This window comes from Mesorhizobium sp. M1334 (assembly GCF_040317995.1).
In the GTDB taxonomy this organism is placed as follows: domain Bacteria; phylum Pseudomonadota; class Alphaproteobacteria; order Rhizobiales; family Rhizobiaceae; genus Mesorhizobium.
Genome location: NZ_JAMYLM010000011.1, coordinates 1 through 54,308, shown reverse-complemented (window position 1 = coordinate 54,308; position 54,308 = coordinate 1). Strand labels below are relative to the sequence as shown.

Sequence of the window (54,308 nt, the reverse complement as noted above, 5' to 3'; positions counted from 1 at the left end):
GGTGATGGTCTTGGCGTTGGAGGGGCCAACGCCGATATTGACCATGGTGATGCCGCCATGATTCGGCTTCTTCAGATGATAGGCCGGCATCTGCGGCAGGCGAGGGGGGGCAGCACCCTCACCAGGCGCGCTGTCGCCCACTTTGGTCACGATATTGCCCGGCTCGACGAACTCTACATATCCGTCACCGCCATTGGCCATCAATTCGCGTGCACGGGCGACGAATTCGTCGATGTAGAACTGGTAGTTGGTGAACAGCACGAAGTTCTGGAAATGCTGGGGACTGGTCGCCGTATAGTGCGACATCCGATGCAGCGAATAGTCGATCCGTTGTGCCGTGAACGGCGCCAGCGGCCGTGCCTCGCCCAATCCCACTTCGAATGTACCGTTGGCGATCTGGTCGTCGGTGCCGTCGAGATCCGGCACGTCGAACAGGTCACGGATCGGCCGTTTGATGCGTTCCGCAGCGGCACCGTCGACATGCGTGCCTTCGAGAAAGGCGAAATGCAGGGGGATAGGAGTGGTCGATTCTGAAACCGTGACCGGAACGCCGTGGTTGCGCATGATCAGCCGAAGCTGTTCGGTGAGATAGCTCTCGAAAAGAGCAGGCTGGGTGATTGTGGTTGAGAAATGCCCCGGCGTCGGCATGTGACCATAGGCCTGCCTCGAGTCGATCTGGGTGAACGAACTCGTGGTGACGCCGATCTCCGGATAGAAGGCCCGGTAGCGTTTGTTGTTGTCGCCGCCCGCGGCGAGCGCGGCAAATGAATCGCGCAGGAACTTGGTGTTGCGGTCGTAAAGCACCTGCAGGGCCGCGACCGCCTTCTTGGCATCGTTGAAGCTCTGTCGGCCGAACGGCTCCGGCGTGACGACCGATTCAATGGCTTGAGGATAGATTCGCTTTTCCATGACCCAATATAGAGAGTTGGGCGCGCAGTTGGGAGGGGGTAAGGCGGTCTCAAAACGCCCTGTCGGCGGTTTTCTTTCCGGCGGCCTAGCCTCGCCGCAAGCTGACCAGCAGCACAAAGCCGACGCCGGACTTTCTCAGCGCAGGCGCCTCGATGGTCGAACCGGCATCGGCGCGCATCGTCGGCACGGCCAGGACCGGGGCCGCCAGAACCGTCAGGATGAGTGCCGTCCGCGGCAGAAGCCGAAGGATCTTGACGACATTGGCGGTGAGGTGGGTCATGGCGTGGGTTTCAATATCTCGCTGTCGAGTTCAGTGGCGAAGCTGGTTCGGGCAACCGAGCCGGCAGGAAATGGCCACATCCCAGGCGCGATCCGGCCGGCCGGCTTCGGCGACAAGGACGGCGAACAACATGCCGAACAGGCTCATCAGCAGGCAGACGATGGTGAAGCGGCGGGCAAGCATCGGGCGGTGTCTCCTTCAACACGCATCATAATGCCTTGCCTAGGGTGAACCGGCTCTGATCCCGGCGTTCATCTGGGGTTCAAAATGGTTGATGATCTCTGGGCGGGCCGCCTTGAAAGCAGTGACCTATGGCGAGCCGCGGCTGCGAGACCGATATATGAAAACAGGGCCGACTGGCCCCGCGCACCCCGGCAGGAATGGCACGATCAGAGCTTGTGCCAGGTCTGGCTCTTGCAGATCAGCCCGCCGAACACGCAGCCGCTCATCTTGAGCGAATTGCCGGAAAGCGAAGCCTTGCCCGAATAGGTCTTGTCGGTTTCGGGGTCGGTTATGGTGCCGGCATATTTGTTGTCGCCGGCCACCTTCAGTGAACCGATGTTCTTGCCGGCAAATTTGCCGGATTTGAGCGTAATCGAAAATGCCCCGCCGCCACCCGAAATGGCGGCAGTCGCTCCGGCTTGCGTTTTCCAATTGCCTTCGATCGGATCGGCCCATGCCGCGCCGGTCATCATTATTGCGGCCGCGAGGGCCAGACTCACGTATCGAAACATGTCTTTCCTCCCTCAGGCAAGTCCAATCGGGATCCGTCCCGGCTGTCTGCCCCTTACGCAAACGTAAGCTAGTCCAGCTCCCGGAAAAACAAAAGCGGTGCCGCGACGGAAGGGTTGCGGGTTTTTGCCCGCTCCCGAACGGCCGCGCCGGCGAAAAATGAAACGGGCCGCACACGTCTTTGTCTTCTGTGGTTAGCGGAGTCTTGATCCGCGCCTCGCAAGTTTTCTTCAAATTTTGTGCAAACTGGCGCAGTTGCTGGCTTTGTATCCTTAACGAATTTTCGCGTTTACCTCTTGTTTTAGCTTTGTTTTCCTCAAATTAAGCACGCCATTTAACGACGGATTCAAGCCTCCGCGGCATCCTCGAAAGCATCGAAAGAGCGGCCGCCCCCGAAGGTAATCAAGGACACCGAGGGACAGACGGAAACAGCTCTCGGGAGCCAGAACAGGGGATTTGAAATGGCACGTTTTGAAATGCTTGAAGCCGGCTTCGGCGCCATGGGGGCAACTGCCCAGGCCGATATTCTTTTCGAGTTGGGCATGATGTATGCGACCGGCCGTGATTGCGAGACCGATGTCGTCGCCGCCCACAAATGGTTCAACATCGCCGCGATCAAGGGTTCGGCCCGCGCCGCGGAACTGCGTTCTGAATTGTCGGCCGCCATGTCGAAAGTCGAGATCGCCAGGGCGCTGCGCGAAGCCCGCGAATGGATGACGATGCACTGAATTCGCCGACACTGAGTTCACTGACAGGGACGCTTCGGGTCAAGGCCGCGCAGACGGCTGGCCCCGAAAAAAAAGAGGCCGCGCAAGATGGCCGACCAATTCAAAACCAAGAACACGGCAGGCTGATCGGGCCGAGCCGTGCAACTGACAGGGAAAGCCAGCGGGTTCCGGCGCTGATGCGCCGGCAAGCTCAACGGCAAAAGCCGCGACCCGGCCGGAACAGGGCTGGCGCGGCTTTGTCTTTGGGACCGCATGTTACAGGCCCAATCGAGTGCCGACGATGCGTCTAGACAGCTCCGGCGAAGGATGAAATTCTCCCGCCACTCTGGAAGAGGCGCGGCCGGGCGGCTGCGCGAGAGTGGAGGAGTTATGTCACCATGAAGAAATTCAGTATTTTGAGCGCAGCCATATTTGGCCTGATGATGACCGCGCCGGTCGCCTTCGCCGACGACGTCACCTTTTCGGTGGTCGGACCGATGACCGGGCAGCTTGCCACCATCGGCGATCAGTTCAAGCAAGGCGCGCAAGCCGCCGCCGACGCGATCAACGCGGCTGGCGGCGTCGACGGTCGCCAGATCAAGCTCGACATCGAGGATGATCAGTGCGATCCGAAGCAGGCGGTTTCGGTCGCCAACCGCATCATCGCCAATGGTGTCAAGTTCATCGATGGCCACGCCTGCTCGGGCTCCAGCATCCCGGCCTCCGCTGTCTACGCAGAAGCCGGTGCGCTGATGATGAGTCCGGCTTCCTCAAACCCGGTGTTGACCGACGCAGCGGCGAAGGCCGGCTGGCCGACGATCATGCGCCTCTATACGCGCGACGATGCGCAGGGCGCTTTTATTGGTCCCTGGATCGCCAAGAAATATGCCGGCAAGAAAGTCGTCATCCTGCACGACAAGAGCGCCTATGGGCAGGGCGTGGCCGATGCCGTGAAGGCAACGATGAACCAGAACGGTCTCAATGAAATCCTCTACGAGGGCATCAACGCCGGCGAGAAGGACTATTCCGCGCTTGTTACCAAGCTCAAGGAGCTGAAGGCTGACGTCGTCTATTTCGGCGGCTATCACCCCGAAGCCGGCCTCATCCTGCGCCAGTCGGCGGAGCAGAACCTCAAGTTCCAGTTGATCATGCCGGACTCGATCGCTTCGCCGGAATTCTGGCAGGTTGCCGGTCCGGCCGGCGAAGGCACCATGTTCGTCTTCCCATCGGATCCGCAGTCGAAGCCCGAAGCCAAGGAAGCCATCGCCAAGATCAAGGCCGGCGGCTTTGTGCCGGAGGGCTTCACGCTGTTTTCCTATGCCGTGATCCAGGCATTCGCCGAGGGCATCAAGCGCGCCGGCAGCGACGACCCGGCCAAGGTCGCCGAGGCGTTGAAGAACGGCCAGCCGATCAGCACGGTTGTCGGGCCGGTCACCTTCGACGAGAAGGGCGACCTCAAGAACGCCAGCTACGACATCAACCAGTGGCATGACGGCAAATACGCGCCGATCCAGCCCTGATAGAACTATGTTGTAATTGAAAATGGCCGGCTCAAACCCGGCCATTCTCATCTCTGCGGTGCCTTTTGTGACGCGCTCGGGGTCACTTCGTGGATAAGGAAACTGCGGTCAGTTGTGGTTCCTCGGCAAAGCGAACCAGCACGGTTCCGTCGGTGACCTGCGCGCCTTCGGCGGCGATCTCGGCGATAAGCCCGTCATGGGGCGCGGCAATGGTGTGCTCCATCTTCATCGCCTCCAGGATCAGCAGCGGCTGGCCCTTGATCACGGCCTCGCCTTTTGCCGCACGCACCAATTTGACCAGGCCCGGCATCGGCGCGCGCAGGCTGCCGGAAGCGGCGGCTTCGTCGGCTCGCGCCAGCGGGTCCGGCACGGCAAAATCGTAGCCGATAGCGCCCTCGAAGACGGTGACGTGGCCCGGCCAGCGGGCGAGGCGAGGGGTGGTACGGAGATCATGCGAATTGACGCTGTCATAGGGCGCTTCCAGCGCCACCTCGAACCGTCTGTCCGGCTGCACCGACACGCGCGCGACGATCTCCTGCTCGCCAAACTTCAGCAGCATGCGCCGCACTACAGCGTGGAAATGCGCATAGCCGGCCAGCGACAACCAGGGATCGTCCGAGGACGGCATGTCGCGCGCACCGGACGCGGCAAGTGCCGCGGCGGCAATCGTCTCACCGCTCGGCGGCGCAACCGCCGTCAACGCCTGCTGATGCCTGGAGATCAGGCCGGTATCGAGATCGCCCGCCGCAAAAGCTGCATCAGCGGCCAGCGCGGCAAGAAAGCCAGTGTTGACGGTCGAGCCGGCGATTTCGGTCTGCGACAGCGCCTCGCCAAGTGCCGTGAGCGCCGCCCGTCTGTCCTTGCCATGGACGATCAGCTTGGCGATCATCGGGTCGTAAAACGGGGAAATCGCATCGCCGGCGCACACACCGGTTTCGACGCGCATGGTCGCACCCTCCGGTGCCGGCTGCGGAAATTTCAGATGGTGCAACGTGCCGGTCGCCGGCAAAAACCCTCTTGCCGCGTCCTCGGCATAGATGCGCGCCTCGAAGGCGTGGCCGGAGAGCGCGATCTCGCTCTGCGTCTTCGGCAGTTTTTCGCCGGAGGCTACCCGCAACTGCCACTCGACCAGGTCGATGCCGGTGACCATTTCGGTGACGGGGTGCTCGACCTGCAGGCGGGTGTTCATTTCCATGAACCAGAAACGGTCGGCCTTCAGACCTTGCGAGGCATCGACGATGAACTCGATGGTACCGGCGCCGGAATAGTGGATTGCCTTGGCGGCTTTCACCGCCGCTTCGGTCATTGCCTTGCGCAGTGCCGGCGTTATGCCCGGGGCAGGCGCCTCCTCGATCACCTTCTGGTGGCGGCGCTGTGCCGAGCAGTCACGTTCGTAGAGGTGCACGACATTGCCGAAACTGTCGCCGAATACCTGCACTTCGATGTGGCGCGGCTTGTCGACATATTTTTCCACCAAGACGCGGTCGTCACCGAACGCGGCTTTCGCCTCGCGCCGCGCGCCCGACAGTGCTTCCGAAAAATCATCGGGATGCTCGACGCGCCGCATGCCCTTGCCGCCGCCGCCGGCGCGCGCCTTGATCAATACGGGGTAGCCTATCTCGCGCGCCTTGGAGGCGAGCAACACGATCTCCTGCGCTTCGCCATGGTAGCCCGGAACGACAGGCACGCCGGCCTTTTCCATCAGCCGCTTGGCCGCGTCCTTCAGTCCCATGGCACGGATCGAGGCCGCCGACGGCCCAATGAAGATCAGCCCGGCCGCGACCACCTGGTCGACGAAATCGGGGTTTTCCGAAAGAAAGCCGTAGCCCGGATGGATGGCCTCGGCACCTGTGGCCAAGGCCGCCGCAATGATCTTGTCGCCGCGCAGATAGCTTTCGTTGGCGGGAGAGGCGCCGATATGCACCGCTTCGTCGGCCATTTCGACATGCAAGGCGTGAGCGTCGGCATCGGAATAGACGGCGACGCTGCGCACACCCATCCTGCGTGCCGTGCGGACCACCCGGCAGGCGATCTCGCCACGGTTGGCGATCAGGATCTTGGCGAACATCGGGCCTCCCGGATTTGGCGCGGGCAAGCCCGGATCGGCGTTTGCCCGTCTACTTCGAAGCCGCGATCTGACAGTTGCCGCTGGCCGCCACCTTGTAGTACGCCCGTGCGCTCTGGCAGGATTTCATCGCCATGGCCTCTGCCGCCTTTTGCGACGAGGCGTTGTAGTGGGCGCCACACAGGACGTAACCGTCCCTGACCCGCACGAAAGACGTCGTGGCGTATGCCGAATGGCCGCTTGCAGCGACATAGGCCTTGTAGGCCTTGGTGCACTCGTCCTTGGCGCTGCCAGGCAGAAGTGGTGAAAAGCGCTTGTCGCCTTCGCTTCCGGCCAGCGATCCCGCCGCGCCAGTGCCTGGCGAAGCTAATATAAGTAACCCCGAAAGTATTGCGGCAGTAGTTTTCTGGAAAAGTTGCTGTTTCACCTTCGCCCAAGCCCCATTGACGTTGAAAAACAGCTATAGCCGCAATTTTTCTGTATGGCCAGTTGGATGACTGAAAATGGGTCTGCAGATTTCTCATGGCTGTGGATCACGCTTTGCCGAGTGCGGCAACGACCCGCTGATACAATTCGGCCGTCGGCTCGTCGAAGCAGCAGAAAATGACGGTTTCCGGAACGATGTTCTGGCCGATGAAGGCGCTCACGGTCCCGACAGCAATTTGCGTCGCCTGATCCTTTGGGTAGCGGTAGGCCCCGGTCGAGATCGCTGGAAACGCCACCGTCCGGCAGTCCTTTGCGGCGGCGATTTCGAGCGACCGGCGATAGCAGGAGGCGAGCAGTTCGGCTTCTCCTTTGCTGCCACCTTGCCAGACCGGCCCGACCGTATGAATGACGTAGCGCGCGGGCAGCCTGTAGCCCTTGGTGATTTTTGCGTCTCCGACCTTGCAGCCATGCAAGGTCCGGCATTCTGCCACAAGCTCGGGGCCGGCCGCGCGGTGGATAGCGCCGTCGACGCCGCCGCCTCCGAGAAGAGAGGTGTTGGCGGCGTTGACGATGGCATCGACCGCCAGCTTCGTGATGTCGCCGGTTTGAATGCGAATCCTCTGGCCGATTTCGCTCATCTCACATCCTGAACACGCCGAACCTTGTCTCTTCGATCTCGGCGTTGAGCGCGGCCGAAAGGCTGAGCGCCAGCACCTCGCGGGTCTTGGCCGGGTCGATGATGCCGTCGTCCCAGAGCCTTGCCGACGAATAGAGCGGGTGGCCTTCATGCTCGTATTTCATCAGGATCGGCTTCTTGAATTTCGCCTCCTCCTCGGCGCTCCATTCCCCGCCCTTGCGCTCGATGCCTTCGCGCTTGACCACGGCCAGCACCGTTGCAGCCTGCTCGCCGCCCATCACCGAAATGCGGGCATTCGGCCACATCCACAGGAAGCGTGGCGAATAGGCGCGTCCGCACATACCGTAATTGCCGGCGCCGAACGAGCCGCCGATGATCACGGTCATCTTCGGCACCTTGGCCGTTGCGACCGCCATGACCAGCTTGGCGCCGTCCTTGGCGATGCCGCCGGCCTCGTATTTCCGCCCGACCATGAAGCCGGTGATGTTCTGCAGGAAAATCAGCGGGATCCTGCGCTGGCAGCACAGCTCGATGAAATGCGCGCCCTTTAGCGCGCTTTCCGAAAACAGCACGCCATTGTTGGCGATGATGCCGACCGGCATGCCGCTGAGATGGGCAAAACCGGTGACCAGCGTGGTGCCATAATTCTGCTTGAACTCATCGAATTCGGAGCCGTCGACTGTGCGGGCGATTACCTCGCGTACGTCGTAGGGCTGGCGCAGATCCGTCGGCACGATGCCGTAGAGTTCATGTGGATCGTGAAGCGGCGGAACCGATTTCTGTAAGGCAAGGCTTACAGTCTTGTTCCGATTCAGGTTTTTGACGATACGCCGGCATATGGCCAGCGCATGCTCGTCGTCGAGCGCATAGTAGTCGGCAACGCCGGAAAGCCTTGTGTGCACGTCGGCGCCACCGAGGTCCTCGGCGATGACGTCCTCGCCGGTGGCCGCCTTCACCAGCGGCGGGCCGCCGAGAAAGATGGTTGCCTGGTTGCGCACCATGATTGTCTCGTCCGACATCGCAGGCACATAGGCGCCGCCGGCAGTGCATGACCCCATGACGCAGGCGATCTGCGGAATGCCGGCGGCCGACATGTTGGCCTGGTTATAGAAGATGCGGCCGAAATGATCGCGGTCGGGAAACACCTCGTCCTGATTGGGCAGATTGGCGCCGCCGCTGTCGACCAGATAGACGCAAGGCAGATTGTTCTGCAGCGCGATTTCCTGTGCACGCAGATGCTTCTTCACTGTCAGCGGATAATAGGTGCCGCCCTTCACCGTGGCGTCGTTGACGACGACCATCACTTCGGTGCCTTCGACGCGCCCGATGCCGGCGATGAGACCGGCCGACGGGATGTCCTCGCCATACATCGACCATGCCGCGAACTGGCCGATTTCAAGGAAGGGCGAGCCGGTATCAAGCAATTGGGCGAGGCGTTGCCGCGGCAGGAGCTTGCCGCGGGAGACGTGCCGCTCGCGCGCATCTTCCGAGCCGCCGCGTTCGACCGTGGCCGCTTTCTCAGCAATATCGGCGACCAGCGCCCGCATGCGCTCGGCATTGGCGCGGAAAATATCGGAGGCGGGCGAGATCTGCGAGTTGAGGGGGGCCATGGCGCTACCGGATCAGCTCGATCTTGCAGCCGACATCGAGGTCGCTCCAATCGCGATCAGCGGTGACGGCAATGGCGTTCTCGCGAATAGCCAGCGCGAGGCAGGCCCGATCGCCCAACGACAGGCCGCGATGCCGCGTCAGTTCGCGAAGCTGCCCGGCGGCGATGCCCATCGCTTCGTCGAAAACGGCGATCGGCATGCCGAGACTGGCGAGGTCGTCCGCGGCCTGTTCCATGCTGCGTCCCTTGTCGATCAGTTTGGCGATGATTTCGGCCGCATTGACCGAACTGCATTGTGCATCCGGCGCGAACCCCAAAGCATTATCGGTGCCTTGCTCGTTGAGCAGGATTGCGAGTGCCGCCGAACTGTCCATGACGTAGGGCTTCATTTCGCCCGCTTTCCTGTCGTCCCTTCGGCGTGAAGCCGGTCGAGACGGTTGTCGCTTCGACGTTGCTCTTCCCGCCGCTCCTTCAGAAATTCGTCGACGACGCTTTCACCGGGCTGTTTCAGCGCCGACAATTCGGCCTGGACGCGTCGCAGATTCTGCAGCCACGATCTTACCCGCAGCTCGCCGTTTTCGACATGCAGGATCATCTCCTCGCCAGGCTTCACGCCCATCTCCTCGCGCATCGCAGCAGGGATGACGAAGCGCCCGCCCTCGCCAAGCTTGACACGCTCGCGTTTCGCCGGAACCCTAAGCGGCGTTTTGCGAGCGCTGGCATCGAACTGTGCTTGCTGATCTTCGTCAAATCCGGACTTTCCCGTTCTGCCCGCCATGGTTCGTCTCGCTAGGATTGTGGCACATAGTCCGAAATATGCCACATCGCATGGCTTCTGGCAAAAGTTCAAAAGGATGCCATTAGGCGCTCTCCGCCATGATTTCCCGCCCGATCAGCCAACGACGGATTTCGCTGGTGCCGGCGCCGATCTCGTAGAGCTTGGCGTCGCGCAGCAGCCGTCCGGTCGGGTAGTCGTTGATGTAGCCATTGCCGCCCAAAAGCTGGATGGCCTCGAGCGCCATCAGCGTCGCCTTTTCGGCGGCGAAGAGAATACAGGCGGCAGCATCCTTGCGGGCCGTCTCACCGCGATCGCAAGCGGCGGCCACGGCATAGACGTAGGCGCGCGCCGCGTTCACCGTCGCATACATGTCGGCGAGCTTGCCTTGCACCAGCTGGAATTCGCCGATCGGCTGGCCGAACTGCTTGCGCTCGTGCACGTAAGGTATCGCCACGTCGAGGCACGCCGCCATCAGCCCGATCGGCCCGCCGGCCAGCACGGCACGTTCGTAGTCGAGGCCCGACATCAACACCTCGACGCCGCGCCCTTCCTCATGCAGCACATTGTCGAACGGGACTTCGACATTCTCGAACACCAGCTCGCCGGTGTTCGAGCCGCGCATGCCAAGCTTGTCGAGCTTTTGCGCCACCGAAAAACCGGCAAAGGCCTTTTCGACGATGAAAGCGGTGATGCCGCGCGAATTGAGTTCCGGATCGGTCTTGGCGTAGACGACCAGCGTCTCGGCATCCGGTCCGTTGGTGATCCACATCTTGGTGCCGTTGAGCACATAGCGGTCATTGCGCCTTTCCGCGCGCAGGCGCAGCGACACGACATCGGAGCCGGCACCGGATTCCGACATTGCCAGTGCGCCCACCTTTTCGCCACTGCAGAGCGAAGGCAGATATTTTTCCTTCTGCGCCTGCGTCGCCCAGCGATTGATCTGGTTGACGCAGAGGTTGGAATGGGCGCCGTAGGAGAGGCCGACCGAGGCGGAGGCGCGCGAAATCTCCTCCATCGCCACGACGTGGGCGAGGTAGCCCATGCCGCTGCCGCCGAAATCAGGATCGGCGGTGATGCCGAGCAGGCCGAGCCCGCCGAGCTCCACCCACAGATGCGCCGGGAATTCGTTCGTGCGGTCGATCTCGGCGGCGATCGGCGCGATTTTCTCCTGGGCGAAGCGCCGCACCAGGTCGCGCAGCGCCTCGATGTCTTCGTCAAGCCCGAAGTTGAGCGTATGCGTGTACATGCCGTTCCTCCCGGCGCACGACCCCGAAAATCGGGATCATGCGCGAAATCAAAGTGCTAGAGCGTCCTTTGCGCGCTCGAATGGACGCACAGTGCCGTGGCTTGTCCTCGCGCCATCGCTCTTTGCTCCGACAAGCCGCATTGTCATTGCTAGATATGTAGCGGTGACTTCGGCGATCGACAGCCGTTCGCCCGGCCGGAACCAGACGATGACGCCGGTCATCATCTGGATCAACGCCATGGCGGTGAGCCCTGTGTCTTCGATGCTGAACAGGCCCGCTTCGACGCCGTCGCGCAGGATGGTGCGCAGTTCCTTCTCGTAGGCCGTGCGCATGCGCAGGATCTGCGTGAGTTTTTCGTGTGACAGGCTGCGCAGCTCCATGTTCGAAACATGGGTGGAATGGCGGCGTTCGATATGGAAAGCGATGTGGTTTTCGACATAGGCGGCGAGCCGCGCTGCCGGATCGGCGCCGACAGGGCGTGTTGCGCGCCACGCCTCGATCAAGCCTTCCATATGCTCATGCATCAGCGTGAACAGAAGATCCTGCTTGGTCGGGAAGTAGCGGTAAAGCGCCGCTGCCTGGACGCCAACCTCGGCCGCCAGCTGGCGCATCGACATCGCCTCGTAGCCGAGACGCGCAATCAGGCTGACCGCCGCCTCGCGGACCGCAGCTTCGGTCTTTTCTCCGTGGGAGCCGGTCGTACGCGCCATGACGCAAAGCAATAAAACAAACGTTCAATTAATTCAAGGGCGGAGGCATGTGCGGCAGTAGCTTCAGGTTTGCTCTATCTGCACCCGGGAATTTTGTGCGATGGAAGCGAATGAGCAGGATCGTGCTTTGCTAGGCAACAATCCTGAATCCCGCGGACGTGTTGCGTGCCTCGAGGTCCTCGACATCGACCTTCGAAACTGCTGCCCCTGGTGGCCCTTGCCAAAGTCGCTCAATCATCGTCGAGACCGCCGCCCCGGTCCCGGCAATCAAGGCTGTCACCGAGCCGTCAACTTCGTTGCGCACCCAACCGGCAAGGCCAAGCGCCGACGCCTCGCGCCGCGCCCAAACCCGGTAGCTGACGCCTTGCACCTTGCCATATATGCGTACCTGTACAGTGCGGTCGGTCATCGCGCTCTCCATCCTCAGAGTCGAGTCTGGCGCATCGCCGTGCAAATTCAACCGCGCTGCCGCCCGGTCAGCCACATAGGGCGAAGGCTCTTCAGTTCCCCCGTGCTGCCGCCAGTGCGCCGGGCAGTTCCTCGGCAAAAATGTCGAGCTCGTGGTCGAGGCCGACGCTGACCCGGATGCAGCGATCGAGCACCGGCACCATCGGCTTGCGGATGAAGACGTCGCGCGACAACAACGCCTGCAGCACCTTCAGCGCGAAGGCGCCGTCGCGGCCGCAATCGATAGTGATGAAATTGGTCGCCGAAGCCAGCGGCTTCAGCCCGTTCGCTTCGGCTATTGCGGCAATGCGCCGGCGGCCGGCGGCGACCCGCGCCACCACGCTTTCCAGCCAGGCCTGATCGGCAAGCGCCTCGACGCCGGCAATCTGCGCCATGCGGCTGACGCCGTAATGATTGCGGATCTTCTCGAAATCGCGAATCACTTGGGCCTCAGTCACCGCATAGCCGCAGCGTATGCCGGCCAGCCCATAGGCCTTGGAGAAGGTGCGCATGCGGATGACGTTCGGCCGCGCGACATCGATCGGCGGCAGCGCCGAGGCCGGTCCTAGTTCGCCATAGGCCTCATCGAGCACCAGCATTGTGGTTTCCGGCAAGGCCTCGATGAAGCGGCCGAGCTCGGTCGCTTCCCACCAGCTACCCATTGGATTGTCCGGGTTGGACAGGTAGACCAGCGGTGCTTTTTCCCTGGCGACCGCCTCCAGTAGGCCATCCAGGTTTTCCCGGTCGTTCTCGTAAGGCACCGCGACCAGCCGGCCGCCGACGCCGGCAACGTGAAAGTTGAAGGTCGGATAGGCGCCGCGCGAGGTCACCACCGCGTCGCCGGGCGCCACATACATGCGCGCAACCAGGCTGAGCAGCCCGTCTATGCCTTCGCCGATGACGACGTTTTCGGCGCCGACGCCGAGATGCCGGGCTACGGCTGCCTTCAAATCGTGATTATCGGGGTCGCAATACATCCACATGTCGCCGGCAATCTCGGCCATGCGGGCAACGACGCGCGGCGAAGGGCCAAAGCTGCTCTCATTGGCGCCGATGCGGGCGCGAAAGGCGCGGCCGCGATCACGCTCCTGCGCCTCCGGGCCGACAAACGGCACCGTGGAGGGAAGCGCGGCGATGAGCGGTGTAAGGGGAGGGCGCATGGCAAAGGCTCGTCAAAAAAGGGGCCTTCTTGCTAGCCTGCCGGCTTGGCCTGCGCAAGTTCCGCGGCAGCCTTGAAATGTGGCAGCCGGCGAATGGCTCAAAGAAAAACCCGGCGGTTGCCCGCCGGGTTCAATATTGGTCAGGTCGAACTTATTAGAACGAGCGCTGGAAGCGGAGGAGGCCGCCAATGCTGTCCTTCTTGTCCGCACTGGTCCAGTTGACGTTGGTGAAGCTGGCCGGATCGTTAAACCGCCCGTAGTGGTCCCAATCGACTTCGGCGGTGATCGTCAGGCCAGGAACGATGTCGTAGGCGATGTTCGCCGCGACGGCATAGTTCTTGTCGTCGTCAGCCGAAGCCTGCACGTTGAACGAGGTCTTCTCGTTGAACTTGTAGGTGCCGCCACCCCAAACTGCCCAGTTGCCGCCCCACTGCTTGTAGAAACCACGGCCATTGGCTGGGACAAAGTTGCCCGGGTCATTGAGGTTATCGTCAGTGCCGTAGCCCGCCATGATGAACAGCGACAGCGCGTCGGTTGCATTCACGTCCAAACGAACCTTGCCGGCCACTTCTTCGTAGTTGCTGTCGTAGGCGATGACGCCGGTGATCGCGCCCCAGCCCTGCGTCCACTTCAGGCCGCCGACGACATGCGGAACGTAGCTGTCGATGGTCCCAACGCGGCCCGCGCCCTGCTCGAGCGAAGCCACGGCCGAGAAGCCGTTGCCGAAATCGAAGTAGTACTGGACGACGTTGGTGTCGAAATCACCGTAAGGAACCAGCGTATCCTGGATGACGTTGCCGGCGTAGCCGATGAACGTGTTGAAGGCCGATTCGTCCTTACCGACGCGCAGGCCACCGAGCTGGATCCAGGCGAAGTTCAGCGAAACGCCCTTGTTTTCGGCGTCATTTCTGACGATGGTCGTGACCGGCAGCAGCGGACCGGGGCCGTCCGGATCGACGGTTGTGCTGCTGACGTGACGGTTCCGGTTGCCGAAATTGAACCGGGTCTCGGTGTAGGTCTTCAAGGTGCCGAGTTCGGTTTCCTGAGCGGTCCAGGTCTTCAGGTTGAAGCGGGCGTTCTTGGAGTAGGTGTCCTGGATATCGCCATCTTCGTGATCGAAATTCTCAGCACCGTCGAACGAGCCGACGTCGCCGATGCCGATGTCGTAGCGGACATAGCCGCCGATGCGCAGGCAGGTTTCGGTGCCGGGGATGTAGAAGTAGCCAGCGCCGTAGACGTCGCAGATCTTGACGTATTCAGCGGGTTCCGGCTCGGCGACGACGACGGCGTCGGCGGCGCGCGCACCGGATACTGCGATCAGCGCCGCAGCGGAGCCGAGAAGCAGGCTCTTGATGTTCATTTTCTGACCTCCAGTCAAAAGTTAAAAAACGGGTCTGGGTATTCTTTGCTGAAGGACAGCGTTCCCTGCCCCATCCCCACTACCGAAAAAGATGCGCACCGCGCCGCTCCTTCAAACCCGACATTACCCATGAGGCGGCGTCGTTCAACCACGATCGTACCGGCAAAAGGTTTGTGGTGGCGCTATCGCCGAGCGTTGTTGCACAAATGACACGATTTGGCCTCACTCCGAAAGCTCCCATTAACTATCAGGCCCCGGCAACCCCGCATTCCAGCCAATTCCGGCAATGGCCCGCTCAAACTGTGACCATGCGCCGACTCAACAGCCAGGGAATTGCCGCAGAATCGCCGCAAGCCACAGGTGGCATTTTGGCGGAAGCCCGATTTTTCGACGATAGTGACACCAGCTTGTTGATTGTGGCGGCGCTTTTCTTTATCCACCGGCGCAACGGAGAGGTGGCCGAGTGGTCGAAGGCGCTCCCCTGCTAAGGGAGTAGAGGTCAAAAGCTTCTCGTGGGTTCGAATCCCATCCTCTCCGCCACCGCTCAAAGTCGGTGCAGCACTGCCCAATAAATTCCTCAGTTCTCGAGCCTTACTTCCAACCGCCCGCCCGCTCCGCCCGATCGAAAAAACCAGCGATCCTGCCCGGCAGGATCCCGGACTCCAGAAACGGTGCATGCCCCTGGCCGTCGGCGGTGATCGTCTCGATATCGGTATGGCGCGTCCGCATTTGCTCGAGCGTTTCGGCGGACAGCAGCTTCGAATTGGCGCCGCGTATGACGAGCATCGGGATGGCCGCCAGCGCCTCGAACTGCGGCCACAGATCGGGCAGCGGCCGGGTGGGATCGAGGCCCGTTAGCGTCTCGACAAGTTTAGGATCGAAATCGGGCAAGAACCCTTCCTCGGTCTCGCGGTAGAGGGCTGACGCCATCCGCTCCCAATCCGCATCGGTCAGCGCCGGAAAATCCGCGCCATGGGTGCTGCGCAGGTCGCGGACCACCTCGGCGTATGTCTTCGGCCTTGGGGCGGGGTCGAGGTAGGAGCGGATATGGGCGAGACCTTGCGACTCGATCACCGGGCCGATGTCGTTGAGGACGATGGCCTTCAGCACGGCCGGCCGCATCGCCCCGAGCACATGGATGATCAATCCACCGCGCGACGTGCCGATGAAATCAGCCTCCTCGATGCCAAGTGCTGCCAACCCAGCGAGAATATCGCCGGCTTCGATGCCGATATTGTAGTGGCCGATATCGGGATCGTAGGCGGACTGCCCACGCCCGCGATAGTCGAAGGTGACGACCTTGCGCTTCGCCTGTGCCGACAGAAAAAACGCCAATTCGTGAAAATCACGGCAATTGCGGGTCAGGCCGGGCAGGCAAACGACTGGCCAATGGCCGGAATTCGCTTCGCCGTAGATACGGGCGTGCAGGGACAGCCCGTCCGGCGCGGCGTAGAAGAAGTCGGAGAAGCCTTGGCTTGCCATGGTATTCCCTTGCCTCGTCCGGGTCGTTTCCGACAGCTACAGGTGGGACGAGACTAGCTTCCCCTTCTCCCCTTGTTTGTGGGAGAAGGTGGCCGAGCGAAGCTCGGTCGGATGAGGGGTGTTCCAGCTTGGCACCGCCGGCACTCCGGCCAACACCCCTCAACCGTCTCGGCGCTGCGCGCCGATCCACCTTCTCCCAAAGGGGAGAAGGAAAGGAATGTCGTCACCCCCGGCCGTTCACCAGATCTCCGACAATATCGTACTTGCCGGAGATACGCATCTTGTAGACCTCGTAGTTCTCCATCACGCGCTGGACGTAACTTCTTGTTTCCGTATAGGGAATTCGCTCGATCCAGTCGACGATGGCGTCGACGTCCTTGCCGCGCGGATCGCCGTATTTCGCCACCCACTGGGTGGCCCGGGTGGGGCCGGCATTGTAGCCTGCGAAGGTCAGCACGTAGGAGCCATCGAAACGGCCGAGCTGCTCGCCGAGAAAGGCAGCGCCCAGCGTTGCATTGTAGCCGGCATCGGTGGTCAGCCGGGCCTGAGAAAATGTCATGCCGGCCTTCTTCGCCAATTGCTTGGCCGTGCCCGGCATCAGCTGCAGCAGTCCGCGCGCGCCGGCGCTGGAGACAGCGCCGATGTTGAACTCGCTTTCCTGCCGGGCAATCGCATAGGCCAGCGCCTTGCCCGAGCCGGTGATGTTGGCGGTGTCGGGAATGACGCCGAGCGGATGCGACAGCGCGCCGACGTCGATGCCGCGGGCGCCGGCGATCTTGCCGACCTTCAGCGCCATGAAATGGTTGCCTTGTCTTTCCGCCAGCGCCGCAAGCAGCGCCAGTTCGCCGGGGCTGTTCAGCTGCCCGGCAAGGTCGCGGTAGAGCGTTTCGGCGTAGCGGTCATAGCCGGCCTCCTGCAGCCGCTTGATGGCGCTGACCGCCTCGCGGGTGGCAAAATTCCGGCGGTCGACGGCACTTGGCTGGGGGTAGACGATGTTGAGGGTCTGCCGGCCGACGCGCTCGCCGGCGAGCTGGCCGTAAAAGGTCGTGCCGTAGCTGGCGGCGCGGCTGAAATAATCCTTGGCATTGCCGGGCCCGCCGACTTCGGCGGCGCGGCCGAGCCAGTAATAGGCGCGCGACAGCGACATCGGCCCTTGGGCGAGCTCCGCGATTCGCGCAAAATGCTTCGCGGCGGTGGCGGGATCGTTGAGGCCGCGTAGCGCGTACCAGCCGGCATGGAATTCCGCCTCGGCGGCATTGGCGGCACTTTCGGCGGCGTGCGCGGCGACTATTCTGTAGGCGGTCTTCATGTCGCCCTGGTCGACCAGCGCGCGCGACAGCACCCGGCGCTCGACCCACCAGGCGTCCGGATCGACCAGCGCGTCACGGTCGCCCGGCGCCTTCAGCACCAGCGCGGCAGCGTCTGAAAATTTCTGCTGCTTGCGCAGATATTCGGCTTCGGCAAAGAGATAGCCCGCCGCCCGCTGCGCTGTCGGCACCGCCTTCAGCAGCTTGGCCGCGTTCTTGTCGCCTTTGGTGACTGCCGTCCAGGCGTCGGCCAATTGCTGGGCGCCGGCGAGACCGGCGACGCGCAGCGCCGAAGCGACCCGGTCGGCATAGAACATGCGCTCCATGCGGAAGCGATGGTCGGCGGCCGGGATCAGCGCGCCGAACTCGCGGATGACCGCCGCCTCGTCCCTGGCTTCGAGCTTTTCGGTGCGCCAGAATGGCGACAGCACCGAGCGCGCCGCCTTCGTATCGCCCAGCGCTACATAGGAGCGGGCCAGGATCACCACGCCCTCGAAGGTCAGCGGCTGGCTCCCGTCGAACGCCCGCACCACGACATGTGGCACGGGGTTCTCGCGATAGAGCGCGCGCTCGCTGTTCTTGCGCAAGGCGATCGTGCCCGGCCAGTTCGGCAGCATCTTCGCCGCATCGGCGATGTCGCCGCTCGGCACCTGGTCGCCGCCATAGAGCGCTATCGCCCAGGCAAGGATGTGCCGGTCGAGCGATTTGGCCGGCAGCGCCTCGCGCACCTGGCGCGCGCGCTGAATGTCGTTTGCCGCCAGCGCGTCGAGACCGCTCTTCAGCACCGCAACGCTGGCGGACGGCAACGGGGACTGCTGCAGCGCATCGTTGTCCGGCGCCGTCATCGGGATCGCCGACGTGACCCGCACATCGACGCTGCCGCCGATCGCCGCGCCGGGTATCAGCGCGACGATCGCGCCGAAAAGCGCGAAAAGATGAGGCCGCCTGGCCGGCATGGATCTGGTCATTTCCTGTTCTTCGACGTTACAACAGGCACAGTTGAACCGAAGCCTATTCGTCGGTGGTGAAGGGCCCGTAAAGAAAACTTTGTCGAGGTCGTTCGAATTGCGATTGCCGGCGCAATGCTTGCCGCGCAACAATGTCGAGACTATGGTGCGCCGCTTCGCTTTCGGCTAGAAGGCGCGCACGACAAAACCCGAAAGGCCCCAAGGAGTTGGACGACATGCTGAGAGGCTCGCTGACCGCGCTCGTCACACCGTTCGAAAAGAGCGGCCGTTTCGACGAGAAAGCCTTTCGCGCGTTCATAGCCTGGCAGATCGCCGAAGGCACGACGGGCGTGGTCCCGGTCGGCACCACCGGCGAGTCGCCGACGCTGTCGCATGACGAGCACCGCCAAGTCGTCAAGGTTTGCATCGAGGTCGCCAAGGGCCGGGTTCCGGTCGTCGCAGGCGCCGGCTCCAACAACACCGAAGAGGCGGTCGGCCTGGTTCAATTTGCCGAGAAGGCGGGCGCCGACGCGGCCCTTGTCGTGACGCCCTATTACAACAGGCCGACGCAGCGCGGCCTCTATGCGCATTTCGCCGCCGTCGCCAAGGCGACCAGCCTGCCGATCATCATCTACAACATTCCACCGCGCTCGGTGGTCGACATGAGCCCGGAGACGATGGGGCAATTGGTGCACGACTTCAAGAACATCGTCGGCGTCAAGGATGCCACCGGCAAGGTCGAGCGGGTTTCAGAGCAGCGCGCCACCTGCGGCAAGGATTTCATCCAGCTCTCCGGCGAAGACGCCTCGGCACTCGGCTTCAACGCGCATGGCGGTGTCGGTTGCATCTCGGTGACAGCAAATGTCGCGCCCAGGCTCTGCGCCGAATTCCAGGAGGCAACGCTTTCCGGTGACAGCGCCAAGGCGCTCGACCTGCAGGACCGTCTGTTGCCGCTGCATAAGGCGATTTTCATGGAGCCCGGCGTTTCCGGCGCGAAATATGCGCTGTCGAAGCTGGGCAAGGTCGAAAACGTGCTGCGCTCGCCGCTAATGACGGTCGAGCCGTCGACCGCCGAGAAGATCGACGCGGCGATGAAGCACGCCGGCTTGATAAACTAGGGATGAGGCGCCACCTCTCCGCATCATGAATCAAGTCAGAAAAGCCGATCCCAACAACAAGACCGTTGCGGAAAACCGCAAGGCGCGGTTTTCCTATGAGGTGCTCGACACGATCGAGGCCGGTCTTGTGCTGACCGGCACCGAGGTGAAGTCGCTGCGCCAGGGCCAGGCCAACATCCAGGACAGCTACGCCTCGGTCGAGGGCGGCGAGATCTGGCTGATCAATTCCTATTTGCCGGAATACCTGCAGGCCAACCGCTTTAACCACGAGCCACGCCGCCGCCGCAAACTCCTGCTCAACAAGCGCGAGATGGCCAAGCTGGCGCAAAGCGTCGACCGCGAAGGCATGACGCTGGTGCCGCTGAAGATCTACTTCAACGACCAGGGCCGTGCCAAGCTGCTGCTCGCCGTTGGCCGCGGCAAGAAGCTGCACGACAAGCGCGAGACCGAAAAGCAGCGCGACTGGTCGCGCGAGAAGGGCCGGCTGCTGAAAGAGCGAGGGTGAGGGCGGTCCGAAGCGGACGAAAAGCCAATGATTTGGCTTTTCGAGCGACGAACGCCCGGAGCATGGCGGCGGGCAGGGCGGGCCAATGGGGATAGGTCTCTGTTGAAAAACCGGATCGTCTTGTGGGGTGCTGCCGGTCTGCTCATGGCGGGCCTCATCCTGGCCGGCGGCTATACCTACTTTCAGACGTTTTCTCCGGATCGCGGCAAATATCCGGTCAGGGGCATCGACGTTTCCCACCATCAGCGGCAGATCGACTGGCGGCGTGTTGCCGCCGACGATGTCGCCTTCGCCGTTATCAAGGCAACTGAAGGCGGCGACCATGTCGATGATGCCTTCGCGGGCAATTTGCATGCGGCCCGCGCCGCCGGCCTTGCCGTCGGCGCCTATCACTTTTTCACCTTCTGCAGGCCCGGTGCCGATCAGGCACGCAACTTCATCTCGGTGGTGCCGCGCGATCAGCCTTTGCTGCCGCCGGTGGTAGACATCGAGTTCGGCGGCAATTGCCCGCAGCGCCCAACTCCCGAACAGCTGAGCGCCGAACTCTCAGCCTTCCTCGGCCCGGTCGAAGCAGCGTTCGGCAAGACGGCCATCCTCTATGTGACCGACGAAGCCGCCCAAGCCTATGCCGGGCAGGTAGCCGGCCGCCCACGCTGGCTGCGTTCGCTGGCGCTGCGGCCAGGCCATGACGACTGGATTTACTGGCAGTACCACAACCGGGGCCGCGTCGACGGGATCAGCGGCGACGTCGACCTGAATGTTCTCCAAGGCGGGCCGGCGACGCTGGCAGCGATGTTTGCCGCAGCGCCTGAAGCGACGGCGTCGGATTGACACTATTTCTGTCCGCCCGAAAGCACCCTCGGTGGCGCGATGACGGGAACGACGAAGCCTTCGCCAATGTGGCTATTCATATCGCAGGTGGCGCTGTGCTAACTACATTTGATGCCGGAGCGCCCTTCATCGACCAATGACAGCAACGCCCCGCCTGCAGCGGCGGACGGCGGCGACCCCCCCCTGGCATTTGTCTACGCGGAGGCGGTGCGTGGCCTCCAACACCAGCAGGGCGTGGTTGAAAGTCTCAATACGCGCGCCGGCAATCTGATTTTCGCAACTGCGTTCGCGAGTTCTCTCCTTTGAGGCAGGGCGCTCCTGGATGGCGTAGGGCCTTGGGACTGGCTGGCACTGACGTTGCTTTTTCTGATCGGACTGCTGGTCGCGATTATGTTGTGGCCGTATTATAACTATACGTTCCGTTTCGATCCCAAGAAGCTGCCCCAGGACTTCGTCGACCAGCACCCTCCCGCAACCGTGGACGGGATGCAATGAGCGCTTGCTGCGCATCAAATCCGACATGGCCAGCAATTGGCGGATCATCCAACGCCTGCGCGTCGCGCTGCAGCTTGCACTGTTTCTGTGGTTGCTGGATCTCCTGGCCTGGTTGTTTGCGATCGCCCGAATCTAAGGCTCGTGCCCTGGCGGGCCTCGTCCGACTCTATGTCTTCAGAAAAGCTTCTATCTGACTGAAGACGTCGACGAACATCGCTTCCGTCAACACGCCGGTATTGGTGTTGTAGCGCGAGCAATGATAGCTGGAAAACAGCGTGATGCCATTGGCCTGCTGCTGCCCACCATGCCGGAACGGATAGGCGGCAACGCGTTGGCCGAGCGCCCGCACGGTCGACTGGTGCGCGATCGAGCCCAGCGCCAGCACAGCGCGCAGATTTGGAAACCGCGCAATCGTCGGTACCAGGAACGTCCGGCAGGTCGCTATCTCGGCGCCAACCGGCTTGTTATCCGGCGGCACGCAGCGCACCGCATTGGTAATCGCCGAACCGACAAGCTCCAGCCCGTCATCTGGTCGCGCTTTGAATTCGCCGCGCGCAAAGCCGTGCGCGATCAGCGTGTTGTAGAGCAGGTCGCCGGCAAAATCGCCGGTGAAGGGGCGCCCCGTCCGGTTCGCCCCGCGCAGGCCAGGCGCCAGGCCGACGATCAGCAAGCGCACCGCATCCTCGCCTTCCGGCGGCAAAAAGGTCGGCACTGGCGCGTTGAACCAGGACGGCTCGCGCCGCCGCCACTCGGCGATGAAGTCGTGCAGCCGCGGGCAGAGCGGGCAATCGCGATCAGGTTCGGGCGAGACGACCAGGGGCGCGGTCAAGGCAACGACCGTCAATAGTCTTCCTCGTCGACTTCGGCCGGTTCGGGCCGACGCACCGGCCGCTCCGACGGATCGCGGCCGACTTCGTTCTTGAGTGTCATCAGGTCAATGAAATGGTCGGCCTGGCGGCGCAGATCGTCGGAGATCATCGGCGGCTGCGACGCCATCGTCGAGACGATCGACACCTTGCGCCCGCGCCGCTGCAGCGCCTCGACCAGCGTACGGAAATCGCCGTCGCCCGAAAAGATGACATAATGGTCGACGACGTCGGCAAGCTCCAGCGCATCGACGGTCAGCTCGATATCCATATTGCCCTTGATCTTGCGCCGGCCGGTCGAGTCGGTGAATTCCTTGGCCGGTTTGGTCACCACCTTGAAGCCGTTATAATCGAGCCAGTCGATCAGCGGCCGTATCGAGGAGTATTCCTGATCCTCGACCAGCGCCGTGTAGTAATAAGCGCGCAGCAGATAGCCGCGTTTCTGGAAGCTCGCCAGAAGTTTGCGGTAGTCGATGTCGAAGCCCAGTGCGCGCGAGGTGGCGTAGAGATTGGCACCGTCGATAAAGAGAGCGATTTTTTCACGAGGATCGAACATGGAAAAATGTCCTTTTTCGAAATAAGCGATCGTCTAAATGCGTGGCGACTATCGGCCGGTCTGATAATAGACCTGTTGGCCTTCATCATTCGAGATAACGCCAGTTTTACGGCAATCCAAGGCACCATGCGGCACCGCAAGCAATTGTGATCGGCGCTGTGTCGTCGCAGGCGGCCCGCGTCAGAGCTGCGCGCCGCCATAAAAGCTTGTGTTTTGGCGGCGTTCGGGTTATGGACCGCGCCTGTTTTCCATCAAATCCAGGCATGAAAGGGGCAACTCATGGCCCGCGTAACCGTTGAAGATTGCATCGACAAGGTCGACAACCGCTTCGAGCTGGTGCTCCTGGCCGGCCACCGCGCCCGTCAGATCAGCCAGGGCGCGCAGATCACCGTACCGCGCGACAACGACAAGAACCCGGTCGTTGCGCTCCGCGAAATCGCCGAAGAGACGCTGTCACCGGACGACCTCAAGGAAGATCTCATCCATTCGCTGCAGAAGCATGTCGAGGTCGATGAGCCGGAAGCCGATGGCGAGGCGATTGCCGACCAGACCGGCAGCGCCGTTGCGGCCACCGATCCCGACGACGCCGAGGACAACGTCACCTTCGATCGCATGACCGAAGAAGACCTGTTGGCCGGCATCGAAGGTCTGGTGCCGCCGGAAAAAAGCGACGATTATTGATCTTAGCGACAACTGCCGACACTTTCGCGTCGGCGGTTTCGTGGCTATCTATGACATGCGCCGTACGGCCAGTGCGGCGCATGATTCATTTCAGCATTGCGAGATCCTGCCCATGATGCGTCAGTACGAGCTTGTCGAGCGCGTCCAGCGCTACAAGCCTGACGTCAACGAGGCGCTGCTCAACAAGGCCTATGTCTACGCCATGCAGAAGCATGGCCACCAGAAGCGTGCTTCCGGCGATCCCTATTTCTCGCATCCGCTCGAAGTCGCCGCCATCCTTACCGAAATGCATATGGACGAGGCGACGATCGCCGTTGCCTTGCTGCATGACACGATCGAGGACACCACGGCGACCAGGGCCGAGATCGACGAATTGTTCGGCCCGGAAATGGGCAAGCTGGTCGAAGGCTTGACCAAGCTGAAGAAGCTCGACCTCGTCTCCAAAAAGGCCGAGCAGGCGGAGAACCTGCGCAAGCTGTTGCTGGCGATCTCGGAAGACGTTCGCGTGCTGCTGGTCAAGCTCGCCGACCGCTTGCACAACATGCGCACGCTCGACCATGTGCCGGAAGCCAAGCGCCTGCGCATCGCCGAGGAAACGATGGATATCTATGCGCCGCTGGCCGGGCGCATGGGCATGCAAGGCATGCGCGAGGAGCTCGAGGAGATCGCCTTCCGCTTCATCAATCCGGAAGCCTACCGCGCCGTCACCGCACGGCTGGCCGAAATTTTCGAGCGCAACAAGGGCGTGCTGTCCGAAATCGAGAAGGCGCTCTCCACGCTGTTCGACAAATATTCGATCAAGGCCGAGGTCAAGAGCCGGCAGAAGAAGCCGTGGTCGGTGTTCCGCAAGATGGAAGCCAAGGCGTTGTCGTTCGAGCAACTGTCCGACATCTTCGGCTTTCGCGTCGTCGTCGATACCGTCGAGGACTGCTACCGGGCGCTCGGCGCCATCCACACGACCTGGTCGATGGTGCCCGGCCGCTTCAAGGACTACATCTCCACGCCGAAGCAGAACGACTACCGCTCGATCCACACCACCATCGTCGGCCCGTCGCGCCAGCGCGTCGAATTGCAGATCCGCACCTACCAGATGAACAAGATCGCCGAATACGGCGTCGCCGCTCATTCGATCTATAAGGATACCGGCGGCAAGATGAATGGTGCCGCCCATGCGATCTCGAAGGAAACCAATGCCTATGCCTGGCTGCGGCGCACCATCGAGCAGCTTGCCGAAGGCGACAACCCCGAGGACTTCCTCGAAAACACCAAGCTGGAACTGTTCCAGGACCAGGTGTTCTGCTTTACGCCGAAGGGCATGCTGATCGCGCTGCCGCGCGGCGCCACGCCGATCGACTTTGCCTATGCCGTCCACACCGATGTCGGCGACACTTGCGTCGGCGCCAAGGTCAATGGCCGCATCATGCCGCTGATGACGGAGCTGAAGAACGGCGACGAGGTCGAGATCATCCGCTCGAAGGCGCAGGTGCCGCCTGCGGCGTGGGAATCGGTGGTGGTTACCGGCAAGGCGCGGTCGGCCATCCGCCGCGCCACCAAGAACGCTATTCGAAAGCAATATTCAGGTCTCGGTATCCGCATTCTGGAGCGCGCCTTCGAACGGTCCGGCAAGACCTTCACCAAGGAAAGCCTGAAGCCGGTGCTGCACCGGCTGGCGCGCAAGGACATCGAAGATGTGCTGGCCGCGGTCGGCCGAGGCGAAGTTGCCTCCACCGATGTCATGAAGGCGGTGTTTCCCGACTACAAGGACGAGCGCGTCACGCTGGTCGCGCCCAAGCAGCGCGAGGAGGGCTGGTCGAAGATCCGCAATGCCGCCGGCATGCTGTTCCAGATTCCGGGCCGCGCCGCGCGCAAGGATAAAAACCAGCCGCGCGACGATGCGGTGCCGATCCGCGGTGTGCGCGGCGATTTGCCGGTGCGCTTCGCGCCGGAAGGGGCAGTGCCAGGCGATCGCATCGTCGGCATCGTGCAGCCGGGAACCGGTATCACCATCTATCCGATCCAGTCGCCGGCGTTGCAGGCCTTTGACGACCAGCCCGAGCGCTGGATCGACGTGCGCTGGGATATTGACGAGCGCACCAAGGAGCGGTTCCCGGCGCGCGTCTCGGTCACCGCCATCAACGCGCCGGGTTCGCTAGCCGACATTGCGCAAGTCGTCGCATCCAACGATGCCAACATCCACACTTTGTCGATGGTGCGCACCGCGCCCGATTTCACCGAAATGCTGATCGATCTCGAAGTGTGGGACCTCAAGCACTTGAACAGGCTGCTGTCGCAGCTAAAGGACAATTCGAGCGTCAGCGACGCGCGACGCGTCAACGGCTAGACCACCAACTTTGTTGGAAGAGGCAGAAGATGAACACCGACGAAGTGCTGGGCATTTTCCGCGAGGCCGGCGCCGTTCTTGAAGGGCATTTCATCCTGACGTCCGGCCTGCGCAGCCCGGTCTTCCTGCAGAAGGCGCGCGTTTTCATGCATGCCGACAAGACCGAGCGCTTGTGCAAGGCGCTCGCCGAAAAGATCCGCACTGGCGTGCCCGGCAGGATCGACTACGTCGTCGGCCCGGCGATCGGCGGGCTGATCCCGGCCTATGAGACCTCGCGCCATCTTGGTGTGCCGGCGATCTGGGTCGAGCGGGAAGGGGGCGAATTCAGGCTGCGCCGCTTCGAGATCGCCAAGGGATCGCGCGTCGTCATTGTCGAGGACATCGTCACCACCGGCCTGTCGATCCGCGAGACCATCGACTGTCTGCGCGCACTTGGCGCCGATGTCGTTGCCGCTGCGTGCATCATTGACCGCTCGGCCGGCAAGACCGATGTCGGCGTGCCGCTGATCGCGCTCGCCGAATACGAGGTTCCGGCCTATCCGGCCGACAGGCTGCCGCCCGAGCTTGCCGCCCTACCGGCGATCAAGCCGGGCAGCCGCAATATCTAATGCATGTCGCCCAAAGCTTATCCTCGGGCTTGAACCGAGCATGTGCAGCGGTCTTGGGACAAAGAAATGCATAAAACAAGTCAAGAGGCGCTGCCGTGATTGCTGGTATCGACCATTTCGTGCTGACGGTTCGCTCCGTTGAAGACACCTGCGCCTTCTATCAGCGCGTGCTTGGCTTCAAGCGCCTCGACGAGCCGGACCGGCCGACGGCGCTGCTGTTTGGAACGCAAAAGATCAATGTGCATGAGGTCGGGCACACCTTCGAGCCGAAGGCCAAGGCGCCGACGCCGGGCTCCGGAGATTTCTGCTTGATTGCCGCCCGTCCGCTCGCCGAGATATGTGCCAACCTCGCCGCCAATGGCGTGGTGATAGAGGTCGGCCCGGTCGAGCGTGCCGGCGCTCGTGGCGCGATGATGTCGGTCTATTTTCGTGACCCGGACGGCAACCTCGTCGAGGTCAGCGAATATCGACCCTAAGTGGCGCTCCTTAAATTCGCCGCGATCATGCCCTGTTCAGAACGGCGATACCCAAGGCTGGCGCGACCGACCACCGAGCGGATGCCCTCGGCCTCGTTGTTCTTCGGCCAGCGCATCGCTATATCAAAGTCGTAGTTGCTTTTCGGCGACCGCAGAGCGCAGCATGGGGCTGTCGCGCCCGGCTGGAGAAGCCGGCGTGAAGCTATTGACGGAACTAGGAACAGGAACAGAGTGCTTTTTCGACGGCGCAAGCCTGATGGTTTCTTAGAGCGGGTGCGTACTTATTTGTGGCCGCGCCGCTCGTTCTCGCGCTCGCTGCGGTATTTTTCCAAGCGCATCCTGCGGCTTAGAGCCACGCCGCATGCCGTGGCCGCCGGTGTTGCGGCGGGCGTATTCGCGTCGTTTTTCCCGCTTGGCTTCCACTTCATCATTGCCGCCATCCTGTGCTGGCTGATCGCCGGCAATCTGGTTGCCGCAGCACTCGGCACGGTCTTCGGCAACCCCCTTACGTTTCCGCTGCTATGGGCCGCCTCCTGGGAGGTCGGCAAGCTGATCCTGCATGAACACCTGCCGGCACACGGACCGCCTGCCCATCTCGGCGACATGCTGCACAATCTTTCCTTCGCGCAATTGTGGGGACCGGTACTGAAGCCGATGACGGTTGGCGCAATACCGCTCGGCCTGGTTTTCGGGCTGCTGTTTTACGGCATCACCCGCTGGGGCATGGTCACTTTCCAGGAGCAGCGCCGCAAGCGTCTGGCCGAAAGAGCGGCAAAGGCTGGAAAAACCGGGCCGGAAGTTCCCGCCGAATGATTATCGGTATCGGCAGCGATCTCATCGACATCAGACGCATCGAGAAGTCGTTGGAACGTCACGGTCAGCGCTTCATCCAACGCATCTACACCGAGATCGAACAGGCGCGCTCCGAAAACCGCGCGGCGCGTGCGGCCTCCTACGCCAAGCGTTTCGCCGCCAAGGAGGCCTGCGCCAAGGCGTTGGGCACCGGTCTTGCGCAGGGTGTGTTCTGGCGTGACATGGGGGTCGTCAACCTGGCCAGCGGCAAGCCGACCATGGCGCTCACCAACGGGGCGGCAGCGCGGCTGGACGAAATCCTGCCTGAAAGGCACCGAGCCGTGATCCACCTCACCATAACCGATGATTTTCCGCTCGCTCAAGCCTTTGTGATCATTGAAGCGTTGCCGGTCGAAGAAGCGCCACATTGATTGCATCTGACCACCGGCATGACGTTGCCCAGCGCGCGCCGAGACTCTATACCATCCAACGCACAATCGAGGACGACATGAGCGTGGCTGAAAAAACCCAGAAGAAATCCGGTGGACTTGGCGAAACCGTCAGCGTCATCGTCCAGGCCCTGCTGCTTGCGCTGGTCATCCGCACGCTCCTGTTCCAGCCGTTCTCGATCCCGTCCGGGTCGATGCGGCCGACTTTGCTCGAAGGCGACTATCTCTTCGTCACCAAGTGGTCCTACGGCTTCTCCCGCTATTCGCTGCCGTTCGGGCCGAACATCTTTTCGGGCCGCATCTGGGGCTCCGAGCCGAAGCGCGGCGACGTGGTGGTGTTCAAGTTTCCGCCGGATCCTTCTGTCGATTATATCAAGCGCGTCGTCGGCCTGCCGGGCGACAAGATCCAGGTCAAGGATGGCCAGCTCTTCATCAACGACGTGGGCGTGCCGCGCGTCAAAGTCGGGCAGATCGACAACCGCGACATCACCGAGGAGAACGGGCCGGTCGATGTCTATCGCGAGACGCTGCCGAACGGCGTCAGCTACGACACGCTCGACCTGACGCAGGCTTCGATCGGCGACAATACCAAAGAGTTCAAGGTGCCGCCCGGTCACTATTTCATGATGGGCGACAATCGCGACAACTCGTCGGACAGCCGCTTCACCGTCGGCTTCGTGCCGGACGAGAATTTGGTCGGCCGCGCCAACCTCATTTTCTTCTCGATCGGCGGCAGCGCCAGCCCGCTCGAAATCTGGAAATGGCCGTCGCAGATGCGCGCCTCGCGCCTGTTCCATTTCGTCAATTAGGACCATGGCGGCGACGAAACGGCTGACCGCCGATGCGCTCGCCGAGGCGCTCAAGGAGCGCACCGGCCACAGTTTTGGCGACCACCAGCGCCTGCAGCGGGCGCTGACCCATGCCAGCGCTCGCGGCAGTCATGCCGGCGTCGACTACGAACGTTTCGAATTCCTGGGCGACCGCGTTCTCGGCCTTGTCGTTGCCGATATGCTGCTGGCGGCATTTCCCGACGCTGCCGAGGGTGAGCTGTCGCTCAGACTGAACGCCCTGGTCAACGCCGAGGCCCTGGCGGAAATCGCCGATGAGATCGGCCTGCCGGAACTCATTCGCGCCGGTTCGGACGTACGCGGCCTCGATGGGCGCAAGCGCGTCAATCTGCGCGCCGATGCATTGGAATCGCTGATCGCCGTGCTCTATCTCGACGGCGGGTTGGAAGCGGCCCGTGCCTTTATCCACAGATACTGGCAGCCGCGCTCGCAAGCCATTGACGCCGCCCGTCGCGATGCGAAAACCGAACTCCAGGAATGGGCGCATCAGGCGGCAAGCGCAGTGCCGGTTTACATAATCGACAGCCGCGAGGGACCGGACCACGATCCGCTGTTCACCGTCAGTGTGAAGGTCGGCGCCTATCCGCCGGCGACCGGTAGCGGGCGCTCCAAGCGCGAAGCGGAGCAGGCTGCAGCCGCGGCACTTCTGCAGCGGGAAGGCGTCTGGCTCGATCAAGGGAGTGCCGCATGACCGCCACCGAAGCTCCCGCAACAGAAGCGCCCGCTACCCGCTCCGGCTTCGTCGCGCTGATTGGCGCGCCCAATGCGGGGAAATCGACGCTGGTCAACCAATTGGTCGGCGCCAAGGTGTCGATCGTGACACACAAGGTGCAGACCACGCGCGCCATCGTGCGCGGCATTGCCACCCACAACAACGCGCAGATCGTCTTCGTCGACACGCCGGGCATATTCAAGCCGAAGCGCCGGCTGGACACCGCGATGGTGACCACAGCCTGGGGCGGTGCCAAGGACGCCGATATCGTGCTGCTCTTGATCGATGCCGAGCGCGGCATCCGGGGCGATGCAGATGCCATCCTCGAGCGGCTGAAGGATGTCCGGCAGCCGATGGTGTTGATCCTCAACAAGGTCGATCGGGTCAAGCACGAGACGTTGCTTGCATTGTCGGCGGCAGCCAACGAAAGGGTGCCGTTCAAGCGCACCTTCATGGTTTCGGCGCTGACGGGGTCCGGCTGCAAGGACCTGCTCGACTATCTCGCCGAGACCCTGCCGGCCGGACCCTGGTACTACCCTGAAGACCAGATCTCCGACCTTCCGATGCGCCAGCTCGCAGCCGAGATCACCCGCGAAAAGCTCTATCTCAGGCTACATCAGGAACTGCCTTATTCCTCCCACATCGAGACAGAGAAATGGGAAGAGAAGAAGGACGGGTCGGTGCGCATCGACCAGACAATCTATGTCGAGCGCGACAGCCAGAAGAAGATCGTGCTCGGCCATAAGGGCGAGACGATCCGCGCCATCGGCCAGGCCGCGCGTATGGAGATCGCAGGCATCCTCGAGCAGAAGGTGCACCTCTTCCTGTTCGTCAAGGTGCGCGAGAACTGGGGCGACGATCCCGAGCGCTACCGCGAGATGGGGCTCGAATTTCCGCACTGAGCTATCCAAGGATTTGGCCGATCGGTCGAGCTGTCTGTTGGTCGTCTCAGGATTCTGAGCGGTCCCCAAGCGCCAACGACACACCGTTGGCAAGATGCTCGGCGTCGGACGCGTTTTCGAACGGGATGCCCGTTCTTGCATAGTCGAGCGGTGAGAAATCGGAGCCGTCGGCGTTGATCAGCGCAGCCTGGCGCCTTGCCGCTTGCATGTCGCCGAACTGAGCGTAACAGGCGGCAAGCCGGGTGCGGATCCACGGCGTCGGTCGCGTCGCCAACTCCAGCACCTCGGCAGCCGTGCGGTATTCGCCCAGCATGTATAGCGCGAGCGCGCGATCGTACTGATACCAGTGAGGATGCAGCGGGTTGATGCGGATGGCGCGCGCCAGCCAGGCGAGCGCGTCGAGCGGCCGGCCGCGCATCGTCAACAGATGCCCCATCTGCTCGATACAGTCTGCGTCGCCCGGATTGAGCTCGAGCGCGATGCGCAAATGATGCTCGGCCGCCTCGTGGTCGCGCATATTGAGCCGCACCAGCGACTGGATGCGGTGTGCCGTTGCCTGGTCCGGCGACAATGCGATGCCCCGGTCGGCCAGGTCGCGGGCCTTCGTCAGCACGGCGTCGCTGCTCGGTCCGAATTCGCTGTTAAGCACATGCGACAGCGCCAGATAGGTGTAGGCGAGGCCATAGGCCGGGTCCCTGACGATAGCAGCCTCGAAAAACGCTGCTGCTTGTTTCAGTTCGCTTTGCGCCGGATCGCGCAGCAAGGCGACGCCGCGCAGCACCAGTTCATGGGCGGCGAGGCTGGCTACCGGCTGCCGCGAGGCACGTTGCAGGCCGGCATTGTTCACCCGAACCACCAGCCGGCCGACGATCTTTTCGACGATCTCCTGCTGGATGGCGGACAGCCCGGCGTAATCGGCCTGGTAGCGATCGCCCCAGAGCTGGGAAGCGCTGGCTGCGTCAACGAGATTGACCGCACAGACGATGCTGTCTGCCTGCCGCCGCACCGAGCCCTCGACGACATAGTCGGCGCCGATGCACGAACGCACGACAGGCCATTCGCCAGGCGAATAGGACGCAAACGAGAAGCTCGAGTTGCGCGCCAGCACCGTCAACGTGCCGAAGCGGGCGAGGCCATTGATAATGTCTTCGGCAATACCATCGACGATCGCTTCGTCGGCCGGATCGGCGCCGTCATTGCGGAATCTGAGCACCGCCACGATCGGCTGGGCGCCGAGTTCGGGCACCGGCTCGATTTCAGGGATCAGCATGTAGCCGCGCTTCGATACGGTCCGTATCGTTTCCTCGCCGAGCACCTTGCGGATCTCGCGAATCGACTGCGTCAGCGAATCCTCGGTGACGAAAACACCCGGCCAGACCGCATCCATCAATTCCGACTTCGGCACCACACGGCCGATGTGGCGGGCGAGATGCGTCAGCAATGCGTAGGCTTTCGGCCGCAGGAAGGCCGGCTGTCCGGCCCGGCCGAGCGTACCTTTGCCCAGATCGAGCGTGAAACCGCCAAACTGAAAAACCTGCTCAGTGGCCGAAACCGCCATCGAAACGGCCCGCTCCCTGCAGCCGTGCCTGTATTGGCCTACGGCTGGAGGGCTGGGTCAAGGTCTGTCGCCGCCGAAAGCGGCGCTTTGGATTTGGACGCCGCAAATTAGACGGCGCCAGCAAGGGCGGGCTGCGTTGCCGGCCTGCGGACGAAGCTCTCGGTGCCGTAGACGGCAACGATCGCGATCGCAGCCACCGCCCAGATCGCAACACCAATCCATTGCTGCTGCACATGGTCGGCGTCGATGAACGCCTTGCCCAGGAAGCGCACGCTGTTCTGATGGGTGACATGCATAAGAATGGCGAGAAGCACACTGCCGGTGTTCTGATAGAGCCAGGTGAACACCACTGCCGCCAGCACGACGTTGATCGTGCCGTAGAGGCTGAGATCGCCGACCAGGCCGAGCGGAAAATGCCAGATCGCCCAGATCGCGCCGAGGATCAGGCTTCCGGCCAGCGCCGAATGCTTGGTCAACAGACGCGGTGTCGCAAAGCCGCGCCATCCCGGCTCTTCGCCAAGCGGGCCGCTGAAGACCGCATAGAGCGCGATGATCGGCAGTATCTCAGTGACGGCTGGAATGTTGCCCCAGGCCGGCGTCGCCGAGCCGAACAGCGGATTGACCAGGATTGAGGCAAGCTGCGTGCTCAATGGCAGGCCGAATGCCACCAGATACCATAGCGGAGATACCCGCCACTTCACCATGGAAGCGAGAATGGCCTTGACCGAAGCCCAGCCTCCGGAAAGAGCGGCGATGACGAATCCGGACACCATCGGGCCGAAGGTAAACCAGGGAATGCTATCGCCATTCGACAGGTAGAATGGGATGAAGGCAAACCAGGTCAGGGCAAGCGTCAACGAAAAGAAGGCAGCCAACTGATGCTGCCGCACCAGGCGCAGGAAAGAAGTCATGTCGGGCCTCTCACGGGCAGATGACAATGAGAGGTCGCCGGGCTGCCCAATCGGTCGACTTACATCTTGAACAGCCGGCCGAAACATTCCGGGAGGCTATGCGCCGACCACCTCGGTCGACCCGTTTCTTATTGGCAGCCGCGCTACCCGAAATCCTGAGCGGGTTCTGAGAAATTTCCGATATTTCATGCAGAACCGGCCAGTCAGACCGGTTGGAACGCCTGCCGACACGGCGGTCGTCCAGCGTTCCCGTTCGTCGTCTCTCCGTCATACACCCTGCCTATAGGCGTTAAATACAAGGGCGACTGGGGTGCGATCACCGCGGTCGGCGCCATAATAGTACGTCGGAAGAATGGGCCGGCAAAGCTCGCCTCGACGTCAAGCCGATTACTGACCTGACCCTGTTCGTGATGGCAGGTTACGGCAGCGACGACAACGTCGCGAAGAACTTCTATAAGCCGTGGGCGGGCAACTTTGCCGTCTGGGGCAGCGGCAGCTATGCCGTCAACAAGAAGACCTCGTTGAACGCCCAGGTCTCCTATACCGACGACAAAGACTTCGCTGTTGCGGCCAATGTCGCCTACACCATCGTTCCTGGCTACACGATCACCGCCGAAGTCGATTATTACGACAATTTGGATGCCGACGATGCCGACGCGATCGGCGGCATCTTCCGCTTCCAGCGCTCGTTCTGATCAAACGACGATCTCGCAGAAACGGCCCGTAGCGATACGCTACGGGCCGTTTTGGTTTGCGGCGGATAAGTCGCTCATCTTGATTTCGCCATCCAACCGGTGACAAGCTCTCGTCATGGAATGGCGCGACGAGGGAATCATTCTGGGCACCCGCAAGCATGGCGAAACCAGCGCCATTCTCGAGGTGATGACGCGCGTGCATGGCCGCCATCTCGGCCTCGTGCGCGGCGGCCGTTCGCGCAAACAGCAGCCGGTCTTGCAGCCCGGCAATCGCGTCGACCTGTTGTGGCGGGCGCGGCTCGACGAGCATCTCGGCACCTTCCAGGTCGAGGCGATCGAGATGAACGCCGCCCGGTTGATGGACAGCGCCGTTGCCGTCTACGGCCTGCAGACGATGGCCGCACATCTGCGTCTTCTGCCCGAGCGTGACGCCCATGGCGGCCTTTACGAGACGCTTGCGGTGATGATCGCTCATCTCGACGATGCCGATGCCGCCGGCGAGTTGGTGGCCCGCTTCGAGCTGCTGGTCCTCGACGAACTCGGTTTTGGCCTCGATCTCAGCCAGTGTGCGGCGACCGGCACCAGGCAGGACCTTGCCTATGTCTCGCCGAAATCCGGCCGCGCCGTGTCGCGCGCGGCGGGCGCGCCGTGGCGCGACAAGATGCTGGCGCTGCCTGCCTTCCTGCAGCGCGGCTCCGGGTTGCGCGCCGATCCGGCGGCGATCGAGGACGCCTTCCGGCTGACCGGCTTCTTTTTGACCCGCCATGTCTACGAACCGCGCGGCATCGAGCCTCCCGGCGCCCGCGCCGGGTTTCTCGCCGCCTTGCGCAGGCATCAATCACCCGGCCATGAATCCGGCAAGGCGAGCGCCGCAGAAACCGCCGGGGAGACCACCAGATGAGCGACGTTGAACCTTGTCCCGGCAACGTTTCGCCGCTCGGCCTTGGCACAAGGGCGGCACGCTGGCGGTTTCGGAAGCGGCGCTGAAGGATGTCAACGGCAAGCTGCTGGCTTTGGGCGCTGAAACATGCTCGATCTTTCCGGCGGCCAATCTGGTGGCACGTTGAATGGACCGGCCGTTTGGCCGCCGCATTTGAATGTCACTGAACATTGAGTGTCAGTGACAACTGGCCTGGTTTGGGGGAACCGCCATGTTTGAAAGCCTGATTGGCCTCGTCGCCATCATCGCGCTGTTCGTCATCATTTCACGCCAGCAGAGCCGTATCGGCCTGATCGAGCGCGAGCTTGGCGCCTTGCGCAGCCTTGTGCTTTCGGGCACGCCTGCGCTGCCGCCGCAAGCCAAGGAACCGGCTGCAAACGACAGCAAACCGGCGGATGCCGCAATACCGCTTGCGGCCGCAGCCGACCTGGCATCGCCAGGGACCGCAGCGGTCGCATCAGCCACAGAGGCCGAGGCCGATACCGCGGCGCCATCCGCGCCGGAGTCGGCGCAACCGGCGGCCGCGGCGAAGCCAGCTCGCCAGTCCGACGTCGAAACGGCTCTCGGTACTCGCTGGGCGGTCTGGGTCGGCGGCATCGCGCTGGCGCTGGGCGGCCTGTTCCTGATCCGCTACACCATCGAGGCCGGCATTTTCGGGCCACGCGTGCGGCTCGCCATGGCGGCGGCACTCGGGCTGGTGCTGGTCGCCGGCGGCGAGTTCATCCGGCGCACCGGCTTCAGGGTGCCGGTGCAAGGTGCCGCCGGTGCCTATATCCCGGCAATCCTGACGGCGGCCGGCGCCTTCATTTTGTTCGGTACCGTCTACGCCGCGTACAGCATTTACGGCTTTATCGGCCCGACGCTCGCTTTCACGCTGCTCGGCGCCATCGGGGTGGCGACGATCGCGGCAAGCCTGGTTCACGGTCAGGCGCTGGCCGGCGTCGGCCTGCTCGGTGCCATGGTGACGCCGCTGCTGGTCGCCTCGCAGGCGCCCAATCCGTGGGCGCTGTTCGGCTATCTGGCGATCGTGCTCGTCACCGCCGGCGTCATCGCCCGTATCCGCGACTGGAGGCTTTTGATGGCCGCAGCCTTCGTCGCCACCGGCATCTGGACCATCTTCTACATGACCGAAGCACCGGGGACGAACCTTTCCGTCATCCTTTTTATCGACGGGGTGACACTGGCCGTGCTCGCCTTCGTCTGGCTTGGCCGCCGCGACGAAGCGGTCGCCGGCAGCGGCTTCGATTGGCCGTCGATCGCGCCGGGCTTCTTCGTCGGGCTTTCGGCGCTGGCCCTGTTCGTCGATCCGGCCTTCGCCGCCATCCGCGGTGCATTGCCGGGTGCCGCCCTTGTCGCAGCCCTGGTGGCGGTGGCGCTCTATCGGCCGCGGGCGCTGGCACTGCTGCACGCCGCCGGGCTGGCGACTGTGCTGGTCTATCTCGGCATCATTCCGCCGACCACGATCGCTTCCGATTTTTCGGGCGGCGCTCTTGGCGTCGACGGCATGCCGGTTGTGGCGTCCGATGCCTTGATGCTCAGGGTCGGCATCGTTCTCGGCCTGGTCTTCATCGGCATCGGCTTTTGGGCAGCGCGCCGTTTTGCGGCCCATGGCTGGCTGCGCGCCGCCACGTGGGCGGCCTGGAGCGCTGTCGCGCCACTGGTCATCCTGCTGGCGCTCTGGTCTACCTTCGGCAATCTCGACCGTGACCTTGCTTATGCGGCGGTTGCAGCCGTATTGGTCGGGGTCTTCGCTGCCGGCGGCGAATGGATAGCACGCGGCGAAGCGCCGCCGCTGACCGGCGGCGCTGCCGTCTCCTTCGCGCTCGGCGGGGCGGCGATTGCCGGCCTGCTGATGCTGCACATGGCCTTTGGTTCGGGCTGGACAACCATCCTGCTCGGAGCAGCCGCCGCCGTGCCAGCGCTGGCGACGCGCTGGCGTAGCTATCCGGTGCTTGGATGGATTTCCGTTGGTGCGGTGATTGCAGTGCTTGGTCGCGCTGCCTTCGACCCGACCATCGTCGGTGCCGAGTTCCTGTCGAAGACGCCGGTGTTCAACTGGCTGCTGCTTGGATATGGGGTGCCGGCGCTCGCTTTCGGTTTTGCCGCCTGGCAGCTTGCCCGAACCACCAATGGCCGACCGCGCCTTGCCATGGAGGCCGGCGCCGCGCTGTTTTGCCTGCTCACCGTCGCCATGCTGGTGCGCCATGCCATGCATGGCGGCGTCATCGATACGGCTGCTGCGACGCTGGCCGAACAGGCGATCTACACGCTGATCGCCATCGGTGCCGGTGCCATCCTGGTCGCTATCGACATGCGCTCGCCAAGTCAGGTGCTGCGTTACGGCTCGATTGCAGCGGGCGTGGTCTCGTTCGCCTTCATCGTCCTCCAGCATTTTCTGGCGTTGAACCCGTTGCTGACCGATGAATCGACCGGCAGCATTCCGGTGTTCAACCTTCTGTTCCTCGCCTACCTCTTGCCGGCGGTCGCGGCAGGCGCACTGGCACTCCATTGCCGTGACAAGCGGCCGCAATGGTATGCGGCGATGCTGGCGGTGGTGGCGGCGGTGCTCGCTTTTGCCTATGCCACGCTGTCGGTCAGGCGCCTGTTCAAGGGTGAGTTCATCGGGCTGTGGAGCGGTCTCGGCCAGCTTGAGACCTATACCTATTCGGCACTGTGGCTGGTAATCGGCGTGGTGCTGCTCACCGCCGGTGTCTGGCTGAAGTCCCAGGTGCTGCGCATAGCGTCGGCAGCGCTGATCTCGATCGCCGTGCTCAAAGTCTTCATCTTCGACATGTCGGAACTGGAAGGCGTGTTGCGGGCGCTGTCCTTCATCGGCCTCGGCGCGGTGCTCATCGGCATCGGCCTGTTTTATCAGCGGCTGCTGACAAGGGCGGCGAGAGAGGTAAATTAGGTCGTCCACTGCAAGAAGGTCCAGCCTGGAGGACAGCGCGTTGCTCATAAACGACATAGCTACGATCGGCATCATCACGGCAGGCCCTGGGGGACCAATCGAAGGCTTCAAGGAGGGGCTGAGAGAACTGGGATTTGCCGAAGGCCGGAGCATTCGGTTTGAGCAGCGATCGGCCAATGGTGATTTGGGCAGGCTTCCCACCCTGGCGACGGAACTGGTTAGGCTGAACGTCGACCTTATCGCCGTGATCGGGGCGGTGACCGCGCGTGCGGTCCAAAAGGCGACAACGGAGCTCCCCGTCGTTTATTCTGTCGTCGTCGATCCGGTCAGTGATGGCCTCGCCGCAAGCCTGGAGAAGCCCGGCGGCAACATGACAGGAGTAACCAGCTTCGATCCAAACCAGGCGCGGACGCATGTCGAGTTGTTGCGAGCCGTCTTACCAGCGCTCTCCCGCATCGCGATCTTGAGCGATCAGGGGGTGTCCGATTGCCTGTCAGCCTCCAATGCTGGGGCAATACAAGAATTTGGGCTGAACCCGCAGGTTCTCCGCATTATAGGGCCTCAGCCCGATCTTGACGGCGCTTTTGCAGCGATGGATCGCGAGCTGGTCGAAGCGCTCATCGTCCTCGAGGAGCCGATCATTGCAGCACTCCGCGCAAGAATCGCGGAGCTTGCCCTTGCGCGTCGCTTGCCAACCATCTTCGCGCGGGAGCAGATCGATGCGGGAGGTCTGTTCTGCTACGGCACCAGCTTGCGAAGCGCAACATATCACATGGCGCTGTGCGCGAAGAAGATTCTTGATGGCAAGAGCCCCCGCGACATACCAATTCAGACTTTGTCCCAGCACGAATTGGTGGTGAACTTGCAGACCGCGAGAAAGCTCGGTCGAACGGTGCCTTCAAATATAGTAAATAGAGCGGTGCGTGTGATTGAATAGTACTGCGGCCGCTGACCCGCAGCAAGGGAGACATAGGATCAAATGGCACTCTATATACGAGGCCCCGAAGTGGATGCTTCAGCGACTATGTTGCAGCGCCAGACGGACGCTCCAAGCAAAACGGAGGCGGTGCGGACCGCGCTTTGCACGAACTCGAACGCAGTCGCACCAATGTGTCGCTTCGCGACCGGATTGCCAGGCTGCAAGCCGAGGCGGTGAGGATGGGCCTGCCCAATCCTGACTTCGATATGAAGAAATTCACAGCCGAGATGCGGGAAGACTGACGTTTGTCGACGCGCCGCTATTCGTCACCACGCATTTCTTTCAACTTTCGGATGCAACCCGGGAATAAACCTGCCACCGGCAGCGTTATTCAGTTGCTTGGGTGACCGGGGCGGCGGACCGCTTCGCGCTGGCCGCTTGCGCCGCGCTGCAAAGGCGCGTTCAATCACCACGGACAGGGGCTCCAGAACCAGCGGTCATGGACGAAAAGAAGGCAGCAATCCTGGGTGAAATACCGCGTCTGCGCCGCTATGCACGCTCGCTGTTGCGCGACCGCGATTCCGCCGACGATCTCGTCCAGGATTGTCTCGAGCGGGCGCTTGTGCGGCTCGACAATTGGCAGACAGGAGAAAGCCCCAGGAGGTGGCTGTTTACGATCATGCACCATTTGTTCATCGACCAGATGCGCAAGGTGAACCGGCGCGGCGAGGCGGCGATGCTGCCGCTCGAGACAAGCGAGGCGCAGGCAGCACCCGCCGAGCAGGTCGAGAGCATCGCCTCGCGCGAGATCGTCGACGCGCTGCAGGCGATCAGCCCTGACCGGCGCGCGGCACTTGTGATGGTCGCCATCGAAGGGTTTTCCTATGCCGAAGCCGCCAACATCCTTGGAGTGCCCGCCGGCACTTTGATGTCGCGCATCGCGCGCGGACGTGACGAACTGCGAGCGCTGCTGGATGATACCGCGCGCCGCCGCTCGATAAGGATCGTTGAGAAATGAGCCGGCGCGATTTCTCCGAACGCGACATCCACATGGCTCTCGATGGCGAGTTGCCGGGCGACGAGCGGACGGCCTATGAGGCATGGCTCGAGGCCAATGCCGAGATGAAGGCCAAGAGCGCACGCTACGCCGCCGACCGGGAAGCGTTGCGCGCAGCCTTTAATGGCGTGCTGGACGAACCCGTGCCGGTGCGGTTGAGCAAGGTGGTGCTTGGCGAGGCGCCGGTGGTCAGAGTATCGCCGTCGCGCTCGCGTTGGTGGCTTGCGGCCGCCGCTGCCGCCATCCTGGCGATTGGCGGTGCTGGCGGCTACCTTGCCGGCATCGGCCGCCTCGGCCTGGAAAATACCGCCGAGGACCAGCTTGCCGAAGAGGCGATCGCCGCCCACGTCATCTATGCCGCCGAAACGCGGCATGCGGTGGAAGTGCCGGCAAGCGACAAGGATCATTTGCAGAGTTGGTTGTCGAACCAGGTGGGTCTGAAGCTCGTCGCGCCGGATCTGGCGGCGCAAGGATTCCAACTGGTCGGTGGCCGGCTGCTGCCCGCCGGCCAGGGCAAGGCCGCGATGCTGCTTTACGAGGACGTCAAGGGCGAGCGCATATCGCTCTTCGTCACCGCCGAATCGGCAGCCAAGGCCAAGGGCACCTATGGGGAGGACGATGGTCCTGAGGCCGTCTATTGGCTGGACAAGGGTTATGGCTGCGCCGTCGTCGGCTCGCTGCCGCGCGAGCAACTGGCCGCAGTGGCCAAGAGCGCCTATAGCCAGCTTTTGGCGGGCTTGCAAAGCTGAGCAGGCTCTCGCTCTTCCGGAGCCGCGCCGTTGCCTAAACACGGAGGTCGTTCAAAGCCTTTGCGCGACCTGCCTGCCGTCAAAACTGTCACAATTCGGCCCTAATCGAGGTGCGATAGCGCTTGCTGAATGCTGGCACTTCGGCTGGTGTGACCGATGTTTAGACTAGGGCCGTTTCCACAACCCAATCGAGGTTTTCTGAGCCCGCATGCCTGCCGAGATTCGCAAGGCCCGCGCGTCCGACGTCGATGACCTCGCCGCCATCGAAAAAGCCGTTTTCTCGAGCGATCGCATTTCTCGCCGCTCCTTTCGCCAACTGATCGAACGCGACACCGCCGAGCTGCTGGTTGGCGAAAGCGATGGCCGCGTCGCCGGCTATGCAGTCGTGCTGTTTCGCAAGGGCAGCGGCGTCGCGAGGCTTTATTCGATCGCCGTTGGTCCATTTTTCGGCGGCCGTGGCGTTGGCCGGCTGCTGCTGGAAGAGGCCGAGGCCGCCGCTTTCGAGCACGGCCGCATGATGCTTCGTTTGGAAGTCCGCGAGGACAACCCGCGCGCGATCCAGATCTACGAGCAGAGCGGCTACCGCAAGATCGGCCGCGAGCCGGACTATTACGAGGATGGCGCCACGGCGCTGCGCTATGAAAAGACCTTGCGCGGCGACATTCCGGTGGCCACCGAAGTGCCGTTTTATCAGCAAACTTGCGAATTCACTTGCGGACCATGCTGCCTGATGATGGCGATGGCTTACTTCGGCCCCGGATTCGTGCCGGATCCGGTGATGGAAATCAGGCTGTGGCGTGAGGCGACGACCGTTTTCATGATGTCGGGGCCGGGCGGCTGCGAACCGTTCGGGCTTGCCGTCGCCGGCTATGAGAGCGGGCTTGCTGCTGAGATCTATGTCTCCTTCTACGGCGCGCTGTTCCTGCAGTCGGTGCGCAGCGAGGACAAGCGCCGCGTCATGGAGCTGGCGCAGGTCGACTTTCGCCGCCGCGCGGAACTTTACAGCATCCCGGTGAATTACCGTTCATTCGGGCTTGACGACATTCGCACCGCGATCGCAGAGGGAAAACTGGTGCTGGTCCTGATCAGCGGCTTCCTGATGTTCGGCAAGAAGGTTCCGCACTGGGTATTGGCCATCGGTGACGACGGCGATCATATCCTGATCCACGACCCCTGGGTCGAGGACGAGCGGCAGGAGACGATCCTCGATGCTGCCAACATTCCCGTGCCTTACGGCATCTTCATGAACATGGCGCAATTCGGCCGCGACGGATTGCGCGCCGCCATCACTCTCGGAAAGCGCGATAGCCAATGACCTGGGTCATCCTTACCGGCCGGCAGAACGATCTCGACCAAGTGGCGACGCCGCACAAGATCATCACCAATCGCGACTACCTTGCCCATCCGGCACTGTTTCGCGGTCAGCGGCCGAAGGTCATCAACCTGTCGAACAATTACGGCTACCAGAGCCGCGGCTATTACGCGTCGCTGCTTGCTGGTTCGCGCGGCCATAAGGTCATCCCGACGGTCGAAACGATGATCGACCTGTCGGAGCGCAAGCTCTATGAGCACGCGTTGCCGGAACTCGAACTCGCACTCAACAAGTGCCGCAAGGACCTGGGTGGCGCTTTTCCCCAGAAGGTCTGCATCTTCTTCGGCATCGGACCATCCAGGATCTGGGACCGCTTCGCAAAACTTCTGTTCGACTGGTTCCGTGCCCCGGCGCTCGAGGTCCACATCAGGGACAGCGCCGAATGGGCCTCGATCCGCAAGATCGGGTTCCATCCCCTGGCCAGGATGACCGAGGACGAGGAAACGCACTTTCTCCAGTGCCTGGAGACCTACACCAACCGCGAGTGGCGCGACACCAAGGGCCGCACGCCGGCGCGCTACACTTTCGCCACTCTGGTCGATCCGCATGAGGAACTGCCACCGTCGGAGATTTCGTCGCTGCGCCACTGGGCCAAGATCGCTGAAAAGATGGGCGTCGAAATCGAGCCGATCACCAAGCGGGATCTGGCCAAGCTCGCCAACTACGACGCGCTGTTCATCCGCGAGACCACCTCGATCTCCAACCACACCTACCGCTTTGCCCGCCGCGCCCAGCAGGAAGGCATGCCGGTCATCGACGATCCGCTGTCGATGATCCGCTGCACCAACAAGGTCTATCTCAACGAGCTGATGACCTACAACAAGGTACCGGTGCCGCCAACGGTGATGATAGCCGGCACCTCGGACCTGGAACTTGCGGCGCAGACGCTGGGCTTCCCGCTGGTGCTGAAGATCCCGGACTCCTCGTTTTCGCGCGGCGTCAAGAAATGCGGCACTTTCGAAGAGTTGAAGTCGCTTGCAACCGAATGGCTGGAGGATTCCGACCTCCTGATCGCGCAAAAATTCATTCCGACGGAATATGACTGGCGCGTCGGTGTCCTCGGCGGCCAACCCTTGTTTGCCGTCCATTATCTGATGGCCAAGAAACATTGGCAGATCGTCAATCATAAGGCCAACGGCAAGCCCGATCAGGGCGGCATCAAGACCTTCACCCTGAAGGAAGCGCCGGCCCATGTCGTCGAGACGGCGGTGAGCGCGGCGCGTTGCATCGGCGACGGCCTCTACGGCGTCGACCTCAAGGAAACCAGGGACGGCGTCTTCGTCATCGAGGTCAACGACAACCCCAACCTCGACCACGGCTGGGAAGACTCTGGCGAAAAGGACGAGGTCTGGGTGCGGCTGACGCAGTGGTTCCTGGAGCGGCTGGACCGGCCGGGGCGATAATATCCGAACTGAGGGGAAAAAGATGCTGTTCTTCGTAACCGAGGATTTTCGCGGCTGCGACCGCAAGGAGATCTACCGCCGTTTCCGCGACCAGGGCCGCCTGAAGCCGGACGCGCTTCTCGTGCACCACAGCTGGATCGCAGCGGATATGAGCCGCTGCTTCCTGCTGGTGGAGGCCGATGACATCACGCTCCTGCAGCGGTGGGTCATCGAATGGGCCGATCTGGTCGAATTCGAGATTGTTCCTGTGGCGACGAACAAGGATATGGTTGAGGCATTGAGCGGGCACCTCTGACCCGGCAAGGAACCTCCTGGTTCGCCACACCTGAATTCCGCCTTCTCTATCAAGGAATTAACACGCGAATCGAGCGTCATCTCAAGGAGATCCAAGCCGGTTGCCCGCGCTTCCGCGAGACTGTCGCACTTAGCCGGACTGCCGGATCGTCGCGCTCGACCTCAGCAGCCGATTGATGTCCGACGCCTTTGACGGCACGCCGATCAAATAGCCCTGGGCCTCGACACAACCCTCCTTTTGCAGGAATTCAAGCTGCGCTTCGGTCTCGACACCTTCGGCGGTGACGGTGATGCCCAGCTGTGCGCCAAGCCCGATGATGGTGCGCACGATCGCCGCGGTATCGCGACTGTCGATGTCACGGGTGAACGAGCGATCGATCTTGATCTTGTCGACGGGAAAGCGCCTGAGATAGCCCAGCGAGGAATAGCCGGTGCCGAAATCGTCCAGCGCGATGCGGACGCCCAGATCGCGTAGCTGCCTGAGTGTCTTGAGCACCAGATCGCTCTCGTCCATCAGCACCGTTTCGGTGATTTCCAGTTCAAGTCGGTTGGCCGGCACGCCCGAGAACGCCAGTGCCGAAATGACGCTGCGGGCAAAGGTACCGCTTTTGATCTGCACGGCGGAGACATTGACTGCGATGCGCCAAGCCGCCCAGCCTGCCGCGGTCGTGCAGGCTTTTCGCAGCGCCCATTCTCCGAGCGGCACGATCAGCCCGGTCTCCTCGGCGGCCGGAATGAAGTCGTCCGGCCGCACCAGGCCGCGCACCGGCGATCGCCAGCGCATCAAGGCTTCGGCACCGACGATTTCGCCGGAGGCGATGTTCATGATCGGCTGGAAATCCAGCTCGAATTCGCGGCGCGACAGCGCTGCCCTGAGATCGATTTCGAGCGCCCGGCGGGCCCGCACCATCGCGTCCATGGCCGGTTCGAAGAAGCGGTAGAGGTTGCGCCCTTCGCTCTTTGCCCGATAGAGCGCCATATCGGCATTTTTCAGCAAAGTCTCGGCGTCCTTGCCGTCATTCGGAAACAGCGCGATGCCGAGACTGATGCCGACACGCATGTCGTGTCTCTTGTCGCGAAACGGCTTTCCGATGATCTCGACTATGCGTTTGGCCAGCTTTTCCGCGTCGCCCGGGCTTTTGAGATTGAACAGGATGATGACGAATTCGTCGCCGCCGAAGCGGGAGACAACGTCCGTTTCATTGCGCAGGCACCGTTGCAGCCGTTCGGCCACGCATTTCAGCAGCCAGTCGCCGGCGGGGTGACCCCAAGTATCATTGACTGCCTTGAAGTGATCGAGGTCGAGCGAGAATATCGCCAGCGATCCGTCTCTCGTCTCGCTCAGGGCTTGGTCGAGCCGTTCGCGAAGCATCGAGCGATTGGGCAGGTTGGTCAGTGTGTCGTGGTGCGCAAGATGGGTCATGCGCTCTTCCACACGCCTGCGCTCGGTGACGTCGTCGAACGTCGCGACCCAGCCGCCGCCGCTCATCGGCCGGCGCGCAACCAACAGCGTCCTGCCGTCGGCGAGATGACGATGCGTTATGTGTGTTTTCCCCGCCCGCAGGCAGGCTTCGATTTGCGAGATTTCGCTGTCGGGGTCGAGCTTTGTATAAATGCCCAGTTCCAGCAGCCGCTTGAACGCATCACGGTGGCTCATGCCAAGCGGGAAGTCGGCGGGCCTGACATGATAAAGTTCCAGGAAACGTTCGTTGCGCACGATCAGCTTGCCGTCCGCATCGTACATCAAAAGGCCTTGCGACATGTTGGCAAGTGCTGCGTCGAAACGGCGGTGCTGCTCTTTCAACTCCTGCTCGGCGCGCCGTTGCTCGGTGATGTCCTCGTAGATCGAGACCCAGCCACCTGACGCCAGCGGCCGGTGCGAAATGTTGACGATGCGCCCGTCTGCAAGCGTTTCCTCATAGGTGGAAGGTTTTGCCTGGTCGATATAGGGCTTGCGGATGGCATAGAGTTGCTCGGCGCTTTGCGAGGCGATGCCGATATCCACGCTGTGCTGGAGGATGTCGAAAAACCGGATGCCGGGCCGCACCACTTCGGCGTCGAGGCGAAAGATGCTGATGTAGTTCCTGTTGCAGATGATCATCCGCTCATCGGCATCGAACATGCACAGGCCATGCGACATGTTCTCGATCGCTGCCGAAAAACGCTCGTTCTGTTCGCGTAGCTCGTCTTCGATCCGTCGCGGCAGACCAACGCCTTTGGCCCTCCGTCGGCGGACGGATGAACCAGCCTTGATACCGGCAACGGGCATGAGGCAAGCCTATGGACCATGGTTAACCACGGCACTGTTGTCCCTGCCGGTTAATTTACCGTTTTCAGCCGGCTGGAACGGCAGTCTGGCGTCGCGACTTTTCGATTGCCGCAAACCGTTTGAGAAAGGCATTCTGCGCCCAGGTCACCGAGCGCGGCGTGACATCGAAGCGCTCGGCGTTGAAACCGCGCGGCCTGCCGAAGAACTCGGTCGCCTCCGCCGTCGAAAAACCCGCAAGCAGCGTTGCTTCGAAATAAGCGGCGATCTGATCCGCTCGCTTGATTTCCTTGCGCAGCCCCGCGTCGAGTTCGGCAGGCAGTGAAAAGCGCAGATGGATGGCACGCTGCAGCCTGATCTCGCAATCCCTGTAGCTGCCGCCCATCACGGATTTGAACGGCGAGATCATATCGCCGATGACGTATTCCGGCGCGTCGTGCAGCAGCGCCGCCAACCGCGCGTCGGCGTCGGCATCCGGCATCAGTTCGCCGACAAGTGTTTCGACCAGCAGTGAATGCTGGGCGACCGAAAAGGCGTGATCGCCTCTGGTCTGGCCGTTCCAGCGTGCGACGCGGGCAAGGCCATGGGCAATATCGGAGATCTCGATGTCGAGCGGCGAGGGATCGAGCAGGTCGAGCCGGCGGCCGGACAGCATACGTTGCCAGGCACGCGGCGGCGCCCCGGCGCGGTCGGCCGCCATCAGGCGTCCTCCGCGCCAACGGCTTCCTGCGGAAAGCTGAATTTCGCCCAGGACGGGATGGCGAGCGACACGGCGACGTCGTCAGCCAGGATCGGCAGGCCGGCGTCGAGCGCTGCCTTGACCCGGTCGATGCGGGCAATGGCAAGGCCTGTCGTGCCGGCGGTCGAGCCAAGCGTGCCGACTGGTCGCCCCGCCACGGCCAACTCTGCGCGCGAAGTGGGCAGGGGGCGTTCGGCCGAGACGATCAACACCCGGCGCCTGGCAGTGCCGCGATGCTGCATGCGCGAGACGACCTCCTGGCCGACGTAGCAGCCTTTCTTGAAGCCGACGCCACCGATCTCGTCGAGCAGCACATCATGCGGAAACGCGTCGCCGAGCTGATAGTCGCTGCCGCTTTCGGCAATGCCATTGGCGATGCGAAAGGCTTGCCATGCGGCAAGGTCGCCGCTGTCTGCGGCGCCACCATAGAAGCGCGTGACGATAGCATCGACAAACCGCGCATCGGCAAACGGTGCGGATTCAAATTGCGAGGCAGTTGAATGGCTTTCCCATACGACGGTCACAACCGACTGATCTGCCTTGGCAATTTCGACTTTGGCGCGCAACTTGTAGAGCGTCAGCCGGCGCATGAAGTCATCGATGGTCTCAGCACGGCATTCGAGCCGGAAAATATTTTCGTCAGCGCGCGAGATCAGGAAGTCGAAAAGGATCTTGCCTTGCGGCGTCAGTAAGGCGCCGGGCTTTGCTTCGCCGCGGCCGAGCGCGTCTAGGTCGGTGGTCAGGATGTTCTGCAAAAAGTGTTCGGCATCCGGTCCGGATACGGAAACGAGTGCGCGATCTCTGAGCGAGGCAAAGGGCATGGTGGGAAAACGAGCCTGATCTTGCAAAACTATCGGTCATTACGTAAGCCGCTGGCACTTCCCCCGCAAGAGACCGGATCCGCATGGCCCCCCTCTACGATCTCATCCTGACAGGCGGCACCGTGGTCAATCACGACGGCGAGGGTTTTCGCGACGTCGGTATCAATGGTGGGCGCATCGCTGCCATCGGCGACCTCCGCCAGGCATCGGCGGGCGAGACGATCGACTGCCACGGGCTCCATATCCTGCCGGGCGTCGTCGACAGTCAGGTGCATTTCCGCGAGCCGGGACTGGAGCACAAGGAAGATTTGGAGACGGGCTCCCGCGCAGCGGTGCTTGGCGGCGTCACCGCCGTCTTCGAGATGCCGAACACCAATCCGCTGACCACCAGCGAGACAACCCTTGTCGACAAGGTGCGGCGTGCCACCGGCCGCATGCATTGCGACTTTGCCTTCTGGGTCGGCGGGACCCGCGACAATGCAAAAGACGTTGGCGATCTCGAGCGGCTGCCGGGTGCGGCCGGCATAAAAGTGTTCATGGGCTCGTCCACCGGCGACCTGCTGGTCGAGGACGACGAAGGCGTTGCCTCGATCCTGAGGAACACACGCCGCCGCGCCGCCTTTCATTCCGAGGACGAGTTCCGGCTGCGCGAGCGGCTTGGCGAGCGTATCGCGGGCGATCCGTCCTCACATCCGGTGTGGCGCGACGAGATCGCTGCATTGCGCTGCACAGAGCGCCTTGTGCGTATCGCGCGCCAGGTTCGCGCCCGGATCCATGTGCTGCACATCTCGACCGCCGAGGAGATAGGCTTCCTCGAACAGCATAAGGATGTCGCGACCTGCGAGGCGACGCCGCATCATTTGACGCTGAGCGCCGATGACTATGCGCAGCTCGGTACGTTGATCCAGATGAACCCGCCGGTGCGCGCCACGCGTCATCGCGAGGGGATCTGGCAGGGCATTGCGCAAGGCGTTGTCGATGTCCTCGGCTCCGACCATGCGCCGCACACGCTGGCCGAGAAGGCAAAACCTTATCCGGCGTCGCCGTCCGGTATGACCGGCGTGCAGACTTTGGTGCCGATCATGCTGGACCATCTCAACGCCGGCCGGCTGACCTTGCAGCGCTTTGTCGACCTGACCAGCCACGGCCCGCAGCGTATTTTCGGCATCGCCAGGAAAGGCCGTATTGCCGCCGGCTACGATGCCGATCTGACCATCGTCGATCTGAAGCGCCGCGAGACCATCGCCAACGCCCAGCAAGGCTCCAAGGCCGGCTGGACGCCTTATGACGGCAGGCAGGTGACCGGCTGGCCGGTCGGCACCATCGTTCGCGGCCGGCGCGTGATGTGGGAAGGCGAGATCGTCGCGCCGAGCCAGGGCAGGGCGGTGGAGTTTTGCGAGGCGTTGGCGGGCTAAGCTCCCTGCCTCATAAGGGCCAGGCTAAGCCACTCAATCCCCAGCAACGAAGAACGTCCATTGTCCGGTCGGCGTGATGCCGACTCGATAGAAGATGTACGCACCGAACTGCTTCATATCGTCATAGTCGCTGGCGGTGACGATCTTGAACAGCTCGACCCGCTGCCTGGCATCGAGTTTGTCCAGCGGCAGGGCGAAGAAATAGGGCCAGACATAGAGATCCTGCGGCGTGCCGGCATCGACATGGACATAACCGGCACTGAGCACCTCTTCCAGGATGGCGAGGATCTCCTGGCCTTCCGTATCGCCCGAAAGGCCCTTCAGGAAGGCGATCGGGTCGCCCTCGATGTCACCCAGCGACAATTGGGTCATCATGTCTCCCGTGCCGATCAGCGGCCGAAGCTTTTCGATGTCGCCGCTTTTGCACGCCTCGACGATCAGATCGTGCATGCGCCTCACCGGTTCCGGCAACTTGGCCAGGTCGTAGACGACTTCGGGCACAGGCGCGTCCGGATCGACATGCGGATTGGCCATCCCGCCATCGTCCGTTGGCCCTTTCGGTTCGGTTTGCTCTGGCTCCTCGGACGGAGTCGGCTGGCGGGCTGGAGGTGGTACCGTGCCGAGTGGGCCGGGCATCGGGACGGTACTTCCAGACGGCGACATGTCGCCGTCCGGCGGCGGCGTCACCGGCGAGGGCAGGTCTTCGCGTTTGATCTCGCTGAGGGCGTGAGCGGGACTGCTCGCAAGAAACAGTGCAAGGGGAATTGTGGCGCAGGAAGCAGTAAGCCAAATGCCGAGGACCAGGCCGCGTGGCTTGCCTGATATCGAAAAATTCACCGCCTGCTACTCCCTGGTTCCAGCCCATCCATGTGCCCGGACATGATGTCCGGCGGCGCGCCGTCGTCAAAGAACCGGGATCAGTGCCGCAGTCTTTCGGGCTCGAAGGCCCCGGCAATCACCTTTTCACGCATGCGATCGAGCAGGGCAAGCGCCGAGGTCTCGCCATTGGCGCGCAGCATTTCGCCGAATGCCGTTTCGAGGGCTGCCTCGGCGATGATTTCAGGCTCGATCCCCGCCGACAATCCTTCTGCCCAGGCTTCGCTGTGGCTTTCCACGGCAGTCAGGCGCTTTTCTTCCCTGACCAGCGCGTCGATGTCGTTGACGCCATGTTCCATTGCGATGTCCACCCTTTCAAGCGGTGATCCGTTGGACAGGGATCAAGCTTGAGTTGTCCCTTTTACACGCAGGCGCAAGTAAGTATCTGTAAATGCGACATTTTTTTGGTCGCTGTCTACAAATTCCGTCGCGTCTAGCAAACCTGCATCCGATCCGTCTCAAACTTAGCCGATTAGGTCGGCCAAGGGGACGGAAACCTTCAGTTTGAGTTAATTTCACATCTGCGCGCTAACGTTTCGTTAACATAGTTGCAAAAGTGCAACATTAGGTTTGCACCAAGACCTCAGTCGAGGCAAGCGGGGAAGTGTCGAACGCGTCCACCGCGACGGCGCCGACCCTTGATGCGGCTTTTCCGGAAAGCGGCTGCCGTCGTCAGTTTCCGTAGCGCGAAGCGATGTCGCGAGACAGCGTCTCGCCTTCCTTCATGTAGCGGCTGATGGCTTCCGTCGCCGAGGCGGTGCATTGCGTATAAGTGCCGCCGAACGACCGGTAGCCGCGGTTGAAGCTGGCGATGAAGCGGGCGCGCCGCTCCGGGTTCGGATTTTCCGATGCGATCAGTTTTTCCATCTCGGCTCGCCACCGATCGCCCTTCTCGCCACACAGATTACGCAGGAAATGCAGCGAGCCGAGCACTTCCGCCAGCCGCATCAGCCCGGGCTCGAACGGTGCTTCGGCGGCAATCGCCGGGCGCGCACCGACGACCACACTGACGGCGAGGCATGCGGCGAGAAACGAAGACGTGCGGCTCATGAGGCTTTGTGCTGGAACAATTTGTCGCCTGCAAGGCGATTCTCTGGCTCACGTCTCGCCGTCTTTTTTGGGACCGAGTAGATCGTCGGCAATTTCAAACACTGCATCGGCGAGCGGCATCGCCATCATTTCGGCCAGCGTATAGAAAGCCGCGGTTTCGGCGTCGTCGCTGGCAACCGCCTCGCCGCCGGCATAATCGGCCCCAAACACCGTCAGCCAGTAGTCGACCGGATGTCCGTCCCCGCTGCCGTCGATGTGGATTTCCCGCAGCGGCCGGTAGCTGCGCGCCTGCAATCCGGTCTCTTCCAGCAATTCGCGCCGTGCTGCCTGTTCCAGCGTCTCGCCGGCTTCGACCTTGCCGCCGGGAAAGGCATAGAGGCCTTGCGAGGGCGGCCTGGCCCGCTTGACCAGCAGCACCGTGTTCTCGCGCACGACGCAGGCCGAGACTGCCGGAATGATCTTGCGTGCTTCCATGGCTCCGGATCGCTCGATTGGCACAGCCCGTTGTGGACCGACCGTCGGCGAACAGCTTTAGCGGTTGCGAAAGGCAGGTTCCATGGCCACTTTCATACGCCACCAATCGAAAGCTGAATTCATGTGCGGACGCTTTGCTTTGACAGCCACTCCGGACCAGACCGCCGCCTTTCTCGGCCTGGCGGAACTTGAGGAGTTTCCGGCCCGCTACAATATCGCGCCGACGCAGCCGGTGCTGATGGCGCTCGCCGGATTGACGCAGGCGCCGGGCTCGAACCTGCCCGACCGCCGCTCGATTCTGGTGCGCTGGGGCCTGATCCCTGCTTGGGTGAAGGATACGCGTAACTTCCCGCTGCTGTTCAACGCGCGTTCCGAGGGGGCTTCGGAAAAGGTGTCGTTTCGCGCTGCCATGCGCCATCGCCGCGCCCTGGTGCCGGCTTCGGGATTCTACGAATGGCACCAGACCGGTGGCAGAAGAGGGCAGCCCTATTGGGTGCGGCCAAGACAGGGCGGGCTTGTCGCCTTCGCCGGGCTGATTGAGACCTATGCCGAGCCGGGCGGCTCGGAAATGGACACCGGCGCCATTCTGACCGCCCACGCCAACGCCGATACTGCCCATATCCACGACCGCATGCCGGTAGTGATCCATCCCGAGGATTTCGCACGCTGGCTGGATTGCCGTACGCTCGAGCCGCGCGACGTGGCCGATCTGCTGAGACCCGCCCAGCCCGATTTCTTCGAGGCGATCCCGGTTTCCGACCTCGTCAATAAGGTCGCCAATACCGGGCCGGAGATTCACGAGAAGGGGGTCATCGAGCCTGAGCTCGAGAAGGTCAAGCGCCAGAAGTCCGGCGCGAACGACAATCAGATGAGTTTATTTTAGCAAAAGCTACTGTTACTGGCTCGCCGTGAGCGCCTCAATCTTCACCCGACCGCATTCTCAGGCAGCGCGCGGCGAGACGATCTTCTGTGCCGGCTTCTTCTTCTTCGCGGTGTGCAGAAGAGCGGCGACGATTGCTGCCGGGCCGATCGCTCGGTAATAGCTGGCGAGCGCCGGTTGCTTGGCACGGCTGGGTTCCTGCTTGGGCATTCTTCTCTTCCCTAGTAACGTCTTCGTGTCTGCGTTTGCTGGCCGAATCCGACCAAATCGTGACGCTTGCTGATCTAGCCGGCGAATGTTTCATGACAGTGCCGACATGTTTAATAAAATGTTTCAGTGCCGCATTTCCTGTGATCCAACGATATTTTTGGCGAAGGTAGCGACTTGACGGCAACACCGGGCAAGGCGATAAAGCCGGCCATGAAAACGCCTTTCGCCATTTGTGGCATTTGCATTATCGGCTAGCCTCGCGCTGGTCCTGGACGTTTTCGCCTCATCTCCTCCAAGATTGGACAAACGCCCCGGCCAGCAGGCTGGAGCCCGATTTGCGCCTCGGCGTAACTGGCTTCATCCAGAGCACGATCCCAAAGATCATGCTCAACCAAAGTAACGCACCGGGAACGCACGTATGTCTGACGCATCGAAGAGCCTGCGCCTCTACAATACGCTAACGCGGAGCAAGGAGGATTTCTTCCCGATCGATCCGCGCAACGTGCGCATGTATGTCTGCGGCCCGACGGTCTATGACTTCGCCCATATCGGCAATGCGCGGCCGGTGATCGTCTTCGACGTGCTGTTCCGTTTGCTACGCCATCTCTACGGGGAAGCGCACGTCACCTATGTCCGCAACATTACGGACGTCGACGACAAGATCAACGCTCGCGCGCTGCGCGATTTCGGCGGCGAAATTGCATCGGGCAAGCTGTCGCTGAACGAAGCGATCAGGCGGGTCACCGAAAAGACCGCCGATCAGTTCCACAAGGACGTTGCGGCGCTCGGTTGCCTGGAACCGACGGTCGAGCCGCGCGCCACCGAGTTCGTCGAGCCCAGGCCCGACGGCAAAGTCGACATGATCTTCTTGATTCAACGCTTGATCGAACGCGGCCATGCCTATGTCGCGGCTGGAGAAGTCTTGTTCGACACCGCTTCCATGCCGGATTATGGGCAGTTGTCGAAGCGCAATCTCGATGAGCAGCAGGCCGGCGCCCGCGTCGCCGTCGATGCGCATAAGAAGAACCCGCAGGATTTCGTGCTGTGGAAATTGTCTTCGCCCGAGGAGCCGGGCTGGGACAGCCCGTGGGGCAGGGGTCGGCCGGGCTGGCACATCGAGTGCTCGGCGATGTCGGCCGCCTATCTCGGCGAGGTGTTCGACATCCATGGCGGTGGTCTCGACCTGATCTTTCCGCACCACGAGAACGAGATCGCGCAATCGCGTTGCGCCCACGGCACCGAAACGATGGCCAAGGTTTGGATGCACAACGGTTTCCTGCAGGTCGAAGGGCAGAAGATGTCCAAGAGCCTGGGCAATTTCTATTCGATCACCGAATTGCTGGAGACGGATACCTTTGGCGGCCGCAAATGGCCGGGCGAGGTGCTCAGGCTGGCGATGCTGATGACGCATTATCGCGAGCCGATCGACTTTTCCGTGCGCAAGCTGGAAGAGGCGGAAAGGCTGCTTACGAAACTCTACCGTCGATTTGATGAAATCTGGCCCGTGAACCCAACCACACCGGAACCTCGAATTTTGGAGCATTTGCTCGACGATTTGCAGACATACGATGCGTTCCGCACCGCTTCTTCATCTGAGTACGGAGCTGGGGATGATGCGGGCCGAGTCTTGGCTGGTCTAAAACTTCTGGGTCTTATGCAGCACACCCCAGATGAATTCTTACGTGGCGTCCCAGCTGTGACTGAGACCAAGGCCGTCGCCCACGCAAGCATTCCGGAGGAGGACGACACCCTCGACGCATACGGCTCTGTTGGTCCCACCAAGGATCGTATCAGAGCGCGTATAGACGAAAGACTCGGTCTTATTCGCGAAAAGAACTGGGCCGAGGCCGACCGCATCCGCGACGAGCTTCTGGCGCAAGGCGTGCAATTGAAGGACGGAAAGGACCCGGTCACCGGCGCCCGCATCACCACCTGGGAGGTAAAGCGGTGAGGGTGGAGGTCGAAATGCGTGCAAGGCTGGCGAAGGCTTTTGTGATGGCCGATCTCCCCCCTTGCGGGGGAGATGTCCGGCAGGACAGAGGGGGGTGGGAAGGATCGCCGACTTTCGACGTAACCCATTCGCACCCCGGAACCTGCTTGAGGGCGTGGCTGCCATCGGTTGACAGGCCGGAGGGACAGTACCCCCCTCTGTCCTGCCGGACATCTCCCCCGCAAGGGGGGAGATTGGCTGTCGTCGATGATTTCGCCAATCGCGAAGGCGAGGGTGCTTGATGGGTCACGACCTCGTTCCATCGCGTCAGCGAA

59 protein-coding genes, 1 tRNA gene and 1 pseudogene (1 of these 61 running past the window's edge) are annotated in these 54,308 nt (G+C 62.3%); 32 read left to right on the top strand and 29 right to left on the bottom strand.

What is annotated here, in order from left to right; all coding sequences use genetic code 11:
- The 4 genes from NKH17_RS19485 to NKH17_RS19470 all read right to left on the bottom strand — a co-directional run.
- On the bottom strand, positions 1–909 hold the 5' portion of the coding sequence (locus tag NKH17_RS19485; RefSeq protein WP_352480302.1) for an AMP nucleosidase. Its footprint begins 594 nt before the window's first position; the window shows 909 of its 1,503 coding nt (coding positions 1–909); its start codon is at positions 907–909; its stop codon lies off the left edge, out of view.
- Between the two features lie 85 nt (positions 910–994).
- On the bottom strand, positions 995–1,189 hold the full coding sequence (locus NKH17_RS19480) for a hypothetical protein (protein ID WP_352802375.1): 195 nt from the start codon (positions 1,187–1,189) through the stop codon (positions 995–997).
- Between the two features lie 30 nt (positions 1,190–1,219).
- On the bottom strand, positions 1,220–1,372 hold the full coding sequence (locus tag NKH17_RS19475; protein WP_352480304.1) for a hypothetical protein: 153 nt from the start codon (positions 1,370–1,372) through the stop codon (positions 1,220–1,222).
- 206 nt (positions 1,373–1,578) lie between these two features.
- Entirely contained in the window at positions 1,579–1,923 is a 345-nt protein-coding gene (locus NKH17_RS19470) for a DUF2147 domain-containing protein (RefSeq protein ID WP_352480305.1), read from the bottom strand.
- Positions 1,924–2,382: 459 nt separating this feature from the next.
- On the opposite strand from NKH17_RS19470, the gene NKH17_RS19465 reads away from it, so the two are divergent.
- Both NKH17_RS19465 and NKH17_RS19460 read left to right on the top strand, forming a co-directional pair.
- Positions 2,383–2,649, top strand: coding sequence for an SEL1-like repeat protein (locus NKH17_RS19465; protein ID WP_115145099.1), 267 nt, complete (start codon positions 2,383–2,385; stop codon positions 2,647–2,649).
- A 377-nt stretch (positions 2,650–3,026) separates the two neighbouring features.
- Positions 3,027–4,148, top strand: coding sequence for a branched-chain amino acid ABC transporter substrate-binding protein (locus NKH17_RS19460; RefSeq protein ID WP_352480306.1), 1,122 nt, complete (start codon positions 3,027–3,029; stop codon positions 4,146–4,148).
- An 82-nt stretch (positions 4,149–4,230) separates the two neighbouring features.
- Here the strand turns inward: NKH17_RS19460 and NKH17_RS19455 are convergent, their stop codons facing one another.
- The 11 genes from NKH17_RS19455 to NKH17_RS19405 all read right to left on the bottom strand — a co-directional run bounded on the left by NKH17_RS19455 (position 4,231) and on the right by NKH17_RS19405 (position 14,587).
- Positions 4,231–6,216, bottom strand: a complete 1,986-nt coding sequence (locus NKH17_RS19455; RefSeq protein WP_352896906.1) for an acetyl/propionyl/methylcrotonyl-CoA carboxylase subunit alpha — start codon at positions 6,214–6,216, stop codon at positions 4,231–4,233.
- Positions 6,217–6,265: 49 nt separating this feature from the next.
- Positions 6,266–6,640, bottom strand: coding sequence for a hypothetical protein (locus tag NKH17_RS19450; protein ID WP_352896904.1), 375 nt, complete (start codon positions 6,638–6,640; stop codon positions 6,266–6,268).
- A 106-nt stretch (positions 6,641–6,746) separates the two neighbouring features.
- Complete coding sequence (locus tag NKH17_RS19445) at positions 6,747–7,277, bottom strand: O-acetyl-ADP-ribose deacetylase (RefSeq protein WP_352480309.1); 531 nt, start codon at positions 7,275–7,277, stop codon at positions 6,747–6,749.
- A gap of 1 nt (position 7,278) precedes the next feature.
- Positions 7,279–8,886, bottom strand: coding sequence for a carboxyl transferase domain-containing protein (locus NKH17_RS19440; RefSeq protein ID WP_352896902.1), 1,608 nt, complete (start codon positions 8,884–8,886; stop codon positions 7,279–7,281).
- Positions 8,887–8,890: 4 nt separating this feature from the next.
- The gene (locus tag NKH17_RS19435) at positions 8,891–9,274 is read right to left on the bottom strand and encodes a type II toxin-antitoxin system VapC family toxin (protein ID WP_352896900.1); all 384 of its coding nucleotides are present in this window, start codon (positions 9,272–9,274) and stop codon (positions 8,891–8,893) included.
- On the bottom strand, positions 9,271–9,663 hold the full coding sequence (locus NKH17_RS19430; protein WP_352647280.1) for an AbrB/MazE/SpoVT family DNA-binding domain-containing protein: 393 nt from the start codon (positions 9,661–9,663) through the stop codon (positions 9,271–9,273). The genes NKH17_RS19435 and NKH17_RS19430 overlap by 4 nt, the downstream gene beginning before the upstream one ends.
- An 82-nt stretch (positions 9,664–9,745) precedes the next feature.
- Positions 9,746–10,909 carry an isovaleryl-CoA dehydrogenase gene (locus NKH17_RS19425; RefSeq protein ID WP_352896898.1) on the bottom strand — a complete coding sequence of 388 codons (1,164 nt, stop codon included), beginning with the start codon at positions 10,907–10,909 and terminating at the stop codon, positions 9,746–9,748.
- 48 nt (positions 10,910–10,957) lie between these two features.
- The gene (locus NKH17_RS19420; protein WP_352480314.1) at positions 10,958–11,620 is read right to left on the bottom strand and encodes a TetR/AcrR family transcriptional regulator; all 663 of its coding nucleotides are present in this window, start codon (positions 11,618–11,620) and stop codon (positions 10,958–10,960) included.
- Between the two features lie 130 nt (positions 11,621–11,750).
- Positions 11,751–12,029 (bottom strand): acylphosphatase, encoded by a 279-nt coding sequence (locus NKH17_RS19415; protein ID WP_352647285.1) that lies wholly within the window; start codon positions 12,027–12,029, stop codon positions 11,751–11,753.
- Positions 12,030–12,120: 91 nt separating this feature from the next.
- Complete coding sequence (locus tag NKH17_RS19410) at positions 12,121–13,227, bottom strand: pyridoxal phosphate-dependent aminotransferase (protein WP_352647287.1); 1,107 nt, start codon at positions 13,225–13,227, stop codon at positions 12,121–12,123.
- Positions 13,228–13,381: 154 nt separating this feature from the next.
- The gene (locus tag NKH17_RS19405; RefSeq protein WP_352647289.1) at positions 13,382–14,587 is read right to left on the bottom strand and encodes a porin; all 1,206 of its coding nucleotides are present in this window, start codon (positions 14,585–14,587) and stop codon (positions 13,382–13,384) included.
- Between the two features lie 206 nt (positions 14,588–14,793).
- Here NKH17_RS19405 and NKH17_RS19400 point away from each other — a divergent pair, with 206 nt between their 5' ends.
- Complete coding sequence (locus NKH17_RS19400) at positions 14,794–15,075, top strand: hypothetical protein (RefSeq protein ID WP_352647291.1); 282 nt, start codon at positions 14,794–14,796, stop codon at positions 15,073–15,075.
- Positions 15,037–15,127: transfer RNA gene (locus tag NKH17_RS19395), tRNA-Ser, on the top strand. Before NKH17_RS19400 ends, NKH17_RS19395 begins: the two co-directional genes overlap by 39 nt.
- A 51-nt stretch (positions 15,128–15,178) precedes the next feature.
- Here NKH17_RS19395 and NKH17_RS19390 read toward each other — a convergent pair.
- Together NKH17_RS19390 and NKH17_RS19385 are read right to left on the bottom strand one after the other, a co-directional pair.
- Positions 15,179–16,069, bottom strand: a complete 891-nt coding sequence (locus tag NKH17_RS19390) for an alpha/beta fold hydrolase (protein ID WP_352647293.1) — start codon at positions 16,067–16,069, stop codon at positions 15,179–15,181.
- A gap of 223 nt (positions 16,070–16,292) precedes the next feature.
- The gene (locus NKH17_RS19385) at positions 16,293–18,332 is read right to left on the bottom strand and encodes a lytic transglycosylase domain-containing protein (protein WP_352896945.1); all 2,040 of its coding nucleotides are present in this window, start codon (positions 18,330–18,332) and stop codon (positions 16,293–16,295) included.
- Between the two features lie 227 nt (positions 18,333–18,559).
- Between NKH17_RS19385 and dapA the strand changes: the two genes are divergently transcribed.
- From dapA to NKH17_RS19365, 4 genes are all read left to right on the top strand, one after another.
- Positions 18,560–19,441, top strand: coding sequence for a 4-hydroxy-tetrahydrodipicolinate synthase (gene dapA / locus NKH17_RS19380; protein ID WP_352647295.1), 882 nt, complete (start codon positions 18,560–18,562; stop codon positions 19,439–19,441).
- Between the two features lie 25 nt (positions 19,442–19,466).
- A complete protein-coding gene (gene smpB, locus NKH17_RS19375) occupies positions 19,467–19,946 on the top strand; it encodes an SsrA-binding protein SmpB (protein WP_023768487.1) in 480 nt (159 codons plus the stop codon).
- Between the two features lie 102 nt (positions 19,947–20,048).
- Entirely contained in the window at positions 20,049–20,777 is a 729-nt protein-coding gene (locus tag NKH17_RS19370) for a glycoside hydrolase family 25 protein (protein WP_352647300.1), read from the top strand.
- A 499-nt stretch (positions 20,778–21,276) separates the two neighbouring features.
- Positions 21,277–21,408 carry a hypothetical protein gene (locus NKH17_RS19365; protein ID WP_352508496.1) on the top strand — a complete coding sequence of 44 codons (132 nt, stop codon included), beginning with the start codon at positions 21,277–21,279 and terminating at the stop codon, positions 21,406–21,408.
- A gap of 30 nt (positions 21,409–21,438) precedes the next feature.
- Here NKH17_RS19365 and NKH17_RS19360 read toward each other — a convergent pair whose 3' ends face one another.
- Both NKH17_RS19360 and NKH17_RS19355 read right to left on the bottom strand, forming a co-directional pair.
- The gene (locus NKH17_RS19360) at positions 21,439–22,116 is read right to left on the bottom strand and encodes a uracil-DNA glycosylase (RefSeq protein WP_352647302.1); all 678 of its coding nucleotides are present in this window, start codon (positions 22,114–22,116) and stop codon (positions 21,439–21,441) included.
- Positions 22,113–22,694, bottom strand: a complete 582-nt coding sequence (locus tag NKH17_RS19355) for a LabA-like NYN domain-containing protein (protein WP_023677774.1) — start codon at positions 22,692–22,694, stop codon at positions 22,113–22,115. Before NKH17_RS19355 ends, NKH17_RS19360 begins: the two co-directional genes overlap by 4 nt.
- Positions 22,695–22,973: 279 nt before the next feature.
- Between NKH17_RS19355 and rpoZ the strand changes: the two genes are divergently transcribed.
- From rpoZ to era, 9 genes are all read left to right on the top strand, one after another.
- A complete protein-coding gene (rpoZ, locus tag NKH17_RS19350; protein ID WP_352896891.1) occupies positions 22,974–23,375 on the top strand; it encodes a DNA-directed RNA polymerase subunit omega in 402 nt (133 codons plus the stop codon).
- Positions 23,376–23,487: 112 nt separating this feature from the next.
- Complete coding sequence (locus NKH17_RS19345; protein WP_254820189.1) at positions 23,488–25,716, top strand: RelA/SpoT family protein; 2,229 nt, start codon at positions 23,488–23,490, stop codon at positions 25,714–25,716.
- Between the two features lie 29 nt (positions 25,717–25,745).
- On the top strand, positions 25,746–26,324 hold the full coding sequence (gene pyrE, locus NKH17_RS19340; RefSeq protein WP_352508499.1) for an orotate phosphoribosyltransferase: 579 nt from the start codon (positions 25,746–25,748) through the stop codon (positions 26,322–26,324).
- 95 nt (positions 26,325–26,419) lie between these two features.
- A complete protein-coding gene (locus NKH17_RS19335; protein ID WP_352480324.1) occupies positions 26,420–26,800 on the top strand; it encodes a VOC family protein in 381 nt (126 codons plus the stop codon).
- Positions 26,801–27,031: 231 nt separating this feature from the next.
- Positions 27,032–27,613 (top strand): DUF2062 domain-containing protein, encoded by a 582-nt coding sequence (locus NKH17_RS19330; protein WP_254820192.1) that lies wholly within the window; start codon positions 27,032–27,034, stop codon positions 27,611–27,613.
- Complete coding sequence (gene acpS / locus NKH17_RS19325) at positions 27,610–28,023, top strand: holo-ACP synthase (protein ID WP_254820193.1); 414 nt, start codon at positions 27,610–27,612, stop codon at positions 28,021–28,023. The genes NKH17_RS19330 and acpS overlap by 4 nt, the downstream gene beginning before the upstream one ends.
- A 77-nt stretch (positions 28,024–28,100) precedes the next feature.
- Positions 28,101–28,850 (top strand): signal peptidase I, encoded by a 750-nt coding sequence (gene lepB, locus NKH17_RS19320; protein ID WP_352508500.1) that lies wholly within the window; start codon positions 28,101–28,103, stop codon positions 28,848–28,850.
- A 4-nt stretch (positions 28,851–28,854) separates the two neighbouring features.
- Positions 28,855–29,580, top strand: coding sequence for a ribonuclease III (rnc, locus tag NKH17_RS19315; protein WP_254820195.1), 726 nt, complete (start codon positions 28,855–28,857; stop codon positions 29,578–29,580).
- Positions 29,577–30,503 carry a GTPase Era gene (gene era, locus NKH17_RS19310; RefSeq protein WP_023677765.1) on the top strand — a complete coding sequence of 309 codons (927 nt, stop codon included), beginning with the start codon at positions 29,577–29,579 and terminating at the stop codon, positions 30,501–30,503. The genes rnc and era overlap by 4 nt, the downstream gene beginning before the upstream one ends.
- Positions 30,504–30,549: 46 nt before the next feature.
- Here the strand turns inward: era and NKH17_RS19305 are convergent, their stop codons facing one another.
- Positions 30,550–32,061: a winged helix-turn-helix domain-containing tetratricopeptide repeat protein gene (locus tag NKH17_RS19305; RefSeq protein WP_352896888.1), complete on the bottom strand. Its 1,512-nt coding sequence runs from the start codon at positions 32,059–32,061 to the stop codon at positions 30,550–30,552.
- A 107-nt stretch (positions 32,062–32,168) separates the two neighbouring features.
- Positions 32,169–32,972: a CPBP family intramembrane glutamic endopeptidase gene (locus NKH17_RS19300; RefSeq protein WP_352480326.1), complete on the bottom strand. Its 804-nt coding sequence runs from the start codon at positions 32,970–32,972 to the stop codon at positions 32,169–32,171.
- A 293-nt stretch (positions 32,973–33,265) separates the two neighbouring features.
- On the opposite strand from NKH17_RS19300, the gene NKH17_RS19295 reads away from it, so the two are divergent.
- The 12 genes and pseudogenes from NKH17_RS19295 (at position 33,266) to NKH17_RS19245 (ending at position 43,313) form a co-directional block, all read left to right on the top strand.
- Positions 33,266–33,667 carry a porin gene (locus tag NKH17_RS19295; protein WP_352896943.1) on the top strand — a complete coding sequence of 134 codons (402 nt, stop codon included), beginning with the start codon at positions 33,266–33,268 and terminating at the stop codon, positions 33,665–33,667.
- Between the two features lie 115 nt (positions 33,668–33,782).
- Positions 33,783–34,568 carry a DNA repair protein RecO gene (gene recO / locus NKH17_RS19290; RefSeq protein ID WP_352480327.1) on the top strand — a complete coding sequence of 262 codons (786 nt, stop codon included), beginning with the start codon at positions 33,783–33,785 and terminating at the stop codon, positions 34,566–34,568.
- Positions 34,569–34,581: 13 nt separating this feature from the next.
- Positions 34,582–34,734: a hotdog fold domain-containing protein gene (locus tag NKH17_RS19285; protein WP_254820198.1), complete on the top strand. Its 153-nt coding sequence runs from the start codon at positions 34,582–34,584 to the stop codon at positions 34,732–34,734.
- 84 nt (positions 34,735–34,818) lie between these two features.
- On the top strand, positions 34,819–37,518 hold the full coding sequence (locus tag NKH17_RS19280) for a DUF2339 domain-containing protein (RefSeq protein ID WP_352896885.1): 2,700 nt from the start codon (positions 34,819–34,821) through the stop codon (positions 37,516–37,518).
- Between the two features lie 40 nt (positions 37,519–37,558).
- Positions 37,559–38,455, top strand: a complete 897-nt coding sequence (locus NKH17_RS19275; protein WP_352896883.1) for an ABC transporter substrate-binding protein — start codon at positions 37,559–37,561, stop codon at positions 38,453–38,455.
- A 42-nt stretch (positions 38,456–38,497) separates the two neighbouring features.
- A pseudogene (locus tag NKH17_RS33450) lies at positions 38,498–38,554 on the top strand (hypothetical protein); the annotation flags it as partial.
- Between the two features lie 44 nt (positions 38,555–38,598).
- Positions 38,599–38,739: a hypothetical protein gene (locus tag NKH17_RS33445; protein ID WP_502895551.1), complete on the top strand. Its 141-nt coding sequence runs from the start codon at positions 38,599–38,601 to the stop codon at positions 38,737–38,739.
- A gap of 197 nt (positions 38,740–38,936) precedes the next feature.
- A complete protein-coding gene (locus NKH17_RS19265; protein ID WP_254820200.1) occupies positions 38,937–39,455 on the top strand; it encodes a sigma-70 family RNA polymerase sigma factor in 519 nt (172 codons plus the stop codon).
- Positions 39,452–40,243 (top strand): anti-sigma factor family protein, encoded by a 792-nt coding sequence (locus NKH17_RS19260; protein WP_352480330.1) that lies wholly within the window; start codon positions 39,452–39,454, stop codon positions 40,241–40,243. The genes NKH17_RS19265 and NKH17_RS19260 overlap by 4 nt, the downstream gene beginning before the upstream one ends.
- A 208-nt stretch (positions 40,244–40,451) precedes the next feature.
- Positions 40,452–41,558, top strand: a complete 1,107-nt coding sequence (locus tag NKH17_RS19255; protein ID WP_254820202.1) for a peptidase C39 family protein — start codon at positions 40,452–40,454, stop codon at positions 41,556–41,558.
- Positions 41,555–43,018, top strand: coding sequence for a RimK family ATP-grasp domain-containing protein (locus tag NKH17_RS19250; RefSeq protein WP_254820203.1), 1,464 nt, complete (start codon positions 41,555–41,557; stop codon positions 43,016–43,018). Before NKH17_RS19255 ends, NKH17_RS19250 begins: the two co-directional genes overlap by 4 nt.
- Before the next feature lie 22 nt (positions 43,019–43,040).
- Positions 43,041–43,313, top strand: coding sequence for a DUF3303 domain-containing protein (locus NKH17_RS19245; RefSeq protein ID WP_254820204.1), 273 nt, complete (start codon positions 43,041–43,043; stop codon positions 43,311–43,313).
- A 129-nt stretch (positions 43,314–43,442) separates the two neighbouring features.
- Here NKH17_RS19245 and NKH17_RS19240 read toward each other — a convergent pair whose 3' ends face one another.
- The 3 genes from NKH17_RS19240 to ygfZ all read right to left on the bottom strand — a co-directional run bounded on the left by NKH17_RS19240 (position 43,443) and on the right by ygfZ (position 47,138).
- Positions 43,443–45,581: a putative bifunctional diguanylate cyclase/phosphodiesterase gene (locus NKH17_RS19240; protein WP_352480331.1), complete on the bottom strand. Its 2,139-nt coding sequence runs from the start codon at positions 45,579–45,581 to the stop codon at positions 43,443–43,445.
- A 64-nt stretch (positions 45,582–45,645) separates the two neighbouring features.
- Complete coding sequence (locus NKH17_RS19235; protein ID WP_023677753.1) at positions 45,646–46,278, bottom strand: HD domain-containing protein; 633 nt, start codon at positions 46,276–46,278, stop codon at positions 45,646–45,648.
- Positions 46,278–47,138, bottom strand: coding sequence for a CAF17-like 4Fe-4S cluster assembly/insertion protein YgfZ (gene ygfZ / locus NKH17_RS19230; RefSeq protein WP_352896880.1), 861 nt, complete (start codon positions 47,136–47,138; stop codon positions 46,278–46,280). Before ygfZ ends, NKH17_RS19235 begins: the two co-directional genes overlap by 1 nt.
- 83 nt (positions 47,139–47,221) lie before the next feature.
- Here ygfZ and NKH17_RS19225 point away from each other — a divergent pair, with 83 nt between their 5' ends.
- The gene (locus NKH17_RS19225) at positions 47,222–48,553 is read left to right on the top strand and encodes a dihydroorotase (RefSeq protein ID WP_352480333.1); all 1,332 of its coding nucleotides are present in this window, start codon (positions 47,222–47,224) and stop codon (positions 48,551–48,553) included.
- Positions 48,554–48,586: 33 nt separating this feature from the next.
- Here NKH17_RS19225 and NKH17_RS19220 read toward each other — a convergent pair whose 3' ends face one another.
- From NKH17_RS19220 to NKH17_RS19205, 4 genes are all read right to left on the bottom strand, one after another.
- Positions 48,587–49,390, bottom strand: coding sequence for a hypothetical protein (locus NKH17_RS19220; protein WP_352480334.1), 804 nt, complete (start codon positions 49,388–49,390; stop codon positions 48,587–48,589).
- A gap of 80 nt (positions 49,391–49,470) precedes the next feature.
- Positions 49,471–49,728, bottom strand: coding sequence for a hypothetical protein (locus tag NKH17_RS19215; RefSeq protein WP_008874920.1), 258 nt, complete (start codon positions 49,726–49,728; stop codon positions 49,471–49,473).
- Positions 49,729–50,101: 373 nt separating this feature from the next.
- Entirely contained in the window at positions 50,102–50,479 is a 378-nt protein-coding gene (locus NKH17_RS19210) for a TIGR02301 family protein (RefSeq protein ID WP_023677748.1), read from the bottom strand.
- A 48-nt stretch (positions 50,480–50,527) separates the two neighbouring features.
- Positions 50,528–50,953 carry an NUDIX hydrolase gene (locus NKH17_RS19205; RefSeq protein ID WP_254820209.1) on the bottom strand — a complete coding sequence of 142 codons (426 nt, stop codon included), beginning with the start codon at positions 50,951–50,953 and terminating at the stop codon, positions 50,528–50,530.
- 121 nt (positions 50,954–51,074) lie between these two features.
- Between NKH17_RS19205 and NKH17_RS19200 the strand changes: the two genes are divergently transcribed.
- Positions 51,075–51,836 (top strand): SOS response-associated peptidase, encoded by a 762-nt coding sequence (locus tag NKH17_RS19200; protein ID WP_352896941.1) that lies wholly within the window; start codon positions 51,075–51,077, stop codon positions 51,834–51,836.
- 57 nt (positions 51,837–51,893) lie between these two features.
- On the opposite strand, the gene NKH17_RS19195 is transcribed toward NKH17_RS19200, so the two are convergent.
- Positions 51,894–52,043 carry a hypothetical protein gene (locus NKH17_RS19195; RefSeq protein ID WP_254820210.1) on the bottom strand — a complete coding sequence of 50 codons (150 nt, stop codon included), beginning with the start codon at positions 52,041–52,043 and terminating at the stop codon, positions 51,894–51,896.
- Positions 52,044–52,461: 418 nt separating this feature from the next.
- Here NKH17_RS19195 and cysS point away from each other — a divergent pair, with 418 nt between their 5' ends.
- Positions 52,462–53,994, top strand: a complete 1,533-nt coding sequence (gene cysS / locus NKH17_RS19190) for a cysteine--tRNA ligase (protein ID WP_352480335.1) — start codon at positions 52,462–52,464, stop codon at positions 53,992–53,994.
- The last annotated feature ends 314 nt before the right edge of the window (positions 53,995–54,308 follow it).

What these genes read in the sequence shown, in the direction of transcription:
- NKH17_RS19385 (WP_352896945.1), bottom strand. Translation starts at nt 18,332, where the DNA reads ATGCCGGCCAGGCGGCCTCATCTTTTCGCGCTTTTCGGCGCGATCGTC.
- NKH17_RS19210 (WP_023677748.1), bottom strand. Translation starts at nt 50,479, where the DNA reads ATGAGCCGCACGTCTTCGTTTCTCGCCGCATGCCTCGCCGTCAGTGTG.
- NKH17_RS19400 (WP_352647291.1), top strand. Translation starts at nt 14,794, where the DNA reads ATGACACGATTTGGCCTCACTCCGAAAGCTCCCATTAACTATCAGGCC.
- NKH17_RS19225 (WP_352480333.1), top strand. Translation starts at nt 47,222, where the DNA reads ATGGCCCCCCTCTACGATCTCATCCTGACAGGCGGCACCGTGGTCAAT.
- NKH17_RS19440 (WP_352896902.1), bottom strand. Translation starts at nt 8,886, where the DNA reads ATGGCCCCCCTCAACTCGCAGATCTCGCCCGCCTCCGATATTTTCCGC.
- NKH17_RS19345 (WP_254820189.1), top strand. Translation starts at nt 23,488, where the DNA reads ATGATGCGTCAGTACGAGCTTGTCGAGCGCGTCCAGCGCTACAAGCCT.
- NKH17_RS19280 (WP_352896885.1), top strand. Translation starts at nt 34,819, where the DNA reads ATGTTTGAAAGCCTGATTGGCCTCGTCGCCATCATCGCGCTGTTCGTC.
- NKH17_RS19475 (WP_352480304.1), bottom strand. Translation starts at nt 1,372, where the DNA reads ATGCTTGCCCGCCGCTTCACCATCGTCTGCCTGCTGATGAGCCTGTTC.
- era (WP_023677765.1), top strand. Translation starts at nt 29,577, where the DNA reads ATGACCGCCACCGAAGCTCCCGCAACAGAAGCGCCCGCTACCCGCTCC.
- dapA (WP_352647295.1), top strand. Translation starts at nt 18,560, where the DNA reads ATGCTGAGAGGCTCGCTGACCGCGCTCGTCACACCGTTCGAAAAGAGC.
- NKH17_RS19215 (WP_008874920.1), bottom strand. Translation starts at nt 49,728, where the DNA reads ATGGAACATGGCGTCAACGACATCGACGCGCTGGTCAGGGAAGAAAAG.
- NKH17_RS19455 (WP_352896906.1), bottom strand. Translation starts at nt 6,216, where the DNA reads ATGTTCGCCAAGATCCTGATCGCCAACCGTGGCGAGATCGCCTGCCGG.
- acpS (WP_254820193.1), top strand. Translation starts at nt 27,610, where the DNA reads ATGATTATCGGTATCGGCAGCGATCTCATCGACATCAGACGCATCGAG.
- NKH17_RS19435 (WP_352896900.1), bottom strand. Translation starts at nt 9,274, where the DNA reads ATGAAGCCCTACGTCATGGACAGTTCGGCGGCACTCGCAATCCTGCTC.
- smpB (WP_023768487.1), top strand. Translation starts at nt 19,467, where the DNA reads ATGAATCAAGTCAGAAAAGCCGATCCCAACAACAAGACCGTTGCGGAA.
- NKH17_RS19480 (WP_352802375.1), bottom strand. Translation starts at nt 1,189, where the DNA reads ATGACCCACCTCACCGCCAATGTCGTCAAGATCCTTCGGCTTCTGCCG.
- NKH17_RS19465 (WP_115145099.1), top strand. Translation starts at nt 2,383, where the DNA reads ATGGCACGTTTTGAAATGCTTGAAGCCGGCTTCGGCGCCATGGGGGCA.
- recO (WP_352480327.1), top strand. Translation starts at nt 33,783, where the DNA reads ATGGAATGGCGCGACGAGGGAATCATTCTGGGCACCCGCAAGCATGGC.
- rpoZ (WP_352896891.1), top strand. Translation starts at nt 22,974, where the DNA reads ATGGCCCGCGTAACCGTTGAAGATTGCATCGACAAGGTCGACAACCGC.
- ygfZ (WP_352896880.1), bottom strand. Translation starts at nt 47,138, where the DNA reads ATGCCCTTTGCCTCGCTCAGAGATCGCGCACTCGTTTCCGTATCCGGA.
- NKH17_RS19260 (WP_352480330.1), top strand. Translation starts at nt 39,452, where the DNA reads ATGAGCCGGCGCGATTTCTCCGAACGCGACATCCACATGGCTCTCGAT.
- NKH17_RS19460 (WP_352480306.1), top strand. Translation starts at nt 3,027, where the DNA reads ATGAAGAAATTCAGTATTTTGAGCGCAGCCATATTTGGCCTGATGATG.
- NKH17_RS19255 (WP_254820202.1), top strand. Translation starts at nt 40,452, where the DNA reads ATGCCTGCCGAGATTCGCAAGGCCCGCGCGTCCGACGTCGATGACCTC.
- lepB (WP_352508500.1), top strand. Translation starts at nt 28,101, where the DNA reads ATGAGCGTGGCTGAAAAAACCCAGAAGAAATCCGGTGGACTTGGCGAA.
- NKH17_RS19195 (WP_254820210.1), bottom strand. Translation starts at nt 52,043, where the DNA reads ATGCCCAAGCAGGAACCCAGCCGTGCCAAGCAACCGGCGCTCGCCAGC.
- NKH17_RS19445 (WP_352480309.1), bottom strand. Translation starts at nt 7,277, where the DNA reads ATGAGCGAAATCGGCCAGAGGATTCGCATTCAAACCGGCGACATCACG.
- NKH17_RS19200 (WP_352896941.1), top strand. Translation starts at nt 51,075, where the DNA reads ATGTGCGGACGCTTTGCTTTGACAGCCACTCCGGACCAGACCGCCGCC.
- NKH17_RS19265 (WP_254820200.1), top strand. Translation starts at nt 38,937, where the DNA reads ATGGACGAAAAGAAGGCAGCAATCCTGGGTGAAATACCGCGTCTGCGC.
- NKH17_RS19430 (WP_352647280.1), bottom strand. Translation starts at nt 9,663, where the DNA reads ATGGCGGGCAGAACGGGAAAGTCCGGATTTGACGAAGATCAGCAAGCA.
- NKH17_RS19245 (WP_254820204.1), top strand. Translation starts at nt 43,041, where the DNA reads ATGCTGTTCTTCGTAACCGAGGATTTTCGCGGCTGCGACCGCAAGGAG.
- NKH17_RS19390 (WP_352647293.1), bottom strand. Translation starts at nt 16,069, where the DNA reads ATGGCAAGCCAAGGCTTCTCCGACTTCTTCTACGCCGCGCCGGACGGG.
- NKH17_RS19415 (WP_352647285.1), bottom strand. Translation starts at nt 12,029, where the DNA reads ATGACCGACCGCACTGTACAGGTACGCATATATGGCAAGGTGCAAGGC.
- cysS (WP_352480335.1), top strand. Translation starts at nt 52,462, where the DNA reads ATGTCTGACGCATCGAAGAGCCTGCGCCTCTACAATACGCTAACGCGG.
- NKH17_RS19470 (WP_352480305.1), bottom strand. Translation starts at nt 1,923, where the DNA reads ATGTTTCGATACGTGAGTCTGGCCCTCGCGGCCGCAATAATGATGACC.
- NKH17_RS19300 (WP_352480326.1), bottom strand. Translation starts at nt 32,972, where the DNA reads ATGACTTCTTTCCTGCGCCTGGTGCGGCAGCATCAGTTGGCTGCCTTC.
- NKH17_RS19355 (WP_023677774.1), bottom strand. Translation starts at nt 22,694, where the DNA reads ATGTTCGATCCTCGTGAAAAAATCGCTCTCTTTATCGACGGTGCCAAT.
- rnc (WP_254820195.1), top strand. Translation starts at nt 28,855, where the DNA reads ATGGCGGCGACGAAACGGCTGACCGCCGATGCGCTCGCCGAGGCGCTC.
- NKH17_RS19250 (WP_254820203.1), top strand. Translation starts at nt 41,555, where the DNA reads ATGACCTGGGTCATCCTTACCGGCCGGCAGAACGATCTCGACCAAGTG.
- NKH17_RS19305 (WP_352896888.1), bottom strand. Translation starts at nt 32,061, where the DNA reads ATGGCGGTTTCGGCCACTGAGCAGGTTTTTCAGTTTGGCGGTTTCACG.
- NKH17_RS19205 (WP_254820209.1), bottom strand. Translation starts at nt 50,953, where the DNA reads ATGGAAGCACGCAAGATCATTCCGGCAGTCTCGGCCTGCGTCGTGCGC.
- pyrE (WP_352508499.1), top strand. Translation starts at nt 25,746, where the DNA reads ATGAACACCGACGAAGTGCTGGGCATTTTCCGCGAGGCCGGCGCCGTT.
- NKH17_RS19420 (WP_352480314.1), bottom strand. Translation starts at nt 11,620, where the DNA reads ATGGCGCGTACGACCGGCTCCCACGGAGAAAAGACCGAAGCTGCGGTC.
- NKH17_RS19240 (WP_352480331.1), bottom strand. Translation starts at nt 45,581, where the DNA reads ATGCCCGTTGCCGGTATCAAGGCTGGTTCATCCGTCCGCCGACGGAGG.
- NKH17_RS19405 (WP_352647289.1), bottom strand. Translation starts at nt 14,587, where the DNA reads ATGAACATCAAGAGCCTGCTTCTCGGCTCCGCTGCGGCGCTGATCGCA.
- NKH17_RS19235 (WP_023677753.1), bottom strand. Translation starts at nt 46,278, where the DNA reads ATGGCGGCCGACCGCGCCGGGGCGCCGCCGCGTGCCTGGCAACGTATG.
- NKH17_RS19410 (WP_352647287.1), bottom strand. Translation starts at nt 13,227, where the DNA reads ATGCGCCCTCCCCTTACACCGCTCATCGCCGCGCTTCCCTCCACGGTG.
- NKH17_RS19425 (WP_352896898.1), bottom strand. Translation starts at nt 10,909, where the DNA reads ATGTACACGCATACGCTCAACTTCGGGCTTGACGAAGACATCGAGGCG.